Genomic DNA, 46,600 nt, shown 5'->3' on the forward strand with positions numbered 1-46,600 from the left:
CCCCGACACCGCCACCCAGCCGCGTGCTGCCGGCGGACACGGTAACCGCCAGCTCACCCTGGTGCTGGGCGGCGCGCGTTCCGGCAAGAGCCATTACGCCGAACAGCTCGCCACCGACCATGCCACCATCACCGGCGGCCCGGTCACCTACATTGCCACCGCGCACCAGGACCTGGCGCACGCCGACCAGGAGCTCGAGGTCCGCATCGCCCTGCACCGCGCCCGCCGCCCCGCCGACTGGCGCCTGGTGGAAGAGCCGGTGCACCTGGCCGATGCGCTCTACGCCAACGCGCGCCACGACGGCTGCATCCTGGTGGATTGCATGACGCTGTGGATGAACAACCTGATCTTCCCCGACGGCCGCGCGTATCCCGAACATGGCGTGATCACGCCGCCGGATGCCTTCACCGAGGAAATCGAAGCGCTGCTCACCGCGCTGCCGACGCTGCCGGGCCATGTGATCCTGGTCTCGAACGAGATCGGCTTCGGCGTGATCCCGATGGGCGCCATCACCCGCTTCTATGTCGATGAACTGGGCCGCCTGAACCAGAAGCTGGCCGCCGCCGCCGACTGCGTGCGGCTGATGGTGGCAGGCATTCCGGTTGCGGTGAAGGGCGCCGATCCCACATGCTGATGCTGGCCTGGCCGGCATGCGTGGCAGCGGCACTGACGGGCGTTCTGCTGGACCTCTGGCTGGGCGAGCCGCGCCGCTGGCATCCGCTGGTGGGCTTCGGCCGCATCGCTGCCGCGTTTGAGCGGCGGCTCAACCCTGCGCCGCACCGCGGTGCGCCCTGGCGCCAGCGCCTTGCCGGTCTCGCCGGCTGGTGTGTGCTGGTGCTGGTGCCGGCAACGCTCGCATGGTGGCTGGTCGACGCTGCGGCCGGCCTGCATCCTGTTGCCGCCCTGGCGCTGCATGCGGTGGCACTGTACGCCGCACTCGGCGCGCGCAGCCTGCACCAGCATATCGCCCCGATCGCCGCCGCCCTTGCCGCGGCAGACCTGCCCGCCGCGCGCACGCTGACCGCGCGCATCGTCTCGCGCGACACCACCGATGCCGATGCTGAAGCACTGGCCCGTGCCGCCTGCGAGTCGGCGCTGGAAAACGGCAACGACGCGGTCTTCGGCGCGCTGTTCTGGTTCCTGGTCGGCGGCGCGCCCGCCGTGATCGTGTTCCGGCTGGCCAATACGCTCGATGCGATGTGGGGCTACCGTACGCCGCGGCTGCTGTATTTCGGCTGGGCCGCGGCGCGCATCGACGACGGGCTCAACCTCGTGCCCGCGCGCCTGACCGCGCTGTCCTATGCGCTGCTCGGCGCCACCGCGCAGGCGTTGCATTGCTGGCGCACGCAGGCGCCGGCATGGTCAAGTCCCAATGCCGGCCCCGTGATGGCCGCGGGCGCCGGTGCGGTGGGCGTGCGACTCGGCGGCCCGGCGCGCTATCACGGCGAGATCGAGCAACGCCCGCCGCTGGGCGCCGGCCCCGCGCCGCAAGCCGCGCACGTGACGGCCTGCCTGCGGCTGGTCGAGCGCACCTTGTGGCTGTGGCTGGCGCTGGCAGGCGCCAGCGCGCTGGCCGTCCTTGCGCTTGCCACGCCGGCATGAGCAGCGCCCTGCCCCCGATCCGCCACGGCGGCGACCTGCTTGCCGCGGTGCGCCGCTACGGCCGCCCCGCCGGCGACTGGCTCGACCTGTCCACCGGCATCAATCCCGACGGCTATCCGGTGCCGGCGCTGCCTGCGCAAGCGTGGCAACGGCTGCCGCAGGATGACGACGGACTGGCCGAGCTGGCCGCACAGGCCTGCGGCGCGCCGCGGGCCTTGCCCGTCGCCGGCTCGCAGGCCGCCATCCGCACGCTGCCGGGTCTGCTGTGCCCGGGCCGCGTGGGCATCGCCGCGCTCGGCTACAGCGAATACGCGCCGGCCTTCGCTGCCGCGGGCCATGCGGTGGCGCCGCTGGATGAAGCGGCTTTCGCGCAGGCGGCGCTGGCCGACGAGCTCGACCATCTCGTCGTCGTCAACCCGAACAACCCGACCGGCCGCATGCTGCCCGCCGCAACGCTGCTGCGCTGGCACGCGAAGCTGGCGGCGCGCGGCGGCACGCTGCTGGTCGATGAAGCCTTTATCGACTGCCTGCCCGATGGCTCGGTGGCCGCGCACAGCGGCAAGGCCGGCCTGGTGGTGCTGCGCTCGATCGGCAAGTTCTATGGCCTGGCCGGCATCCGCTGCGGCTTCGTGCTGGCGCAGCCGGCACTGCTGGACGCGCTGCGCGAGCGCCTGGGCCACTGGACCGTATCGGGCCCGGCACGCGAGGTCGCGCGGCATGCGCTGGCCGACCACGGCTGGCAGGATGCCACCCGCGCGCGGCTGCAAGCATGCGGGGCGAAGCTGGCCGCGCTGCTGGACCGCCATGGCCTGGCGCCGGTGATGCATCCGCTGTTCTGCTGGGTGCCGCATGGCGACGCCGCACGGCTGCAGCACGGGCTCGCGCAACATGGCGTCTGGACCCGCTGCTTCGACGCCGCCGGCGGCTGCCCGCCGAGCCTGCGCCTGGGCCTGCCGCCGGACCAGCCGCACGCCTGGCAGCGGCTGGACGCGGCACTGGCCGCGGTCACTGCCTGAACCACTTTCCCCGATTCCATGCTGAACCGCCTGACGCCCGTTATCGCTTCCACGCTGCTGCTGGCAGCCCTGCCCGCCGCCGCCACGGTGTCTGCCGTCGACGACGCTGGCCAGACGGTGACACTGCCGCAGCCCGCGCGCCGCGTGATCTCGCTGGCGCCGCACGTCACCGAGATGATCTTCGCGGCCGGCGGCGGCGACCGCATCGTCGGCACGGTCAGCTACAGCGACTACCCGCCGCAGGCGCGCGAGATCGCGCGCGTGGGCGACAACAAGGCGCTGGACCTGGAGCGCATCGCCGCGCTCAAGCCGGACCTGATCGTGGTCTGGCGCCACGGCAATGCGCAGAAGCAGACCGACCGTCTGCGCGCGCTCGGCATCCCGTTGTTCTACAGCGAGCCGCGCAGGCTGGCCGCGATCCCGGAGAACATGGAGAAGCTCGGCACGCTGCTGGGCACTGAAGCCACCGCGCGGCGCGCTGCCGACGGCTTCCGCCAGCAGGTGGAGACGCTACGCAAGACTTACGCGGCCCGCCCGCCGGTGACGGTGTTCTACCAGGTCTGGCAGCAGCCGCTGATGACGCTCAACGGCCAGCACCTGGTCAGCGACATGCTGGCGCTGTGCGGCGGGCGCAACCTGTTCGCGGCCGAGACGCCGCTGGTGCCGACGGTGTCGGTCGAAGCGGTGATCGCGGGCAACCCGGAGGCGATGCTGACGGCGGGCATGGGCGCCACGCGCTCGGATCAGCCGCTGCCGGATTTCGAGATGTGGCGGCGCTGGAAGCAGGTCACGGCGGTGGCGCGCAACAACCTGTTCGTGATCGACGGCGACCTGGTCAACCGCGCCGGTCCGCGCGTGGCGCAAGGCGCCGAGCTGATCTGCAAGGACCTCGACACGGCGCGCAAGCGCCGGCCCGCACGCTGATCAGGCGGCGCGGTTCCACCAGCCGAGCCGGACCTCTCCCGGCCCCAGCGTGAAGCCACAACTGGCCCCGAAGCCCAACGCCCAGTTGACCGTCGTCGCCAGCGGCACGCCCAGCCAGTGCGCGGCCAGCATGCGCATCGGGCCGGCATGGCCGACCACCCACAGGCATTCCGCGCGATCTTCCGCCAGCGTTGCGGCCCAGCCGGCAACCCGCGCCATCGCCTGCGCCGGCGCTTCGCCGCCATGCGGGCGCGCGTGCAGCAGGTCGGCCGCCCACTGGTCGAGCGCGGCGCGGTCGATCGCATCCCAGGCCACACCCTCCCAACTGCCGAAATCGATTTCGCGCAGCCGGGGTTCGGTGTCGATGGCCGGCGCGCCGGCCGATAACGTCTGCACCAGCGCCTGCGCGGTGCCGAGCGCGCGCGCCAGCGGGCTGGCGACAATGCGATCTGGCGTGGGCAGGCCCGCGGCGATCTGTGCCGCCGCAGGCGCCAGCGGTGCCACCAGAGGCAGGTCGAGGCAGCCATAGCAGGTGCCCGCCGGCACCTGCGGCTGCGCATGGCGGATCAGGACCACATCCATGCCGCGGCCACCAGGTAGAGCAGGATCTCGGCGCACTGCTGGGCCATGCCCAGGCAGTCGCCGGTATAGCCGCCGATGCGGCGCACGAAGTAGCGGCCGAGCAGCAGGCGCAGACCCAGCAGCGCGACCACTGCCGCCGCGCAGAACCACGGCGACACCAGCCACAGCGGCACCAGCCCGCACAGCAGCGCGAACGCCAGCCCCGCGCCGGCCAGCTTCTGCGCCACCGGCTTGGCCTTGCCTTGCGCGCGCACGTAGGTCAGCGTGGCCAGATAGCTGACCGCCATCGCGCGGCTGGCGGCATGCGCGGCGACGATCACCGCCAGCAGCACCATCAACCCGCCGCGCCCGGCAATCGCCACCAGCAACTGCCACTTGAGCAGCAACGCCACCACCAGCGCGATCGCACCGAACGCGCCGATGCGCGAGTCATGCATGATGCGCAGCACGTCCTCGCGCTGCCACGCGCCGCCGAAGGCATCGACGCAATCGGCCAGGCCGTCTTCATGGAAGGCCCCGGTCAGCAGCAGCGTGGCGGCCATGCCCAGCAGCACGGCCACGCCGGGCGGCCACCACAGCATCGCGCCCCAGGTGACCAGCGCGCCCACGCCGCCCACCAGCAGCCCGACCAGCGGGAAGTAGCGCGCGGCGGCGTGCAGGTAATGCGGTTCGAATCCGGCCCAGCGCGCCAGCCAGCCCGGCAGCGGCACGCGCGTGAAGTAGCCCAGCGCCGTCAGGAAATAGCGCAGCTCGCCGGCCACGCCGGCGGGGCCAGCTTGTGCAGGCACCGGGTCGGACGGCACGCTCATGGCGAGGCGGTGCTGACGCCGGCGCCGCTGAAGGTCGCCATTTCGTTCAGGAATGCCGCCGCCGAAGCCAGCAACGGCCACGCCAGCGCGGCGCCCGTGCCCTCGCCCAGGCGCAGGTCCAGCGCCAGCAGTGGCGCGGCGCCGAACTGGTCCAGCAGCGCACGGTGGCCGCGCTCATGCGAGCAGTGCGTGAACACGCAGTACTGCAGCACATTGGGGTCCAGGCGCTGCGCCACCAGCAGCGCAGCCGTGGCGATAAAGCCATCGACCAGGATCACCATGCGGCTCGCGGCGGCGGCCAGGAAGGCGCCTGCCATCATCGCGATCTCGAAGCCGCCGAAGGTGGCCAGCACGTCCAGCGGCGCCTGCGCATCGGCATGCAGCGCCAGCGCGCGCTCCAGCACCTCGCGCTTGCGCGCGAGGCCGGCATCGTCCAGCCCGGTGCCGCGCCCGATGCAGTCTGCCAGCGGCAGGCCGGTCAGCCGCTGCATCAGGCACGCGGCCGCTGAAGTGTTGGCAATGCCCATCTCGCCGAAGCCGATCACGTTGCAGCCCTGCTGCGCATGGCGCAGCACGCGCGCCATGCCCGCGGTCATCGCCGCGGCGGCCTGCTCCGGCGTCATCGCGGGTTCGACGGCGAAGTTGCGGGTGCCGTCGGCAATGCGGCAGTTGACCAGGCCCGGTGCCGCCGGCAGCGGCGCGCGCACGCCCGCGTCGACGATCTCCAGCGCAATGCCGTGCTGGCGCGAGAACACATTGATCGCCGCGCCGCCGGCCAGGAAGTTCTGCACCATCTGCGCGGTGACCTCGGCCGGATAGGCGCTGACACCGGCGTCGGCCACGCCGTGGTCGGCGGCAAACACGATCACCGTCGGGCGCTGCAACACCGGCCGCGCCGTGCCGAGGATCAGGCCCAGCTGCAAGGCCAGCGATTCCAGCCGGCCCAGTGCGCCGAGCGGCTTGGTCTTGTCGTCGATGGCGGCCTGCAGCTCGGGGCGCAGGGCATCGTCGAGGGGAGTGATTTCCGGAAACTGCATGATGCGTTGACCTTGTATTCAAAAACGATGCGGCTACATCTCGACGCCGCGCTGCGCCTTGATGCCCTGCTGGAAGGCATGCTTGACCGGCGTCATGTCGGTGACGGTGTCGGCCGTCTCCACCAGCGCCGGCGGCGCGCCACGGCCGGTGATGACCACGTGCTGCATCGGCGGGCGCGCGCGCAGGTCGGCAATGACCTGCTCCACATCAAGATAGTGCAGCTTGAGCGCGATGTTCAGCTCATCGAACAGCACCAGGCCGATGCCGGGGTCGCGCAGCATGCCGCGCGCCACTTCCCAGGCAGCCTCGGCCTTGGCCACGTCGCGGGCGCGGTCCTGCGTTTCCCAGGTATAGCCCTCGCCCATCACGTGGAAGGCGCACTCGTCCGGGAAGCGGCGCAGGAACATCTCTTCGCCGGTGGGCTGCGCGCCCTTGATGAACTGGACCACGCCGGTGCGCATGCCGTGGCCAAGCGCGCGCACCACCATGCCAAAGCCCGAGCTGGACTTGCCTTTGCCGTTGCCGGTGGTGATGACAATCACGCCGCGCTCATCCTGCGCGGCGGCAATCCTGGCGTCGACGATTTCTTTCTTGCGCTCCATGCGCGCCTTGTGGCGGGCATCGCGGTCCGGGTCTTCTGCAGGCGGGTTCTGGGTATCAGTCATGACGTGTGTGGGGTATGGGTGGGGCGGCGCCGTCGGGAATCAGCGCAGTATGCGCGCCGTCGGTGACGCTGACGATGGCGGTGCGCAGCGCGCGCGAGCAGTGTTCAGGGGTCAGCACCCGGGCGGCAGTGCCATGCAGCGTAGTGCCGTCTTCGGCCATCAGCAGGGCGTGGGTGGCGTAGCGCAGCGCCAGCGTCAGGTCGTGCAGGATCACCACGATGGCATGGCGCCCGGCCCGGGCCAGCGCGGCCAGCTGTTCCAGAACCAGGATCTGGTGGCGCAGGTCCAGGTGCGAGACCGGTTCGTCCAGCAGCAGCAGCGGCGCCTGCTGCGCCAGCGCCGCGGCCAGCGAGGCGCGCTGGCGCTCGCCGCCGGACAGGGTCAGCACATCGCGCGCGGCCAGCGCTTCAATATCCATCGCTCGGATCACTTCCTGCACGATGCGGTCATCCTCGCGCCCGGTCCAGCCCCAGCCGGACAGGTGCGGATGCCGCCCCACGCGCACGGCATCCTGCACCGACATCGAGAAGGTGTCATGCACGGCCTGCGGCAGGTAGGCGCGCTGGCGCGCCAGCACCGCCGGCGCGATCTGCGCCGCCGCGGCGCCGTCGATCTCCGCGCTGCCGCCGTCGGCGTGGCGCAGCCCGGCCAGCACCGTCATCAGCGTGGACTTGCCAGCACCGTTGGGCCCGGCAATGCACCATAGCTGCCCCGCGCCGATGGTCATCGTCAGGCGCTCCACCAGCACGCGCTGGCCGGTGCGCAGCTTCACATCGCGCAGCACGAGCTGCGGACAGGCAGTGAGCGGATGGGACCAGTGCGGGGCCTGGCTCATCGCGGCCTCCGCAGCAGCAGGTAGAGGAAGGTCGGCACGCCCAGCAGCCCGGTGATCACGCCCACCGGCAGCTGCGCGGGCGCGACCACGGTGCGTGCGATCAGGTCGGCGGCCATCAGCAGCGCGCCGCCCAGCAGCGTGGCGGCCGGCAGCAGCAGGCGCTGGTCGTTGCCCCAGGCGAGGCGCACCAGATGCGGCACCACCAGCCCGACAAAGCCGATCGAGCCGGCCGTGGTAATGGCAGCGGCAATGCACAGCGACGCCAGCAGGAAGGTGGCCAGCCGCACGCGGCCCACGCGCACGCCCAGCGACTGCGCCACGGTCTCGCCCAGCAGCATCACGTTGAGCGCGCGCGCCATCGGCATGGCCAGCAGCAGCGCCACCACCAGCATGGCCAGCGCGCCGCCGTAGGCGGCGGTGCCGCCCAGGTCGCCGGTCAGCCAGAACAGCATGCCGCGCAGGCGCGACTCCGGCGCAATGGAGAGGATCAGGGTAATGACCGCGCCCCAGCCCGCGGCCAGGATCACGCCGGTCAGCAACAGCCGGGCGCCCGCCTCGCGGTGGCCGCCCTGCACCTGCGGATGCAGCAGGTCGCGCCGCGCCAGCGACGCCACCAGCACCATCGCCGCCAGTGCACCGGCGGCGGCGGCGGCCTGAACGCCCCACCACGGGGCCAGCAGCAGCATGGCCAGCAGCGCGGCAGTGGAGGCGCCGCCCGACACGCCCAGCACATAGGGCTCGGCCAGCGGGTTACGCAGCAGCACCTGCATCAGCGCGCCGGACAGGGCCAGCAGCCCGCCGCAGGCAAACGCCGCTGCCGCGCGCGGCAGCCGCAGTTCGCGCACGATCGCTGCGGGGGTGCCGGTGTCGGCACTGCTGAGCGCAAGCCAGAGCTCGCGCGCATCGAGCGGCACGCTGCCCAGCGCCAGCGACAACGCGAACGCCAGCAGCGCCGCGAGCGCCAGCACCAGCCAGATCGCCAGGGCGCGCCGGAACTCAGACATGGCGCGCCCGTGCGCTCATCGCTGGCGCCAGCCCAGCGTGATGAAGCCCGCGCGCCCCTGCGTGTTGTAGGGGTAGGCGAGCTGGTAATCCTTGTCGAACAGGTTTTCGACGCGGGCGGCGATGAACCATTGCTTGTCGATGTTGTAGCGGGCGTTCAGGTTGACGATACCGTATCCGCCCAGCCGGCGCGAGCCGGAATCCATGCGCGACGACGACACCAGCCATTCGCCGCCGAAGCGCCAGTTGCCGAAGTCGCGGCCCACGTCGAGCGCGGCATGGCGGCGCGCTCGGCGCAGCAGCTGGGTGTTGGTCTGCTCGTCGACCGGGTTCTGGAAGGTCACGCTGGCGCCGAAGTCGGTGCCATACACGGTGGCGCGCCACGAAGCCTCGATGCCCTGCACCTTGGCCTTGTTGACGTTCTGCGCCAGGAACATGCCGCTGGGCTGCTGCGCCGACACGATCAGGTCGTCGTAGCGCGTCTCGAAGGCGGTCACGCGCAGCAGGCCGGCGCTGGCGGTGGCGTACTGCACGCCGGCCTCGACCGACTTGGCACGTTCGGGCTGCAGGTTCGGCTGGCCGAAGTTGGGGAAGTACAGCTCGTTGAAGGTTGGCGCGCGGAAGGCATTGCTGACGCTGGCGATCAGCTTGAGCGCATCGGTCACGTAGTAGCCGTAGCCGGCGCGGAAGCTGCCCTGATTGCCGAAGTCGGAATAATGGTCGTTGCGCGCGTTGAGCTGCAGCTGGTGCTTGCCGATGCGCCCGTCATAGCCGCCGAACACCGAGAACACATTGCGTGTGGGCGCGCCGTAGGCGCTGGAGTCGAGCTCCTGCTGCAGGTAGTCGGTGCCGAACAGCAGCGTGTGGTTGGCGGCCAGCGCATACTCGTTCTGCCAGTTGAACTGGCGGTTGCGGGTATTGAAGGTGCCGTTGGGCCTGCCGTTGAGGAAGGTGTCGCTGCGGTCCTCGCTCTGTGACAGCTTGAAATGGGTGGACCAGTCCGCCCCCACCTTGCCGTTGACGAAGGCCGACAGCGTGTACAGCTCGCTGTTGGTGCGGTTGTCGTCGGTCGGGCGGCCGAAGGCGCTGTCGAACGACAGCTTGCTCTTCGAGTAATAGCCGGTGAAGCCCGCGTCCCAGTTCGGCGCGAAGCGGTGCTTGACCTGGCCCGACACGCTCTGGTTCTCGTACGGGTTGTCGTTGGGATTGGCGCGCGGCGCCTGCTTCGTGTTGATCGACGAGAAGCCGTCGGTCTTGAACGCCGAGCCGGTCAGGTTGAACGAGGTATCGCCGATCTGGCCGCCATAGCCGACCGTGCCCTGGCGCGTGTTGTTGCTGCCGTATTCCACCTGCGCATTGGCCGCCGGCGCCTGGCCCGCGCCGCTCTTGGTGAATATCTGCACCACGCCGCCGATGGCGTCCGAGCCGTACAGCGCCGACACATTGCCGCGCACCACCTCGATGCGCTCGATCTGGTCGGGCAGGATATTGGCCAATTGCGCGGTGCCGCTGCTCGCGGACGATACCCGCACGCCGTCGATCAGGATCAGCGTCTGGTTGGAGTTGGCGCCGCGCATGAACAGCGTGGTGTTGGTGCCCATGCCGCCGTTGGCCGAGAACTCCACGCCGGCCTGGTTGCGCAGCAGCGTGCGCAGGTCGGGCGCCTGCGAATTGACGATGTCCTGCTGCGTCACCACCGTGGTGTGAGGCAGCGCCTCGGTAATGGCTTGCGCGGTACGGGTGGAGGTGACCACCACCGGCGCGAGCTGCGTGGTGCGGCTGTCGGTGCCGCTGTCGGCCGCCTGCGCGAACGAAGTGGCCGGAACCAGGGTGAACGAGGCAATGGCCGCCAGGATGGCGGGCACGGACGGACGCACCGCCGGGGTTGCCGGGCGGGTCGACCTGTGGAGCGATGAACGCATGATGCAGGACTGGATAGGAACGGCCGGGCCCGTTCCCCCGCGGACCATATGGCGATGAGGCGTGCCGCGCACGGGCGGCAGCCCGCGTTCAGGCCGGTATCCGGGCTGGCGACACTGGGCCGGCGCCTTCCCGAACCTGCGGTTCAGTGGCGTGTGGCCGGTCCTGCGGTGCGTGTGGCCGGGAATGGGATCCGGCCTTGCCAGCGGCGTTGCCGGCAGGCTGGCTGTCGGCTATGTCGGAGTCTGGCAGATGCGCACCGCGGTCGCTTACCGTTGCGGGGGCAGCACAGGTTGGCCTGTCCGGCGCGCAGCCGGCCTGGCTCCCTGTTTCCCGTTGAACTGCCCTTTCGCCAGGGACGAAAAGGGCGAGCACCTGGAACGTGCGCGAGTCTAGGGCGTTTCGCCCCCCGCGTCAACGCGGCTGCCAGTAGTGTTTTGTCACAACTCTGGTGGCGTTTTAGGTGCAGAAGCCTGCAACTTCCACGCGGGTCGCCAGTCACAAACCCTTTCCTCCGCATTGTGCAAGCCGGCGCATCGGCTAGAATCGCGATACCTGACACTTCTCCCATCATGACAGGCCCTATGCTCACCGAACTCGAACAACTGGCCGCCAAGATCGGGCGCGTGCTGCACCATGCGGACACCCTGGCGGCGGAGAACCAGCGGCTGCGCGACGAGATCGCCCGGCTGGAGGGCGAAGCCGCGCAGTTGCGCGGCGAGCGCGAGGCCATGGCAGCCGACCGCGAACTGCTCAATATCAAGATCGAGGAAGCGCAGCTGCGCATCCAGTCCATCCTTGACAAGCTGCCGACTGCCAGCGACACGCGCCAGCTCGACCTGCTCGGCGAAGAGGCTGCGGCGCAGGACGCCGAGCCGCACAAGGCCCCCGGAGAACACGCATGAGCAACAAGCAAGTCGAAGTCAATATCGCCGGCCAGCCCTACCGCTTCGCCATCGCGCCCGAGAACGAGGCCGCGCTGCTCGAAGCCGTGGCCCTGGTCGACACGCAAATGAACAAGCTGCGCAACGGCATCGCGGCCAAGGGCGTGGAGCGCGTGGCGGTCATGGCCGCCATCAGCATCGCCTCGGACCTGCTGTCGATGCAGCGCAAGCAGCAGGCCGAGGGCGCGATCCCGGTCGATGCCATCCGCGCGCGCATCCGCGAACTCAACGACCGCGCCGACGAGGCCCTGCGCCAATACGCGCACGTGGGCACCGGTACGCGCGGCTGAGCAATGAAAGGGGGATGTGCTGCGGATGCCGCGCTGCCGCGCAAAATGTAACGATACGCGCGAGTGGACTTGGTATGCCCTGCAACGCGGTGTATAGTGTAGCCAGACTGCACGAGGCACCATAGATGTGCAGCTACAGGCTAGGTTATCGCGCCCGGCCGCCGTTCTCATCCCATCCTAGTCAGAAACGGCAAACGTCTGACATCCCGCACGCGGATCCGGTTTTCCGGGCACGATGATGCGCCTGGAAAGTCAGACGTTTGACAGTTTCCCTGCCTGGTTCGTGAGGGTCATAAACTCCTTGAACCGATATGCATTGCATGGTGCGGGATCATGTCGCGTGGGCGAGCGCGTCGTCGCATTCATAGTCTGGGCCTGGCCTGGACTCCCTGAGTGGATGATGTACCCGAAATGCGACTTCCGCAGCCACTCTGAACCTCACTTGGGTTCAGGATGCCGACCCAGCGGCCAAGGCGGGGACCCCTTAAAAAGGCGGTGGTTTTCTGAACCATCGCCTTTTTTCTTGCCTGCGCGTCCGCGTGTACACCCTGTGCACGCGGCGCCCTGATCTGCTTCGATTCCTGAGCTGCGCCGTGAGCCCGAACCAGAACCAACGCGCCCGCCAGTACTGGCTGATGAAATCAGAACCGGATGAAGCCAGCATCGACGACCTGGCCCGGGAAGGCACGCTGCCCTGGACCGGCGTGCGCAACTACCAGGCGCGCAACTTCATGCGCGACACCATGCGGATCGGCGACGGCGTGCTGTTCTACCACTCGTCGTGCCCGGAGCCCGGCATTGCCGGCCTGGCCGAGGTCTGCTCAGTACCCTACCCCGACCCCACCCAGTTCGACCGCAAGAGCCCGTACTATGACGCCGCCTCCAAGGCTGACGCGCCGCGCTGGCTGCTGGTCGACGTGCGCTTCGAGCGCAAGAGCGCGCTGATCCCGCTGGCCGCCTTGCGCGAGCATGAGGAACTGGCCGACATGGTGGTGCTACGTCGCGGCAACCGGCTGTCGATCACGCCGGTGACACCGGCCGAATGGCGCTTCATCACCGGCAAGCTGATGCGCTGAACCCTGCCCGGCCGGCCCCGGGCAAGGCTGATCACAACAACCCTGAAGATACGATGCAGTTCGACAACCTGCCGGTGCTGGTCCCTGCCCTGCTTGCCCTGGGCGCTTTCACCGGCTTCTGCGCCGGGCTGCTCGGCGTCGGCGGCGGCATGATGATGGTGCCCTTCCTGACGCTGCTGTTCACCAGCCTGGGCTTTGCCGACGAGGCCATCGTCCATATGGCGATCGCCACCTCGATGGGCACCATCCTGTTCACCTCGTTGTCGTCCGTGCGCGCGCACCACCAGCGCGGCGCGGTGCGCTGGCCGATCGTGCTGGCGCTGGCGCCGGGCATCGTGCTCGGCGGCATGATCGGCGGCGGCAAGGTGTTCGCGGCGCTCAAGACCAGCTGGCTGTCGCTGGCGTTTGCCGCCTTCGTCGGGTTTTCCGCGCTGCAGATGCTGCGCAACCGTCGTCCCAAGCCCGGCCGGCAGCTGCCCGGCTTTGCCGGCATGGCGGGCGCGGGCGGCGTGATCGGCTTCCTGTCCAGCCTGGTTGGCGCGGGCGGCGCCTTTGTCTCGGTGCCGTTCATGACGTGGTGCAACGTGCCGATCCACAACGCGGTGGCGACCTCGGCTGCGCTCGGCTTTCCGATTGCAGCGGCCAGCGTGGCCGGCTATGTCTGGAGCGGCTGGCAGACGCCGGGGCTGCCGGCGGGATCGCTCGGCTATCTCTACCTGCCGGCCCTGCTGGTGATCGCAGCGGCCAGCGTAATGACCGCGCCGCTGGGCGCGCGCACCGCGCACCGCATGGATGTGAGCCAGTTGCGCAAGGTCTTTGCCGCGTTGCTGCTGTGCCTGGCGAGCTATATGTTGTGGAAGGCCTGGCAGGCATTCTGACCCGGACGGGGGAGGCGCGCCCGCGCCGGCTTCGCAACAATCGTTTGCAATGTCGCGGAACGATCGGGCACCCGGTCACGTCTGATACCCATCACGTTTGAACGGGAGAACAACATGAAACAATGGCTTGCCGCCACCCTGCTGGGCACCACCGCCATCGTTGCCTCGGCGCACGGTGGCCCCACTGAAACGCCGTCGGGCGTGCTGTCGCTGAACGCGCAGGCCGTCACCGAAGTGCCGACCGATATCGTGCACCTGACGCTTGCCGCGGAGCAGGAAGGCGCTGAACCGGCCGCGATTTCCTCGGGCCTGTCTACCAGGACGCAGGCCGTCATCACGCAGGCGCGCCGCGTCCAGGGCGTGACCGCCGAGTCGGGCGGCTTCACCATCCACCCCAACACCGACCGCAACGGCCGCATCAGCACCTGGCGCGGGCGGTCCGAAGTCATCCTGAAGTCGCGCGATTTCTCGGCCGTGTCCAAGCTCGCTGGCGAGCTGGCCAGCCAGATGCAGGTGCAGAACATCGCCTTCTCGCTGTCGCGCGAAGCGCGCGAGGCGGCCGAAGCCAAGCTGGCCGAGCAGGCCATCGCCTCGTTCCGCAGCAAGGCGCAGTCGACCACCAAACTGTTCGGCTACAACAGCTACACCATCCGCGAAGTCAGCCTGAATGAAACCGGCGTGGTGCCGCCGATGCCGCGCATGTACGGCGCTGCCAAGGCCATGATGGCCGACGCTGCGGTGCCGGTGCCGGTTGAGGGCGGCAAGACGCAGGTGACGGTGTCGGTCAACGGGTCGGTGCAGATGCTGAAGTAAGAAGGGAGCTTGACCACCAGACGGCGCGCTCCCCTCTCCCGCAAGCGGGAGAGGGGAGCAAACCCGCAGCAGTTGAAGTCGCTCAGCCTTCCCAAAGACCCTCAGAGCACCGCGAACTGCTCGCGCAGCACGTTCTTCTGCACCTTGCCCATGGTGTTGCGCGGCAGCTCGTCCACCACGTGCACACGCTTGGGCACCTTGAAGTTGGCGATGCGGCCCTTGAGCGTGCCGATCAGCGCCGCTTCATCGATATCCGCACCCGGCTTGCGCACCACCACCGCCACCACGGCCTCGCCGAAATCCGCGTGCGGCACGCCGATCACGGCGCTCTCGGCCACGCCCGGCATCTCGTCGATAAAGCTCTCGATTTCCTTCGGGTAGACGTTGTAGCCGCCCGAGATGATCAGGTCCTTGCTGCGCCCGACGATGGTCAGGTAGTTGTCCGGCACCGCGCGCTCGCCGGCCTGGCTGGCAATGGCGCCGCCGAAGCGGCCGACGTCGCCGGTCTTGAACCAGCCGTCCTCGGTGAACTCTTCCCTGGTCTTCTCCGGCATGCGCCAGTAGCCCTTGAATACGTTCGGGCCCTTGACCTCGACATTGCCGATCTCGCCCGGCGTGCACGGCTGGCCCTCGCCATCGACCACGCGCACCGACACGCCCGGCAGCGGCATGCCGACGGTGCCGCCGATGCGCTCGCCCAGCGCGGCATCGTACGGGTTGGACACCAGCATCACGGTCTCGCTCATGCCGTAGCGTTCCAGGATGGTATGGCCGGTGCGCTCGCGGAAGGCATCGAAGGTCTCCAGCAGCAGCGGCGCCGAGCCCGACACGAACAGCCGCATGCGGCGGCAGGTGTCGTCGTCGAAGCGCGGCTCCTGCAGCATGCGCACGTAGTAGGTCGGCACGCCCATCATCACCGTGCAGCGCGGCAGGAATTTCAGCACCTGCGCCATGTCCAGCCTGGGCGCCCAGATCATCTTGGCACCGGCCAGCAGCGCGCCGTGCGAAGCCACGAACAGGCCGTGCACGTGGAAGATCGGCAGCATGTGCAGCAGCACGTCGTCGCTGCGCCAGCCCCAGAATTCATGCAGCGTCTGCGCATTGGAGGCCAGGTTGCGGTGCGTCAGCATCGCGCCCTTGCTGCGGCCGGTGGTGCCGGAGGTGTAGAGAATGGCGGCGAGGTCGTCATCCTGGCGCGCGACCGTCTCGAAGGCATCTGGCTTGCCCGCCGCGCGCGACAGCAGCGAGCCGCTGCGGTCGTCGTCCAGCGTAAAGACGTGGTTGACGCCGTGGCGGAACGCCACCTTGGACACCCAGCCGAAATTCTTGCTGCTGCACACCACCACCGACGGCTCGGCATTGCCGACGAAGTAGTCGATCTCTGCCTCCTGGTAGGCGGTGTTCAGCGGCAGGTAGACGTAGCCGGCGCGCAGCGTGGCCAGGTACAGGAACAGCGCTTCGGGGGACTTCTCCACCTGCACCGCCACGCGTGCGCCTTCGGGCAGGTGCAGCGAGGCCAGCAGGTTGGCCAGCTTGGCGGTGGCGCGGTCAAGGTCGTCCCAGCTGTAATACAGCCCGTCATGCGTCTCGATGCAGCAGGCGGTGCGGTCGGCGGGGAAGCGGGATTCGAACAGGGCGAACAGGTTGGCGTTCATGTCGGGGATCGAACGAAAGGCTAAGGAAAACGAAGAAAACAATGGCGTGTGGAAGCAGTGCTGGCAGCGTGCCCTACTCCCCACGGAACTGCGGTGGCCGGTGCGCGAGGAAGGCGGCCACCCCTTCCGCATGGTCCGCGCCTTCGGCGTAGGCAAAATGCGCGTCCAGCTCGGCGGGCGACAGCGGTGCCGGCAGCGGCGCCAGCCGGCGGATGGTGGCCTTGTTGATGCGGGCGGCCACGGGCGCGCCGGCGGCAATGCGGCGCGCCGTGGCCTCGACCTCCGCGGCCAGCGCGCCGGGCTCGACCACGCGCGTCAGCAGCCCTTTGTCGCGCGCCTCGGCGGCGTCGAAGACCCGGCCTTCCAGCAGGATCTCCAGCGCGGCGGCGCGGCCCGCCAGCGCCAGCAGGCCCTGCAGCTCGCCGGGCGCCATCGGGAAGCCCAGGCGGTTGATGGGCACGCCGAAGCGGCTGTCCGAGGCGGCGATGCGCAGGTCGCAGTGGCTGGCGATTTCCAGCCCGCCGCCCACGCATACGCCTTCGATCATCGCCACGGTGGGGTGTGTGCATTGCGCCACCGCCGCCAGTGCCGGCGCGATGGTGGCCATGTGGTAGTGGCGCACCGCGGCCTCGTCGGCGCGCTCTGCCGGGAACTCGGCGATGTCGGCGCCGGCGGCAAAGTTGCCGTCAGCCCCGCGCACCACCACGCAGCGCAGCGAGGTATCGGCGGACAGGCGTGCAAAGCCCGCGGCCAGCTCGCGCCACATCTGCGCGGAAATGGCGTTGAGCTTGCCCGCGTGCGACAGCGTCACGGTGGCGGTGGTGCCCTGCGTGGCAAACAATACGGTGCCGCTCATCGCCGCGCCCCCTTGCATCGGATCAGCGTTGACATGGCGCCCCGTCAGTCGATCTTGGCGCCGGACTGCTGCACCACCTGGGCCCAGCGGCGAATCTCGGCGTGCTGGAACTGCGCGAACTGTTCCTGCGTAAACGCCGGCGTCTCGGAACCGTTGTTAAGCCAGACCTGCTTGAGCTCCGACGTGTTCAGCGCCTTCTCGGTCTCTGCGTACAGGCGGTCGACGATCTCCTTGGGCGTGCCCTTGGGCACCCACATCGCATACCAGGTCGACACGTCATAGTTGGGCACGCCCGCCTCGGCCGCGGTCGGCACGTTGGGGAACGCCGCCGAGCGTTTGCTCGAAGCCACCGCCAGCGCCTTGGTGCGGCCCGCGCGGATATGCTGCGCCGACGAGCCCAGGCCGTCGAACATCAGGTCGACCTGGCCCGCGATCAGGTCGGACAGCGCCGGGCCCGCACCCTTGTAGGGGATGTGGGTGATGAAGGTCTTGGTCTGGAGCTTGAACAGCTCGCCCGCCAGGTGGTGCGACGAGCCGTTGCCGGCCGAACCGTAGTTCAGCTTGCCAGGATTGGCCTTGGCGTAGGCAATCAGCTCCTGCAGCGTGTTGGCCTTGACGCGGTTGGGATTGACCACCACCACTTGCGGCGGCTGCGCGATCACCGTGACCGGGATGAAGTCCTTCTCGATGTCGTAGTCCAGCTTCTTGTAGAACGACGGCGCAATCGCGTGGTGCGCGCCGCCGATGAACACCGTGTAGCCGTCCGGCGCGGCCTTGGCCGCAATGCTGGCGCCGACCGTGCCGCCGGCGCCGCCGCGGTTGTCGATCACGAACTGCTTGCCGAGCTGCTTGGACAACTGCGCGGTCAGCGGCCGCGCAAAGGCGTCGGTGCCGCCGCCGGCGGGAAACGGCACGATCACGGTGACGGGCTTGGACGGCCAGGTATCGGCATGCGCTGCGGGTGCGGCGAGCATTGCGCCGGTGCCGAGGCCGGCCAGGCCCAGGGCCACGCCCGTTGCGCGCGCGCACGCGGCCAGGCTGAACTGACGACGATTCATTGGTTGTCTCCTCTCTCTTCTGCGGAAAGTCAATCTGATGGCCGCGCGACACTGCCGCGGCGCGAAGTTACTGCTCAGGTCCCGACAAGAAAACGCGGCGCGCCAGGCGCCGCGGGTGCGGGGGCGACCCGCGTGACCGGACCAGGGTCACAGCAGCTTCCCGACGCTACGGCTGATGCGCGGGTTGCCGGCGCCCAGGCGTGCCAGATTGTCATCCAGCGCCTCGGGCACGTAAAGATAATTGACCATCATCCCGCAGCTCTGGCTGCGGCCTTTGCGCGACAGGTCGGCGCCCCAGTTCAGCCGCTCCACGCATGCCCCGTTGCCCAGGTGGAAGCGCGCGACCGGGTCGGCGGGCATCGACTGGTTGCGCTCGCGCACCAGGAAATGCGCGGCCAGGGTCATCGCGGTATCGCGGATCACGGTATCGGCGGCGTCCGGCACCAGCGCCTCCAGCCACCCGGCGCCGTCCGCTGGCGCCTTGCCGTGGCGCTCGCTCCAGCGCGCCAGGCGCTTGTCGCCCAGCACGCGCGCAACGGCATCGCCGTCCTGCTTGCGCAGCCAGTCGGCAAATCCGGGGATTGGTGAGAGCGTGGCGAACTGATTCACTTTTGGGAATTCACGCTGGACCTCCTCGATCACGCGCTTGAGCAGAAAGTTGCCGAAGCTCACGCCGCGCAGGCCCGCCTGCGTATTGCTGATCGAATAGAAGATGGCCCACTTGACGCGGCGCAGGTCTTCCAGCGGCGCGGCTTCATCCAGCAATGTATGGACATTGGCCGCCATCTCCGGCGCGAATGCCACCTCGACAAAGATCAGCGGCTCGCGCGGGATGCGCGGGTGGAAGAACGCAAAGCAGCGGCGGTCGGAATCGAGGCGGTTGCGCAGGTCGGTCCATGAGGCGATTTCATGCACGGCCTCGTAGCGGATCAGCTTTTCCAGCAGCGATGCCGGCGAATCCCAGGTGATCGGCTGCAGCTCCAGCAGGCCCACGTCGAACCAGTTGGAGAACAGCGCCTCGAGATCGTCGTCAAGCGGGCGCAGCCCTGGCATGCGGCGCTGCCAGCGCAGCATGTCGGCGCGCAGCTGGATCAGGAAGTGCAGGCCGCAGGCGCTGCTGCCGCGCTGGCCGTGCAGCGCGGCCAGCCGCTTGAAGAAGCGGATGCGCGCATTGGACAGGGCCTGGGCCAGGCCCGAAGACGCGGCCTGCGCGCGGGCGGCGCGCGCGCCCTTGTCGCCGTCGGCCCCGGCCTCTTCGCTGCCCTTGCCGCCGCTGCTGGCGACTTCGGCCAGCACCGCCAGCATGCCGCGCCGGGTGGCCTCGCCAGCAGCCTCATACTCGGCCTGCCATGCCTGCGCGGCGGCATTGGCGGCGCCATCGGTCAGGCGCGCGTCGAAGCAAAGCCGCAACTGCTCGCGCTGGCGGCGCACCGCGCGCGCCGGCAGCGGCGCCTCGCCATCGACCGGCGTTGCCGGGGCCTTGGCGTCGCCTTCGCCCTTGCGTCCCCACCAGCGGCCCAGCCGCGACAGGAACTTGGAACCTGCCGGCTCGCTTTCGCCCAGCGGCGCACTGATCTTCTGGTCACCCGTGTCGAAGGAATTCATGCGGTACCTGCCTTGATGCATCGATCTGAACGTGGGAAAAACGTCGGACTGGGGTTGCGGCGCCGGCTACTCTTCGGCGCCGGCCATGCGCAGCACCGGCGGCGCGCGCACGGCCTGGGCCTCGGCTGCGCCGGCGGTGGCGCCGGCATCCAGCGTCTTGAGCGCCGCGCGCTGGCGCAACAGGTGGGTCTTCATCATCGCCTCGGCGCCTTCCGGGTCGCGGGCCTTGAGCGCGGCAAACACGGACAGGTGCTCGGCGCAGGATTCCTGGATCCGGCCCGGCAGCTTCAGGCTCTTGTGGCGCGACAGCCGCAGCACCTTGCGCAGGTCGCTGATCAGGCCCGACAGCCAGCGGTTGCCGGCCAGCCGCTGGATCGATTCGTGGATCTGGAAGTTGGTTTCGTAGTAGGCGTCGATGTCGCCCGCCTGCGCATAGCGCGCCAGGTCGGCATGCAGGCCGTCCAGTGCGTCCAGGTCGGCGCGCGTGGCGTTGCGCGCCGCCTCGTAAGCACAGCGCCCTTCCAGCAGTGCCATCAGCGGGAAGATCTCGTCCAGGTCCTGCTCGGACAGCTCATTGACGAAGCAGCCGCGCCGCGGCTCCAGCCGCACCAGGCCTTCGGCGGCCAGCACCTTGAGCGCTTCGCGCAGCGGCGTGCGCGAGATGCCCAACGTTTCGGCCATCGCGCTCTCGTCGATCCATGCGCCGGGCACGAGCGTATGCGCGTCGATCATGGCGCGCAGCCGGTCTGCCACTTCCAGGTACAACGCCTGCTGGACGATGCGCATACTTCCCCCGGGTCGGATCGCGTGACCGATGCGTCCCGGTCACGATCTGGCGTCGGCCAGGGCAGATGCGCCCGGCCAGCCATAATTCATAATTATGGATTAGGACGCGAACGATACAAGGAATTTCGATGCTGCTCTGCAACAAGCAGTAGCGATGGTGGCTGGTGGTCGACCGGCAGGTGCGGTCTGTGAGGATGCGGCGCGGGGTGCGGTATGAGGTGCGGCGGGCGTTTCCATGCCTCCCTGCAAGGAAACACCCGCGCCTGAAAATTACTGCAGTACTGCTTTTCATCGTCGGCGGATACTTGCAAAAATATCTGCCGCGTGGGTCCATGGATTGCCGGCGCTGGCCCTGCGCCCCCCTTTTTGAAACGCGCTTGTTGCGCGGATTTTCCCGTCGCCCTGGCTTTACGTGAAGTGCCGGCAAGTGCGGCCTGTCGGCCTTCACTCCCTCCCTGGCACTTCCGTTGGCGGCTGTGGCTTGCCGCTCATCTTTGTAACAATCAAGATAGCGATTTACGTGCCAGCGGGACTAACCCCATGATTTCATTGGCAACACGCATTCAGAAGTTGTTACAGAATACGTCTAGTGTAACAGGATGTTTCTAGATTGTTACGAGGGTTTTCCCACATTTTCTTATACGCCTGCCCGCCTGGCGGCAATGGCATATGCAGATTGTGCCGTGGTCGCTATTTATCAGTGCGAGAATGTGAGCGCATCGCCGCAAGTGCCCGAACTGAAGTGGTTGCATTCCTGAAACTGCGGTCGAGGCCGCAATCCTTACTGTCGCTTTCCACACACACTGGAGCTCCGCCATGCAAGCTGGCAGCGATTTCACCCTGGCCGGCACCCCGGCAGACGAGACACCGGCGCCTGCCGAGCCGCGCTACGCCGTGCCGCGGGCGCTGGGCCTGTCCTTTACCGGATCAGGTTCGGAATACTTCCGTATCTGGATCGTCAATGCACTGCTGACCATCGTCACCTTCGGCATCTATTCGGCCTGGGCCAAGGTGCGCACGTTGCAGTATTTCTATCGCAACACGCGGCTCGACGGTGCGAGTTTTGACTACCACGGCAAGCCGTCCGCGATCCTGAAGGGCCGCGCCATCGTGTTCGCGCTGGTGCTCGCCTTCCAGTTCGCCTCCACGGTCTCGCCCTTCCTTGCGCTGGCGATGCTGGTGGCGCTGCTGGCGGTGTTCCCCCTGCTGCTGGTGCGCTCGTTGCGTTTCCGCATGGCCAACTCCAGCTACCGCGGCCTGCGCTTCGCCTTTACCGGCGGCGATGCCGATGCCTACAAGGTGTTCGTGCTGTGGCCGCTGGCCGCAGTGGCCACGCTGGGCCTGCTGGGGCCGCTGGCGCACCAGCGCTTCAAGCGCTACCAGCACAACCACACCCGCTTCGGCACCGCGCCGTTTGCCTTCCATGCCGGCGCGGGCGATTTCTACGGCGTCTACCTGCGTGCCTTCGGCGTGATGGTCGCGCTGGTGGCGGCCGCGGCACTGGCCGGCTTCATGCTGGGCGCGACCGCGTCGGGCCAGGCGGGCATGATGTTGTCGTTCGGCATCGGCGTGACCGGTTTCTACCTGGCGCTGCTGGCCGTCAGCCCTTACGTGATGGCACGCTTGCAGAATGTCGTGTGGAGCCACACCACGCTGGCGCCGCATGCGTTCCGCAGCGAGGTGGGGGCCGGCCGCATGGTCTTTATCTTCGTCACCAACCTGATCGCGATCGCGCTGACGCTGGGCCTGTACCTGCCGTTCGCGCGGGTGCGTTCGGCGCGCTACCGGCTCGAATGCGTGACCATGCTGGCGGCGGGCCCGCTCGACACCTTCGTGGCCGGCGAGGCGCAGCAAGTGGGTGCGCTGGGCGATGCGGCGGTAGACTGGTACGACATCGACATCGCGCTCTGAACACGCCGTGCGCTGACCCGGCCCGCACCATGATCCCAGTCACCTTCTTCGATGGCCGCTCGTCGCGCGCGCATCCGGCCACGCTGGCCGTTGAGGCGCAGCAGGCCGTGCTGCGCGACGACTCCGGCGCCGAGCTGCGGCGCGCGCCGCTGTCGGACGTGCGCGTGTCCGAGCGCGTGCGCCGCGCGCCGCGGCTGGTCACCTTTGCCGACGGCGCCTTCTGCGAGATCACCGACCACGCCGCCTTCGACCACCTGCTGGCCGCCACCGGCCATCGCGACAGCCTGGTGGCGCGCGCGCAGAACAGCTGGCGCCTGGCCGGCCTGGCCGTGGCGGGGCTGGTGGCGGTGCTGGTGCTGGGCTATTACGTGCTGCTGCCATGGGGCGCCGGCATCATGGCGCGCACGGTGCCGCCCGAGGTGGAGGCCCATCTCGGCAAGCTGACGCTGGCGAGCCTGGACAACGGCATGGTCAAGCCGACGCAGCTGCCGCCCGCCGAGCAGCAACGCATCCGCTCGGCCTTCGCGGCGCTGAAGCGCCCGCGCGATGCCGGCCACGACTACCAGATCCTGTTCCGCCAGGGCGGCGAGATCGGCGCCAATGCGCTGGCGCTGCCGGGCGGCACCATCGTGGTCACCGACGAACTGGTGAGCCTGGCCGGCACCGGTGCCGGCATGATGGGCGTGCTGGCCCATGAAGCCGGCCATGTCGCCAACCGGCACGGCATGCAGCAGGTGATTCAGGGGTCGGCGCTGGCGGCGCTGTCGGCCTACCTGTTCGGGGATATCTCGACGGTGCTGGCCGGGGTGCCGGCCGCGATCCTGACGCTGCGCTATTCACGCGACCACGAGCGCGAGGCCGACGCCTTTGCGATCGAGGTCATGCAGCGCAACGGCCTGCCGCCCGCGGCGCTGGCCGAGGTGCTGGTCAGGCTGGACAATCGGCGCGGGGCGGCGTCGGACGCCGAGCCGGAACGCGGCCAGGACTTCATGTCGACCCACCCGCAAACGCAGGCGCGCATCGACGCCTTGCGCCGCGCCGGCAAATAGCGCGCCGACGGGTTCTCAGGCCACCGGCTGTGATGCGCCGGCGCCGGGCTGGCGCCGGTAGGCCCAGACCACCATGGCGATGCCGGCCAGGATCATCGGCAGGCTCAGCCACTGGCCCATCGACAGCTTTAGCGCCAGCAGGCCCAGGAAGTTGTCGGGCTCGCGCGCGAATTCCGCGGCAAAGCGGAAGGCGCCATAGCCGATCAGGAATACCCCCGACACCGCGCCCATCGGCCGCGGCTTGCGCGCGAACAGCCACAGGACGATGAACAGCGCCACGCCCTCGCCGGCAAACTGGTACAGCTGCGACGGATGGCGCGGGATGTTGTCGCCCGCCTGCGGGAAGATCATGCCCCACGGCAGGTCGGTGGCGCGGCCCCACAGCTCGCCGTTGATGAAGTTGCCGATGCGGCCGGCGGCCAGCCCGCAGGGGATCATCGGCGCGATGAAGTCGGTCACCTCCATCCAGTGGCGCCGGCGCAGTTTGCCGAACAGCCACATCGCCACGACCACGCCCAGGAAGCCGCCATGGAAGGCCATGCCGCCTTCCCACACCTTGAGGATCTCGAGCGGATGGGCCAGGTAGTACGACGGCTTGTAGAACAGTACATAGCCCAGCCGCCCGCCCAGGATCACGCCCAGCACGCCGAAGAACAGCATGTCGTCCAGGTCGCGCGTGGTCCAGCCCTTGGCCGCGATATGCGGCTGGCGGATGCGCAGGCGCCCGAAGCCCAGGAACATGATGAACCCGGCCAGGTACATCAGCCCGTACCAGCGGATGGCAAGCGGGCCCAGGTGGATGGCAACCGGGTCGAACTGGGGATGAATCAGCATGTTGGCGTGAATGGAGGTTGTAAAGGCCGCGGCCTGCGTATTGTCAGTGGCCTCGGTGACATTGGTGACGTGTCAGCGAGGGGCGGGCCCGGCTGCGCCTGCTTCTTGCGCGAGCGCGGTCGCAATATCGATGAACGAGCGCAGCACCGGCGCCACGCCGGCGGACGCGCCGTCGCGCCAGACCAGCCCGGTCTCGATCTGCGGGCCGGTCTCGCGCAGCGCCAGGTAGGACACCCCGGTGCGGCGAAGGTTGCACAGCGAGGCCGGCACCAGCGCCACGCCCATGCCCGCCGATACCAGGCTGACGATGGTCTGCATCTGGATGGCTTCCTGCGCGATCACGGGCACCAGGCCCTCGCGCGCATAGTAGCCCGTAATGATGTCATAAAACGCCGGCGCGCTTCGGCGCGGGAAGATGATCAGCGGTTCATGGGCGGCCTCGCGCAGCGACACCGCGGCGTCGCCCGCCAGCACCGCGCCCGCCGGCCGCCAGCCGTCGGGCACGGCCAGCACCAGCGGCTCGCTCACCAGCGGCAGGTAGGCCAGCCCGTGCGGCATGGCCGGCAGCTGCGGCCGGATCACCAGGCCGGCGTCGATCGCCCCCTCCATCAACGCCTCGAGCTGCACGTCGCTGGTGGCCTCGCGCAGTTGCAGCTGCACCTCCGGGTGGCGCGCGCGGAAGCGCCGCAGCAGGTCGGGCAGGATGCCGTAGTCGGCGGTGCTGACAAAGGCCAGCGACAGCGACCCCACCTCGCCGCGCGCCAGCCGCTGCGCCAGCCCGGGCAGCGCCACGGCATCGGCCAGCACGCGCCGCACCTCGGGCAGCCACTGCTGGCCGGCCGGCGTCAGCGCCACCGAGCGCCGCGTGCGCACGAACAGCTGCACGCCGATTTCCTCTTCCAGCGCCTGGATCTGCTGCGACAAGGGCGGCTGCGTCATCGACAGGCGCCCTGCCGCGCGGCCGAAATGCAACTCTTCCGCCACAGTGACAAAGTAACGCAACTGCCGCAGGTCCAAACGCCCTCCTGATATGTTTTTCGACTCAATAAAGGTCAAATAATATATTTGACACTCCAAAACGCAAGGGTCATTCTTTGGCCCACAACATTGCCGCCGTGCGTTCGTGCCTCCAGGTCTTCGGGCGCAGCGCGGAGCGGCACTGAAGATCCCCGGAGATTCCCCACCATGGCATTCAACAAACGCTCGCAGAACATCACGCAAGGCGTGGCGCGTTCGCCCAACCGTTCGATGTACTACGCCCTCGGCTACAAGAAGGAAGACTTCGACAAGCCGATGGTGGGCATCGCCAACGGCCACTCGACCATCACCCCTTGCAACGCTGGCCTGCAGCGCCTGGCCGATGCGGCCATCGACGCGATCAAGGCCTCGGACGCCAACCCGCAGGTGTTCGGCACCCCGACCATCTCGGACGGCATGTCGATGGGCACCGAGGGCATGAAGTACTCGCTGATCTCGCGTGAAGTCATCGCCGACTGCATCGAGACTGCCGCGCAGGGCCAGTGGATGGACGGGGTGGTCGTGATCGGCGGCTGCGACAAGAACATGCCGGGCGGCATGATCGCGCTGGCGCGCACCAACGTGCCGGGCATCTACGTCTACGGCGGCACCATCAAGCCGGGCAACTGGAAGGGCAAGGACCTGACCATCGTGTCGTCGTTCGAGGCCGTGGGCGAATTCACCGCCGGGCGCATGAGCCAGGAAGACTTCGAGGGCGTGGAAAAGAACGCCTGCCCGTCGACCGGCTCGTGCGGCGGCATGTACACCGCCAACACCATGAGCTCGTCGTTCGAGGCGCTGGGCATGTCGCTGCTGTACTCGTCGACCATGGCCAACCCCGACCAGGAAAAGGTCGACAGCGCCGCCGAATCGGCGCGCGTGCTGGTCGAGGCGATCAAGCAGGACATCAAGCCGCGCGACATTATCACGCGCAAGTCGATCGAGAACGCCGTGGCGCTGATCATGGCCACGGGCGGCTCGACCAACGCCGTGCTGCACTACCTGGCCATCGCCCACGCCGCCGAGGTGGAATGGACCATCGACGACTTCGAGCGCATCCGCCGCAAGGTGCCGGTGATCTGCAACCTGAAGCCGTCGGGCCAGTACGTGGCGACCGACCTGCACAAGGCCGGCGGCATCCCGCAGGTCATGAAGATCCTGCTCAAGGCCGGCATGCTGCATGGCGACTGCCTGACCATCACCGGCCGCACGCTGGCTGAAGAACTGGAAAACGTTCCCGACACCCCGCGTGCCGACCAGGACGTGATCCTGCCGATCGAGAAGGCGCTCTACGCCGAAGGCCACCTGGCCATCCTGAAGGGCAACCTGGCCGAAGAAGGCGCGGTCGCCAAGATCACCGGCCTGAAGAACCCGGTCATCACTGGCCCGGCGCGCGTGTTCGAAGACGAGCAGAGCGCGATGGAAGCGATCCTGGCCGACAAGATCAACGCCGGCGACATCCTGGTGCTGCGCTACCTCGGCCCCAAGGGCGGCCCCGGCATGCCGGAAATGCTGGCCCCGACCTCGGCCATCATCGGCAAGGGGCTGGGCGAATCGGTCGGCTTTATTACCGACGGCCGCTTCTCTGGTGGTACCTGGGGCATGGTGGTTGGCCACGTGGCGCCGGAAGCGTATGTGGGCGGCACGATCGCGCTGGTGCAGGAAGGCGATTCGATCACCATCGATGCGCACAAGCTGTTGCTGCAACTGAACGTGGCGGATGAAGAACTGGCCAGGCGCCGGGCCAACTGGAAGCAGCCGGCGCCGCGTTATACCCGTGGAGTGCTGGCGAAGTTCTCGAAGCTGGCGTCGACGGCGAGCAAGGGGGCAGTGACGGACTGATCGTCGTCCTGCTCAATAAAAAAGCCTGCGAGCGATCGCAGGCTTTTTTGTTTGCCGACGTCTGTCGAGACCCGCCGGTCCGCTCCAGCCCTTCAGCCGCCGTTAATCCTCCCCCGGCGTCTTCTCGATCTCCTCCAGCGTCGCATCCAGCCATTCCACGAGCCGCGCCTCCAGCGACTGGGTCAGCTCGCTGGCCAGTTGCGCCGTCAGCGGCGCCAGGCGCGACTGCAGCGTGGCTTCGGTATGGGCCGCCACGACCTGCGGCCATTCGGTGCGGAAGCGCATCATCACGCGCGTCAGCAACTCGGTGCGCACGGCGCGCAGGTCGTCCTCGCCCGGGGCGCCGCTATCTGCCGGCATCGCCGATGCCGGCGCGGCGCCTTCGTCCGCCACGCCGTCGCCGGTATCGCCGACATGCATGACCAGGCCCGAATCGGCCATGCCGAAGGTATCGATCACGCCCTCCTGCGCAGCGGCAGCCGGCGCTGCTGTCCCTGCGTCCGGCAGTTCGAACACCTCGGTCAGCAGCGGGATGCTGTCATTCGGATCGAGCCGCGGGATCACCCGCGAGGTGGTGCGTTCGCTCATGCGGCGTCTCCCTTGGGCTGGCCGATGTCGTGGTGCGTCAGCGGATAGCCGCGTTCGCGGTAGAAACGGTAGCGCTGGCGGCCGGCTTCGCGCGCGGCATCGCCCGCGCCCACTACCTCGATCAGCCGTTCGAAGCTGGCAAACTGCGCCGGGGCCTGGTCTGCCAGGTTGATCAGCAGCTGGTGGTGCGGCACGCCTTCGGTGGTGGCGGCCAGCAGGATCGGCGTGACCGCCGCATTGGGGCTTTCCAGCCCGCAATGGGGCAGGAAATCCAGCGCGGAGAAGGTCCACAGGCGCGCATCCAGGTCCGCCAGCTGCGCCGGCGCCCCGTGGATCACCACCTTCTGCCCGGCGCCGTAGGCCTTGCGGACCAGCCGGCAGACATAGCCGAGCACGTCCGGCACGTTGCTGTGGAAATCGATGCGCGTCATGGACCCTTGCTGCCTCTGTTGCCTGCCGCCGCCATCAGGCCGCGCGGTCCATCAGGAACTGCGCCAGCAGCGGCACCGGGCGGCCGGTGGCCCCCTTGGCCGCGCCGCTCTTCCAGGCGGTGCCGGCGATGTCCAGGTGGGCCCAGTCGTATTTCTCGGTAAAGCGCGAGAGGAAGCACGCCGCCGTCACGCTGCCGGCCGGGCGGCCGCCGATATTGCCCATGTCAGCAAAGTTGGACTTGAGCTGGTCCTGGTACTCGTCGTCCAGCGGCATGCGCCAGGCGGTGTCCATGGCGCGGCGGCCGGCCTGCAGCAGGGCATCGGCAAGCGCGTCGGAGCGCGCGTACAGGCCGCTGTTGATGTGGCCGAGCGCGATAATGCAGGCGCCCGTCAGCGTGGCCACGTCGATCACCGCGGCCGGCTTGAAGCGCTCCACATAGGTCAGCGCGTCGCACAGGATCAGGCGGCCTTCGGCGTCGGTGTTCAGGATCTCGATGGTCTGGCCGGACATGCTGGTGACCACGTCGCCCGGCTTGGTGGCGATGCCGCTGGGCATGTTCTCGCAGGTCGGCACCACGGCGATGACGTTGAGCTTCAGGCCCATCTCGGCCACGGCCTGGATCGTGCCCAGCACCGAGGCGGCGCCGCACATGTCGTACTTCATCTCGTCCATGCCCTCGCCCGGCTTGAGCGAGATGCCGCCGGTATCGAAGGTGATGCCCTTGCCCACCAGCACCACCGGGGCCTGCTTGGCGCCGGCGCCGTCGTAGCGCAGCACGATGAACTGCGGCGGCTCTTCGCTGCCCTTGGTCACGGCCAGGAAGGCCCCCATGTTCAGGGCCTCGATCTGCTTGCGGCCCAGCACCTCGGCCTTGAGCTTGTGGCGCTTGGCAATGCCGCGGGCGGTATTGGCCAGGTGGGTCGGCGTGCAGATATTGGACGGCAGGTTGCCCAGGTCGCGCGTCAGCTCCATGCCGTTGGCGATGGCGGTGCCGCGCACCACGGCCTGGGTGGCGGCGCGGGCATCGCCGGTGTCGACCGCGATCACGACCTTGCGCAGCGAGGACTTGTCGTTGCCGTTGGGCTTGCCGTTGGCATTGGCGCGCTTCAGGCCCGGATGGCGCTCCAGCAGCCGATAGCCGGCTTCGCGCACCAGCGTGATGGTGGTGATCACCGCCCAGGCGACATCGCGCTGCTGCGGCGCCTGTTGCGCCAGGCACCACAGGGCCGAGGCCGCACGCGTGGACGACAAGGCACGCACGGCGGTGCGGACCGCGTCGGCAAAGGCCTTGTCGCTGAAATCGGCTTCCTTGCCCAGGCCCACCAGCAGCACGCGCGCGGCGCCCACGCCGGCCACCTCATGCAGCATCAGCTGGGTGCCGCGCTTGCCTTCGAAGTCGCCCTGCTTGACCAGCCGCCCCACCAGGCCCTTGGTGGCCACGTCCAGTGCCTTGGCTACTCCGGCCAGGTTCTGGCCTTCGAACAGGCCGACCACCAGGCAGTCGGTCTTGGTCGCCAGGAAACCATTTTGGCCGGCTTTGCTCCAATCCAAGGCTTTTGTGCTAAATTCCATCGCGCTTCCTTCCAGGGGCTCGTTAGACACGAAAGCCTCCATTATCCGCGATTTTTATCCCGCGACCTGCCGCCGCTGATACGCCCCGGTCACGCTGACAGCATGCTGTGCTGCCAGCCAGCTGTTCTGCCAGGCACCTCGCACGGCACATCGCCCGCTCCGGCCGGCAGCCCGGAACCGAACCCGCATGATCCTTCAACAAGCCCTGCGACGCGAGCTTGCCTACACCGCCGGGGCGGTGTTCCTGGTGATGCTGACCTTCATGCTCACCTCGCTCGTGATCCGCATCCTGGGAATGGCTGCCAGCGGCAAGGCCAGTCCCAACGACGTGCTGATGCTGATCGGCCTGGCCACCATCGGCTACCTGTCGATCCTGCTGTCGGCCACGCTCTTCATCTCCACCCTGATCGTGCTGACGCGCTGGTACAAGGATTCGGAGATGGTGGTGTGGTTCTCGGCGGGCATCTCGCTGCGCGAACTGGTCAAGCCGGTGCTGCAGTTTGCGGCACCCTTCATCGTGCTGGCGCTGCTGCTGGGCATGTTCGCCTGGCCCTGGGCCAACCAGCAGAGCGCGCTGTTCCGCGACCGCTTCGAGCAGCGCGGCGTGATGTCGATGATCGCCGCCGGGCGCTTTATCGAGCCCGCCAAGGCCAACTATGTGCTGTTCATCGAGGGCATCGACGCCGACATGAAGCATGCGCGCAATGTCTTCGTCGCCAACTCCGAGGCCGACAAGATCGGCGTGGCGCTGGCGCACCAGGGCAAGTTCGAGACCATGCCCAACGGCGACCGCCTGGTGGTGATGGAAAACGGCCGCCGCTACTCGGGCACGCCCGGCCAGATCGACTACCGCATCGTCGAGTTCGAACGCTACGCGGTCAAGGTGGACAACAAGGCTCCCGAGTCCGAAGCCAAGCTGCCACCCAAGAGCCGCGACACCATCGAGCTGATCCGCAACCCCACGCGCGAAAACCTGGGCGAGCTGATCTGGCGCATCTCGCTGCCGATCCTGGCCTTCAACTTCGTCATGATCGCAATCCCGCTGGCCTACGTTAACCCGCGCCTGGGCCGCTACACGCCGCTGGTGTTCGCGGTGCTGATCTACCTGACCTACAGCAACCTGATCAACCTGACGCAGTCCTGGGTGCGCTCGGGCGCGATCCCGTTCTGGCTGGCGTGGTGGCCGATCCACCTGGCGGTGTTCCTGGGGGCGCTGCTGCTGTTCCGCTACCGCCAGAACCGCAGCCTGGGCGGGTGGCGCGCCGTGTTCGGCCTGCGCAGGCGTGATGCCGCGGCCACCGGAGGCCGGGCATGAGGATCCTGCGCGTCTATGAACGCTACTTCGGCCGGCTGATCTATGGCGTGTTCGCCTTCATCCTGTTCGCGGTGCTGTCGCTGTTCGTGTTCTTCGACATGCTCAACGAGCTGGAGAACGTCAACAACCAGTACACCTCGCTGGTCGCGCTGTTCCACGTCCTGCTGCAGGCACCCACGCGGGTGTATGAGGTGCTGCCGATCGCGGTGCTGATCAGCGCGATCTATGTGTTCTCGCAGCTGGCCAGCCAGTCCGAGTACACCATCTTCCGCGTGGCCGGCCTGAACACGCGCCAGGCGCTGTTCTCGCTGTTCAAGCTGGCGGTGCCGCTGGCCATCGTGACCTTTATCTTCGGCGAGTTCATCGCCCCCCGCGCCGAGCAGTACGCGCAGAAGATCAAGCTCGAGGCGATCGGCGCAACCGTGTCGTCGGGCTTCCGTTCCGGCGTCTGGGTCAAGGACCGCGACAAGGATGCCGCCACCGGCGGCGGCGAGATCACCCGCTTCGTCAACGTGGCGGGGTTGCGGCCGGACCAGACCATCACCGGCATCACCATGTATGAGTTCGACCCGCAATACCGCCTGCGCATGATCCGCGTGGCGCAGGAGGGGCGCTACCAGGGTGGCCAGTTGTGGGAGCTGCAGGGCGTCAACGAGACCCGCTTCATCGAACTGGCGCCCCCGGCCCAGGGCGCGAAGCCGGCACGCGATTCGCTGGCCCCAGATTTCCGCGCCGAGCAAGTCAAGTTCCCGCGCGTGACCATGCATTCCGAGCTGACGCCGCAAATCCTGTCAGTGCTGCTGGTGACGCCTGAGCGGATGTCGACGCTGGACCTGTTCCGCTATATCCGCCACCTGCGCGACAACAAGCAGGACACGCAGCGCTATGAGATCGCCTTCTGGAAGAAGGTGATCTACCCGCTGACGCTGTTCGTGATGATGGCGCTGGCCCTGCCCTTCGCCTACCTGCACGCCCGTGCCGGCGCCGTCGGCGTGAAAGTGTTCGGGGGCATCATGCTGGGGTTGTCGTTCCACTTGTCGAACACGCTGTTCTCGCACGTCGGCCTGCTGCATACCTGGCCGCCGATCATCTCGGCACTGGTGCCAGGTACGCTCTACCTGATGGTGGCGCTGCTGGCGCTGCGCTGGGTGGACCGGCACTGAGGGGCGGGCTGCCATGACCGCACCCACCCGGGCCCTGGTCCTGTTTGCGCATGGCGCGCGCGACGCGCGCTGGCGCGAGCCGTTCGACCGCCTGCAGCAGAAGGTGGCCGCTGCCCTGCCCGGGTGCGAGGTGCGGCTGGCGTTCCTGGAGCTGATGACGCCCGCTCTGCCCGACGCGCTCGCCGACCTGGCAGCGCGCGGCGTGTCCGACGCCACCGTGGTGCCGGTGTTCCTGGGCCAGGGCGGCCACCTGCGGCGCGACCTGCCAGCCTTGCTCGACCAATGCCGGCAAGCGCATCCCGGGCTGCGCATCCATTGCGCGACGGCGGCAGGCGAGGCCGATGCGGTGCTGGATGCAATGGCCGCATACTGCGTTGCCTCAATGCCCGCAAGCGGCCAGCCCTGAGCAGAAATGTGGGCCCCGATGAAAAAAGCCCTGTGCCGGCATGCCGGTACAGGGCTTTTTTCTAGTGGCGCGCAGCGCGCTCAGGCAGCGCGCGGCGTCTGCACGACGGTTTCACCCACGCCTTCGCGCGGCGTTTCGGTAGCCCGCGCAGCCAGCGCCGCCCCGATCATCAGCAGGCTCGGCTGCACCGGATCGATCCAGGCAGCGGCCTCGCCTGCTGCCATTCGGCCCAGCGTGAATTCACGGCTACGCTGCCGCGGCGTGCTGGCGGCTTCCACCACCCACGCCGGCGTCGACGCCGGCTTGCCATGCGCGATCAGCTGCGCGGCAATCGACGCCGCCTGGTCGCGGCCCATGTAGTAGACCAGCGTATCGGCCTTGACCGCCGCTTCGATATCGGCCGAGCCCTCGCCATCCGCAGCCTTCGCCTGCGTGGCAAACGCCACGCTGCGCGACACACCGCGCTTGGTCAGCGGCTTGCCGATCGCCGAAGCAGCCGCCAGCGCCGCAGTGATGCCCGGCACCACTTCATACTCGATGCCAGCGGCTTCCAGCGCCTGCAGCTCCTCGTCGGCACGGCCGAACAGCATCGGGTCGCCGCCCTTAAGGCGCACCACGCGCTCGTACTTGCCGGCCAGGTCGACGATCTGGCGGTTGATGAACAGCTGCGCGGTGGAGCGCTGCCCGCAGCGCTTGCCCACCTCGACCAGCTCGGCCTGCGGACACCAGGCCAGCATCTCCGGCGCTACCAGTGCATCATGCAGCACCACCTGGGCTTCGCCCAAAAGCCGTGCACCGCGCACCGTAATGAGGTCTGCCGCACCGGGGCCTGCCCCGATGAGGAACACCTTGCCGTAAGTCTTCTGCGCCTGCTTGTCCATCTGCTGCCCCTTTCCTGCCGTTACCGATCAGGAGAACGCACGGATCATGCCTGCGGCCACCGTGTGGTTGGTCGCTTCGTCGATCAGCACGAAGGCGCCCGTTGCCGGGTTGTCGCCGTAGGCATCGCACACGATCGGCTTCTGCAGCGAGATCTGCACCGAACCGATGTCGTTCAGGCGGATATCGTGGCGACCGGTCTCGTGCGACAGCGTATGCACGTCCAGCACGCGGTCCACCGCCGACACGCGCGCGAACACGCTGGCCGTGGTGTGCTTGAGCACGTACTTGCGCGCCGGGTTCAGCGATTCGTCGTCGAACCAGCACAGGTCGGCCTGCAGCTTCTTTGCCGAAGCCGTGGTCGCATCGGCGGCAACGAACATATCACCGCGTGATACATCGACGTCCTCGGCCAGGCGCACCGTGACGGTATCGCCGACGTTGGCCGATTCAGCGGCACCATTGGGCGTCAGCACTTCAGCCACCACGGCTTCGCGGTTGGCCGGCAGCACGCGCAGCTTCTGGCCCACGCGCACGGTGCCGGCTTCGATGCGGCCGGCATAGCCGCGGAAGTCGTCCGACTGCGAACCGTCCTGGCGGATCACCAGCTGCACCGGGAAGCGCAGCGCGGCGTCATCCTCGGGTGCGGCCTCTTCCACCGGCAGTTCTTCCAGCAGCGGCAGCAGCGGCTCGCCCTGGTACCAGGCCATGGCATCGCTCTCATGCACGATGTTGTCGCCGCGCAGCGCCGACACCGGCACGTAGCGCACGTCCTTGAGGCCCAGCTGCTCGGCCAGTTCGGTGTAGGCGGTGCGGATCTCGTTGAAGCGCTGTTCGCTGTAGTCGACCAGGTCCATCTTGTTGACGGCAACGATCACGTGCCGGATCTCCAGCAGCTTCAGGATCGCCGAGTGGCGCTTGGTCTGCGCCAGCAGCTCGGCACGGCCGTCGGTGACGGTGACGCGGGTGGCATCGACCAGCACGATGGCCGCGTCCGCGGTCGAGGCGCCGGTGACCATGTTGCGGGTGTACTGCTCATGCCCCGGCGTATCCGCGATGATGAACTTGCGGCGCGCGGTCGAGAAGTAGCGGTAGGCCACGTCGATGGTGATGCCCTGCTCGCGCTCGGCCTCGAGGCCGTCGGTCAGCAGCGAGAAATCGATCTGCTCGCCGGCGGTGCGCTTGTTCTTGGCGTTGGCCAGCGCGGTCAGCTGGTCGGACAGCACGGCTTTGCTGTCGTACAGCAGGCGGCCGATCAGCGTGCTCTTGCCGTCGTCGACGGAGCCGGCGGTGATGAAGCGCAGCAGGCCTTGATGGGTTGCTTGGTGAGTCATGTCTGGATCCTTTGCTGCGTGCGGCTTAGAAGTAGCCTTCCTTCTTGCGGCGTTCCATCGAGGCTTCGCTCGTCTGGTCGTCCATGCGGGTAGCGCCGCGCTCGGTGATCTCGGTCACCGCGGTCTCGGCGATGATCGCTTCCGGCGAATCGGCAACGCTGGCCACCGGGCAGGTGCAGCTGATGTCGCCGACGGTACGGAAGCGCACCGACAACACTTCGCTGACGTCGCCGTCCTGCTTGGGCGTGATCGGCGTGACCGGCACCAGCAGGCCGTTCTTGCGCACCACTTCGCGCTGGTGGGAATAGTAGATCGGCGGCAGCGCCAGCTTCTCGCGGGCGATGTACTGCCACACGTCCAGCTCGGTCCAGTTCGAGATCGGGAACACGCGCATCTGCTCGCCCTGCGCCATGCGTGCGTTGTACAGGCTCCACAGCTCGGGGCGCTGGGCCTTGGGGTCCCACTGGCCGAACTCGTCGCGGAACGAGAAGATGCGCTCCTTGGCGCGGGCCTTCTCTTCGTCGCGGCGGGCGCCGCCCATCAGCGCGTCGAACTGATGCTCGCCGATGGTTTCCAGCAGCGTCACGGCCTGGGCCGCGTTGCGCGAATCGGTTTCCTTGCGCAGGCGCACGGTGCCGCGCTTGATCGAGTCCTCGACATGGCCCACCACCAGGCGCGCGCCCAGCTCAGCCACGCGCTGGTCGCGGAAGGCGATCACTTCCGGATAGTTGTGGCCGGTGTCGATATGCACCAGCGGGAACGGCAGCTCGATCTTGCGCTCGCCCAGGCGGAAGGCCTTCAGCGCCAGGTGCAGCATCACGATCGAGTCCTTGCCGCCCGAGAACAGCAGCGCCGGGTTGCGGCACTCGGCCACCACCTCGCGGATGATGTAGATCGACTCGGCTTCGAGGCGGTCGAGGTGATCGTTCTGTACTTGCAACAGGTGCGCCACGCTGCTGGTGGCTTCTGCGATGTCGTTCATGATGCCCATTTTGTCCGGCCTCAATGCTTGATGTTCTGTTCGTGAAGCCCGCACTCTTTCGAGTCCTTGCTCTCCCACCACCAACGTCCCGCGCGCACATCCTCGCCCGCGCGCACGGCACGCGTACACGGCTCGCAGCCGATGCTGGGATAGCCCTTGGCGTGCAGGTCATTGATCGGCACGTTGTGGCGCTTCAGGTAAGCCCACACCTCCGGCTCGCTCCAGTCCGCCAGCGGGTTGAACTTGGGGATGCCGCGGGCTTCGTCCTGTTCCTCGAACGGCAGCTCGGCGCGCGTGACCGCCTGCTCGCGGCGCTGGCCGGTCAGCCAGGCGTCGGCGTGCGAGAGCGCGCGGTTGAGCGGCTCGACCTTGCGGATGCCGCAGCATTCCTTGCGCAGCTCGACGCTGTCGTAGAAGGCGTTGAGCCCGTGCTTCTTCAGGTAGCTCTCGACGGCCTCGGCGTCCGGCGTGAACTGCTCGATGCTGTAGCCGTAGTGCGCCTGCACCTTGTCCAGCACCGCCAGCGTCTCGGCGTGCAGGCGCCCGGTCTGCAGCGTGAACACGCGGATGCCGGCGCGCACGGCTTCGGTGCCGCGCAGGATCGCGTCGGTCAGCACCATGTCCTCGGCCGCCAGGCTCGAGGCAAAGCGCGCGCGGAAGAAGCGGCCGGCGATGCCCGCCAGGCGCTCGCCCAGCTCGCGTTCCTTCTGCTCCAGCGCGGCAATGCTGCCGGTGTATTCCGGCGCAACCCACAGCGCGGGCGGACGCATCGCCGACGCCGCACCGGCGTCGACCACGGCGATTTCGCTCAGCACCGTGCTCATGCCGTTTCCTTCGGTTGCGCGCCAACCTCTGCCCGCGCGCGGCGGAACAGCGGCAGCGGCTCATCCACCGAAGCCTGGTAGGTCACGGTGAACTCGGTGAAGCCCTTGATGGCGTCCTCGATGTTCTTGTCGGCGCGCACCGCGAAGGCATCGAAGCCGCAGCGCTTCATGAAGTTGAGCTGGTCGCGCAGCACGTCGCCGATGGCGCGCAGCTGGCCCTTCCAGTGGTAGCGGGTGCGCAGCAGGTAGGCCGTGGAAAAGCCGCGGCCGTCGCGGAACACCGGGAAGTCCACCGCCACCAGCGCCACGCGCGCGAAATACGCCTCGGCATCGCCCGGCTCGTCTTCCGGGGCCAGCCACACGCCGGTGCGGGCCGCGTCGCGGCCGGCCAGCAGCGCTTCGTTGGCCTTGAACACCGACAGCGGGAACAGCACCGCGTCCTGGCTTTGCACGGCCGCTGCGATCTGCTCGTCGGTCAGCGGCTGCTCGGCGGTGCCGCGCAGCACGGTCCAGGCGTCATCGACGATGACGGGGGCGACGGTAGCGCCATCCTGTTGCAGTTGAATGATCTTTGCCATGTTCAGTCTCCGGTCCTCAGGCTTCAGCGCGCTCGCGCGGCTGCTTGTCGGCATAAACGCGCTCCTTGAACGGGGCGATGCCGATGCGGGACAGGGTTTCGATAAAGCGTTCGTCCTCGATGCGGTTGGCAACGAAGGTGTCGATGATGCGGGTCACCACCTCGGGCATTTCCTCGGCGCTGAACGACGGGCCGATCACCTTGCCCAGCGCGGTCTGGTTGCCCTGGGCGCCGCCCAGCGTGACCTGGTACCACTCCGAACCGTCCTTGTCGACGCCCAGCACGCCGATATTGCCGACGTGGTGGTGGCCGCAGGCGTTGATGCAGCCCGAGATGTTCAGCGAGATCTCGCCCAGGTCATAGACGTAGTCGAGGTCGTCGAAGCGGTCCTGGATCGCCTGCGCGATGGGGATCGACTTGGCGTTGGCCAGCGAGCAGAAATCGCCGCCCGGGCAGGCGATGATGTCGGTCAGCAGGCCGATGTTCGGGGTAGCCAGGCCGGCCTTCCTGGCCAGTTGCCAGAGCGCGTACAGGTCCTGCTTCTTCACGTCCGGCAGGATCAGGTTCTGCTCGTGCGCGACGCGCAGCTCGCCGAAGCCGAACTGGTCAGCCAGGTCGGCCACGGCTTCGATCTGCGCGTCGGTGGCGTCCCCCGGGGGCGAGGCCACGCCCGGCTTGGTCGACAGCGTCACCGCGGCGTAGCCCGGCACCTTGTGGCCGTGCACGTTGCGACTGACCCAGCGCGCAAAGGCCTTGTCTTCCAGCAGGTGGTTCTCGTACGAAGTATCGGTGTCGGCCAGCTTTTCATAGGCGGGCGGCGTGAAATACTGCGCCACGCGGTCGAACTCGGCCTGCGTCAGCGTGGCCGGGCCGTCCTTGCTGTGCTGCCACTCTTCCTCGACTTCCTGCGCGAACTTCTCTGCGCCGATGGCCTTCACCAGGATCTTGATGCGCGCCTTGTACTTGTTGTCGCGGCGGCCATAGCGGTTGTACACGCGGATGGCCGACTCGACGTAGGACAGCATGTGCTGCCACGGCAGGTCGTCCTTGATGATCGTGCCCAGGATCGGCGTGCGGCCCAGGCCGCCGCCGGCCAGGATGCGCAGGCGCGTTTCGCCTTCGGCGTTCTTGTAGGCGTAGATGCCGATATCGTGCATCTGCACCACGGCGCGGTCATTGGCCGAGGCCGAGATGGCGATCTTGAACTTGCGCGGCAGGAAGGCGAACTCCGGCTGGAAGGTGCTCCACTGGCGCAGCAGCTCGGCCAGCACGCGCGGGTCCACCGACTCGTCCGGCGCGACGCCGGCGAAGTGGTCGGTGGTGATGTTGCGCACGCAGTTGCCCGAGGTCTGGATGGCGTGCATCTCGACGCTGGCCAGCTCGGCCAGCACGTCGGGCACGCGCTCCAGCTCCATCCAGTTGTACTGGATGTTCTGGCGCGTGGAGAAGTGGCCATAGCCGCGGTCGTACTCGCGCGCGATATGGCCCAGCTTGCGCATCTGCTTCGACGACAGCAGGCCGTACGGAATCGCCACGCGCAGCATGTAGGCATGGCGCTGCATGTACAGGCCGTTCTGCAGGCGCAGCGGCAGGAATTCTTCCTCGGTCAGCTCGTCGGACAGGCGGCGGCGCACCTGGTCACGGAACTGGGCGACGCGCTCGGCGACGATGCGCTGGTCATATTGGTCGTACTGATACATGGCGGGGTCCGTTCAGTATTCGTTGAATTCAGGAAACGAGCTTGATGGCGACCAGCGTCAGCGTGGTCGCCAGTGCGGCACGCACCAGCCGTTCGGGCAGCGCCCGCGACAGTTGCGCGCCCAGCCAGATGCCGGGGATCGAACCCACCAGCAGCGCCAGCAGCAAATTCCAGTCGACCGTGCCGAGCCATACATGGCCCAGCCCGGCAAGCGCCGTCAGCGGGACGGCGTAGGCAATGTCGGTGCCGGCCACTTCAGCCGGCTTCATATGGGGATACAGCAGCAGGATCAGCGTGGCGCCAACCGCGCCGGCGCCGATCGACGACACCGTCACCAGCACGCCGATCACGGCGCCGACCACGATGGTGGCAATGACCTGGGCGCGGCCGTGCAGCTGGAAGCGCGGATTGCGTTCCAGCCAGGCCAGCATCTGCTTGCGGAACAGCAGCGACAATACGGTCAGCAGCACCGACACGCCGATGGTCAGGCGGATCGCGTGCAGCCACTGGGCGTTGAGCTCGCCGGCGCTCTTCAGCACCAGGATGGCGGCCACAGCCGCCGGCAGGCTGCCGATGCACAGGCGCCGCACCACCTGCCACTGCACATGGCCGTGGGCACGGTGCGCGATGGTGCCGAAGCCCTTGGTGATGGCGGCGAAGGCCAGGTCGGTGCCAACCGCGGTAGCCGGCGAAAAGCCGAACAGCAACGTCAGCAGCGGCGTCATCAACGAGCCCCCACCCACCCCGGTCAGACCGACGAGGACGCCTACAAACAGACCGGAAACCGTATAGGCAACAGACATGGGGGACTCGGTGGGAACCTGGCCCGTGGGTCTCGCATCACAAAGTGGCTGCTGCGAGAGGACGCACTGAGGGCTGGCCATTAATTAACAAAGTTCGAGAATCGTAATAAACTGGCCTCATACCTCAAACTAATAAGAAGTTGTTTGTTTATACGAACCCAGATATATGAACCTGCACCAGTTTCGCTTCGTGCGTGAGGCCGTCCGGCAGAACTACAACCTGACTGAGGCCGCCAAAGCGCTCTACACGTCACAACCCGGCGTGTCCAAGGCCATCATCGAGCTGGAAGAAGAGCTGGGCGTTGATATCTTTACCCGCCACGGCAAGCGCATCCGCAGCCTGACCGAGCCCGGCCGCCGCATCCTGAGCTCGGTCGAGAAGATCCTGCAGGAGGTGGAAAGCCTGAAGCGCGTCGGTATGGACTATGCGGCACAGGATCAGGGCAACTTCACCATCGCCACCACCCACACCCAGGCGCGCTACGCCCTGCCGCGGGTGATCAGCGAGTTCACCAAGCGCTACCCCAAGGTGCGGCTGTCGATCCAGCAGGGCAACCCGGCGCAGATCGCCGACATGCTGCTGCACGACCAGGCCGATATCGGCATCGCGACCGAAGGCATCTCCGCCGACAAGAACCTCGTGTCGCTGCCGGGCTACCAGTGGACCCATATGGTGATTACGCCACCCGAGCATCCGCTGCTGGACAAGAAGCACCTGGCGCTGGAAGACCTGATGGGCTACCCGCTGATCACCTACGATGCCAACTTTGCCGGCCGGACCAAGATCGACAAGGCCTTCGCGCTGCGCCACCTGGAGCCGGACATCGTGCTGGAGGCCATCGACGCGGACGTGATCAAGACGTACGTGGAGATCGGGCTGGGCGTGGGCATCGTCGCCGGCGTCGCCTATGATGCCGAGCGTGACCGCAACCTGCGCGGCATTTCGGCCGGCCACCTGTTTGGCAGCAACGTGACGCACCTGGCCGTCAAGCAGGGTGCCTACCTGCGCAGCTTTGTCTACACCTTCATCGAGCTGTTCTCGCCGACGCTCAACCGCAAGCTGGTTGAGCAGGCCATGTCCGGCGAACACGAAGCCTACGAACTCTGAGGACGGCCCGCCGCCTCTCCCTATATAAGAAGCAAACCCAACCATGCATCTGCTGCCCATCACGCCCTGCCGGCCGGAGGCCCTGTGAGCGACCTGCCCCGCATTCACTGGACCGAGGACGGCATCGAGCGCAGCGCCGCCTGGCACTCTGAAGCCGGCCTGCCGCCGCCGCGCCGCGTGATCATCGCCGACGACACCACCAGCGCCGACACCGCCTACCGCCTGGCCTGCGAGGGCACCGCGCTGCTGTGGCGCGGCGACTTCCAGAACGCGCGCCAGCTGCTGCACGCGCTGGCCCGCCGCACCGAGCGCAAGCCCAAGAAGGCCAGCCGCCCCGGCCAGAAAGCCAGGGACAAGGCCAAGGGCGGGGCCGCTTCGCCAATCGAGGCCTTCAACCTGCACCGGCTGGCCCAGTCGCAGCGCGCCCGCACGCTGGGCATGCTGCTGCTGCCGTTCGAGGCCAGCCACGAGGTGCCGCTGCGCCGCGCGCCGGATGTGCGCGACGCCTGCGAACAGGTCTACGGCCCGGCCAGCGAGCCCTACGTGGCGTCGATGCGCGAGTTGCTGGGCATGATCGGCGCCTATGAATGGCGCAAGAAGGGCGTGGAGATCCCGGCGCTGGAAGACCGCATCCACCCCTGGTACGGCGTGTTCTCGCCGGTGCGCGGCGAGTATGTCGACCTGGTCGCGACCGAGCCGCTGCCGGCCAAGACCCTCGCCTTCGATATCGGCACCGGCACCGGCGTGCTGGCCGCGGTGCTGGCCCGCCGCGGCGTGCAGCGCGTGGTCGCCACTGACCAGGACCCGCGCGCGCTGGCCTGCGCGCGCGAGAACATCGCGCAGCTTGGCTACGCCGGGGAGGTCGAAATCGTGCAGGCCGACCTGTTCCCCGAAGGCCGGGCGCCGCTGGTGGTGTGCAACCCGCCCTGGGTGCCGGCCCGGCCCAGCTCGCCGGTCGAGCGCGCGGTCTACGACCCTGACAGCGCCATGCTGCGCGGCTTCCTGCAGGGGCTGGCCGAGCATCTGGCGCCGGGCGGCGAAGGCTGGCTGCTGCTGTCGGACCTGGCCGAGCATCTCGGCCTGCGCCCGCGCGAGGAACTGATGGGCTGGATCGACGCCGCCGGGCTGAAGGTGCTGGGCCGTTCCGATATCCGCCCGCGCCACCCGCGCGCGACGGATGCTGCCGACCCGCTGCACGCGGCGCGGTCCGCCGAGGTGACCACGCTCTGGCGCCTGGGCGTGCGCTGACCGGCACGGCCGCGGCGGGGCGCAGGCGTGCCCCGGCGGCCGAGTTCGGCTATCCTTCCCGTCACATATAAGAACGGAGGAGACCATGCTGACAATGCCCCTGCGCCCCCTGCTGCTGGCCGGCGCCCTGCTCTTCACCAGCGCCGCCGCGCATGCCGACATCCGTGTCGGCATCGATGTGTCCACCACCGGTCCGGCGGCCTCGATCGGCATCCCCTCCAAGAACACCGTGTTGATGTGGCCCCAGACCCTGGGCGGCCAGAAGGCGCACTACGTCATCCTTGACGACGGCACCGACCCGGCCGCGGCGGTGCGCAACGTGCGCAAGCTGATCTCCGAGGAAAAGGTCGACGTGATCGTCGGCCCCAACATCACCCCTACCGCCATCGCCGCGCTCGACGCCGTGGCCGAGGGCGAAACCCCGATGGTGGCACTGGCCGCCTCGGCCTCCATCGTCGAGCCGCAGACCGACGCCAAGCGCCGCTGGGCCTTCAAGATGCCGCAGAACGACTCGCACATGGCGACCGTGCTGACCGAGTACATGAGCAACCACGGCGTCAGGACCGTCGGCTTTATCGGCTTTGCCGACGCCTACGGCGAGAGCTGGTGGCGCGAGTTCTCGAAGCTGGCCGAGGTGCGCAAGATCAAGGTGGTCGCCAACGAGCGCTTCTCGCGCAACGACACCTCGGTGACCGGGCAGGTGCTCAAGCTGATGGCGGCAAACCCGGACGCGATCCTGATCGCCGGCGCCGGCACGCCGTCCGTACTGCCGCAGAAGACGCTGGGCGAGCGCGGCTACAAGGGCAAGGTCTACCAGACCCACGGCATCGCCACCTGGGACTTCCTGCGCATGGGCGGCAAGGATGTGGAAGGCACGCTGTTCCCGACCGGGCCGGTGGTGGTCGCGCGCCAGCTGCCCGAGAGCCACCCGGTGCGCAAGGTGGCGCTGGACTTCGTCAACCGCTACGAAAGCAAGTACGGCGCCGACAGCGTCACGCAGTTTGCCGGCGACGCCTGGGGCGCGTGGATGCTGCTGGACGACGCCGCCCGCCGCGCGCTGAAGACCGGCGCCCAGCCCGGCACGCGCGACTTCCGCGCCGCCATGCGCGACGCGCTGGAAGCCACCACCAACCTCACCATCCCCAACGGCGTGATGAACCTGAACCCGAAGGACCACCAGGGCTTCGACCAGCGTTCGCGCGTGATGGGGGTGATCCGCAACGGCAAGTTCGCCTATGCGGGCGATAAGTAGCCCGCCGCATCAAGAAAGGAAGCATGGCATGAGCACCACTCTCACCCCCACCACCGTCGCCTTCATCGGCCTGGGCGCCATGGGCTCGCACATGGTCCGCCACCTGCTGGCCGCCGGCCACACCGTGCGCGCCTTCGTGCGTCGCCCGGAAGCGGCCGAGGCCGCGCGCGCGCTGGGGGCGGAGCCCTTCTTCACTCCGGCTGAAGCGGCGCGCGGCGCCAGCGTCGTCTTCACCAACGTGACCTCGTCCGAAGACGTGCGCGAAGTGCTGCTGGGCGAGCAGGGCGTGATCCACGGCGCCGCGCCGGGCACCATCTGCGTGGACCACAGCACCATCTCGCCGATCGTCACGCGCGAGATCGCCGCGGCGCTGGCCGCGCGCGGCATCGAGGCGCTGGACTGCCCGGTCTCGGGCGGCACCATGGGCGCCGAGGCGGGCACGCTGACCATCATGGTCGGCGGCAAGCCCGAGATGCTGGAGCGCGTGCGCCCGCTGCTGCAGCAGCTGGGCAAGACCATCACCCATATCGGCGACCACGGCGCGGGCCAGGTCGCCAAGCTGTGCAACCAGATCGCGCAGGTGGTCAATATCGAAGGCATTGCCGAGGCCATGCGTTTTGCCGCCGCGCAGAACGTCGACACCGGCCGCGTGTTCGAAGCCATGGCGACCGGCATGGCCGGCAGCCGCATGCTCGACCTGATGGGCCCCAAGATGGTGGCGCGCAACTTCGCCGCCGGCATCGAGGCGCGGCTGCACGACAAGGACTTCGGGCTGGCGCGCGATATCGCCGAAGAAATCGGCCTGGACCTGCCCGCGATGCAGGCCACTTCGGCGCAGCTGCGCACGCTGATGGCCAACGGCTGGGGCAAGGACGACACCTCGTCGCTGCTGCGCGTGCTGGAGGGCTGACGCCCTCGCGCCCGGTGCGCGCTCAGCGCTCCATCAGCCGCAGCACCGCGCGCGTCAGGGCACCGTCCGGGCTGGCAAAGCCGTCCAGCACGTTGAAGTGATGGCAGTCCGGCAGCACCAGGTCGCTCGCGGCCGGATGCGCCACCTTGGCCGGCCACGCCGCGCGGATCAGCGCGTGCTGGCGGTGGTATTCGGCGGCCTCGAGTTCCCCCACCGCGATCGCCAGCGGGGCACCGCTGGCCGGCGGCATGTACGCGGGCGACAGCCGCGCGACATCGTCTTCCGAGAACCGCAGGTCGCGCTGCAGGAAGGCAGCGCGCCGCAGCGGCTCCATGTCGTACAGCCCGCTGACCGAGAGCCCGCCCTTGACCAGGTCGGCCGGCAGCTCCGCGCCCAGCTGCGGCCAGCGCGCGGCCATCAGCATCGCCACCAGGTGGCCGCCGACGGAATGCCCGGCCAGGAAGAGCTTGTCCGGATCATGGCCCAGCCGGTCCGCCTGCCGGTACAGCCAGGCGACGCTGCGCAACACCTGCCGCACGATCTCCGGCACCGTCACCGCAGGCACCAGCGTGTAGTTCACCACCGCCACCGACACCCCCAGCGCCGGCAGCGCGCTGGCAACAAAGCTGTGGTCGTGCTTGTCCAGCGCCCGGTAGTAGCCGCCGTGCACGAAGACCAGCAGCGGCGGCAGCGCCCCGTTGGCCCGCTGCGCGGGGAAGTAGTCCAGCGTCTCGTCCTGCGCATGGCGCGAGTCCTCGCCGGCATAGCTCAGGTCCGCCAGATAAGCGCCGCGTGCGCGCACCCCGGCGGACCACTGCGCCCAGCGCGCCATATGCACGGCGTTGTCCGGCACATTGGCGCGGTTGTTGTATTCCCGGTCGTAGAAGCCGGGGTCCTGCGAAGGCAGGCTGGCGAGGCGCGCCAGCGAAGCTTGGTCGGTCATGGCAGTCGGGGGTGGTCGGGACGATGGGCGAGTGAGAGGCTGGGCGCCATGCTACCGGATTTGCGCAGCCGCGCACTGGTTGTCCGACGATGGGATTTCCGGCATAATTCCCGGCTCAGCACGGTGCCGGTTCCGGCGCCATACACCCTGCCCGGGTGGTGAAACAGGTAGACGCAGGGGACTCAAAATCCCCCGCCGCAAGGCGTGTCGGTTCGAGTCCGACCCCGGGCACCATCGGCTTCTTCCCGACTAGTTCCCAGCATTGCCTCCGTGGTGCCATCTCGGCCGCGGGTCGGCGCACGCCTCCTGGCCTCGGACGTGCCCCGCCAGCCACTTTGCCTGAGCGCCTGTCGGACGGCGCCCACTGGCGCGCCCTCGCCCGGCTACCTATCCTATGGCATTGCCAACCCCCTTTCCCGGAGCGAACCATGAAGCGACTCGCCCTTTCCGCCCTCGCCTGTTCCGCGCTGCTGGCCGGCTGTGCCGGCGCCAATATGGAAAGCCTGACGCAGGCCGGCGGCAGCCTCTTTACCGCCGCGACGCTGTCGGACAGCAACGTCAAGATGCTGTCCGACCAGTCCTGCGCGGAAATGGACCAGAAGAACACCATCGCACCGGCGGACAGCACCTACGCCAAGCGCCTGGCCAATGTGATGAGCGGGCTGGGCAACACCGGGCTGCCACTCAATGCCAAGGTGTATGTGACCAAGGACGTCAATGCCTGGGCCATGGCCAACGGTTGCGTGCGGGTCTACAGCGGCCTGATGGACTTGCTCAGCGACGATGAAGTGCGTGGCGTGGTGGGCCATGAAATCGGCCATGTGTCGCTGGGCCATACCAAGGCCGCGATGCAGGTGGCCTACACCACGGCTGCGGCGCGCGGGCTGCTGGGGTCGACTGGCGTGGCTTCGCTGACGGCGCTATCGTCGTCGCAGATCGGCGCGCTCGCCGAGCAGTTCGTCAATGCGCAGTTCTCGCAGCGGCAGGAAACCGCGGCCGACGACTATTCGTTCGACCTGCTGACCAAAAACGGCGCCAACCGCCAGGCCCTGGCATCGGCGTTCCGCAAGATGTCGACCCTCGATGGCGGACAGTCGAGCATGCTCAGCTCGCACCCGGGATCGCTGGAGCGCGCCAAGCATATCGAAGCCCGCCTGGCCGGCGGGCGCTGACAGCGGCGCATTTGCCCTTGCCGCCGCACCCGTTCGGGTGAGGCGGCACCTCCCTCCCGACTGCCCCGCTTCACTTCCCTCGCGCACCGCTCCCGACATCGATTCCACACTCGCGCGGCCATGCCCGCGGCGCGTTGACTGCGCTTAATTCGCCGACAAAAGCTTTCACTACGCTGGCCGGAAACCGGCGGAGATAATGCCTCACGCTGCATTAACGCGGTTGATGCGGTCGCGCCACTGCATGCGCGATCCGCGGCGCCAACGCTGCACCTGCCAGCTGCGGTGTGCGCGCCGCCACCGTGATTGCCGTGATCGCCGACTGGGTCATGCCGCCGGCGGCCAGGCCAGCGGCCAGGCCCTTGTCGAGGTGGAACAGCCTGGCCAGC

General features: G+C 68.2%; 45 protein-coding genes, 1 tRNA gene and 1 other RNA gene. 22 read left to right on the plus strand and 25 right to left on the minus strand.

Annotated elements, in window-relative coordinates; all coding sequences use genetic code 11:
• Nucleotides 1-58 precede the first annotated feature (58 nt).
• Genes cobU through AC3WRR_RS30810 form a run of 4 tightly spaced genes read left to right on the plus strand, consistent with a single transcriptional unit; the run spans nt 59 to nt 3,542 of the window.
• Complete coding sequence (gene cobU, locus AC3WRR_RS30795) at nt 59-634, plus strand: bifunctional adenosylcobinamide kinase/adenosylcobinamide-phosphate guanylyltransferase (RefSeq protein ID WP_492294266.1); 576 nt, start codon at nt 59-61, stop codon at nt 632-634.
• On the plus strand, nt 628-1,602 hold the full coding sequence (locus tag AC3WRR_RS30800) for a CobD/CbiB family cobalamin biosynthesis protein (RefSeq protein WP_010814910.1): 975 nt from the start codon (nt 628-630) through the stop codon (nt 1,600-1,602). Before cobU ends, AC3WRR_RS30800 begins: the two co-directional genes overlap by 7 nt.
• The gene (gene cobD, locus AC3WRR_RS30805) at nt 1,599-2,618 is read left to right on the plus strand and encodes a threonine-phosphate decarboxylase CobD (RefSeq protein WP_492298973.1); all 1,020 of its coding nucleotides are present in this window, start codon (nt 1,599-1,601) and stop codon (nt 2,616-2,618) included. Before AC3WRR_RS30800 ends, cobD begins: the two co-directional genes overlap by 4 nt.
• 18 nt (nt 2,619-2,636) lie before the next feature.
• Nucleotides 2,637-3,542: a cobalamin-binding protein gene (locus AC3WRR_RS30810; protein ID WP_492298975.1), complete on the plus strand. Its 906-nt coding sequence runs from the start codon at nt 2,637-2,639 to the stop codon at nt 3,540-3,542.
• Here the strand turns inward: AC3WRR_RS30810 and AC3WRR_RS30815 are convergent, their stop codons facing one another.
• Genes AC3WRR_RS30815 through AC3WRR_RS30845 form a run of 7 tightly spaced genes read right to left on the minus strand, consistent with a single transcriptional unit; the run spans nt 3,543 to nt 10,395 of the window.
• Nucleotides 3,543-4,124 carry a histidine phosphatase family protein gene (locus AC3WRR_RS30815; RefSeq protein WP_492294262.1) on the minus strand — a complete coding sequence of 194 codons (582 nt, stop codon included), beginning with the start codon at nt 4,122-4,124 and terminating at the stop codon, nt 3,543-3,545.
• A complete protein-coding gene (locus AC3WRR_RS30820; protein WP_058697777.1) occupies nt 4,109-4,933 on the minus strand; it encodes an adenosylcobinamide-GDP ribazoletransferase in 825 nt (274 codons plus the stop codon). The genes AC3WRR_RS30815 and AC3WRR_RS30820 overlap by 16 nt, the downstream gene beginning before the upstream one ends.
• The gene (cobT, locus tag AC3WRR_RS30825) at nt 4,930-5,970 is read right to left on the minus strand and encodes a nicotinate-nucleotide--dimethylbenzimidazole phosphoribosyltransferase (RefSeq protein WP_010814915.1); all 1,041 of its coding nucleotides are present in this window, start codon (nt 5,968-5,970) and stop codon (nt 4,930-4,932) included. The genes AC3WRR_RS30820 and cobT overlap by 4 nt, the downstream gene beginning before the upstream one ends.
• A gap of 33 nt (nt 5,971-6,003) precedes the next feature.
• Complete coding sequence (gene cobO / locus AC3WRR_RS30830) at nt 6,004-6,636, minus strand: cob(I)yrinic acid a,c-diamide adenosyltransferase (protein ID WP_011615935.1); 633 nt, start codon at nt 6,634-6,636, stop codon at nt 6,004-6,006.
• A complete protein-coding gene (locus AC3WRR_RS30835) occupies nt 6,629-7,471 on the minus strand; it encodes an ABC transporter ATP-binding protein (protein WP_010814917.1) in 843 nt (280 codons plus the stop codon). The genes cobO and AC3WRR_RS30835 overlap by 8 nt, the downstream gene beginning before the upstream one ends.
• On the minus strand, nt 7,468-8,475 hold the full coding sequence (locus tag AC3WRR_RS30840) for a FecCD family ABC transporter permease (protein WP_011615937.1): 1,008 nt from the start codon (nt 8,473-8,475) through the stop codon (nt 7,468-7,470). The genes AC3WRR_RS30835 and AC3WRR_RS30840 overlap by 4 nt, the downstream gene beginning before the upstream one ends.
• 15 nt (nt 8,476-8,490) lie before the next feature.
• The gene (locus tag AC3WRR_RS30845) at nt 8,491-10,395 is read right to left on the minus strand and encodes a TonB-dependent receptor domain-containing protein (RefSeq protein WP_041687494.1); all 1,905 of its coding nucleotides are present in this window, start codon (nt 10,393-10,395) and stop codon (nt 8,491-8,493) included.
• Between the two features lie 582 nt (nt 10,396-10,977).
• Here AC3WRR_RS30845 and AC3WRR_RS30850 point away from each other — a divergent pair.
• The 6 genes from AC3WRR_RS30850 (at nt 10,978) to AC3WRR_RS30875 (ending at nt 14,394) form a co-directional block, all read left to right on the plus strand.
• The gene (locus AC3WRR_RS30850) at nt 10,978-11,298 is read left to right on the plus strand and encodes a hypothetical protein (protein ID WP_010814920.1); all 321 of its coding nucleotides are present in this window, start codon (nt 10,978-10,980) and stop codon (nt 11,296-11,298) included.
• Nucleotides 11,295-11,627: a cell division protein ZapA gene (locus AC3WRR_RS30855; protein WP_010814921.1), complete on the plus strand. Its 333-nt coding sequence runs from the start codon at nt 11,295-11,297 to the stop codon at nt 11,625-11,627. Before AC3WRR_RS30850 ends, AC3WRR_RS30855 begins: the two co-directional genes overlap by 4 nt.
• Nucleotides 11,628-11,893: 266 nt before the next feature.
• Nucleotides 11,894-12,111, plus strand: a non-coding RNA gene (ssrS, locus tag AC3WRR_RS30860) — 6S RNA.
• Nucleotides 12,112-12,220: 109 nt separating this feature from the next.
• A complete protein-coding gene (locus AC3WRR_RS30865) occupies nt 12,221-12,703 on the plus strand; it encodes an EVE domain-containing protein (protein WP_010814922.1) in 483 nt (160 codons plus the stop codon).
• Nucleotides 12,704-12,756: 53 nt separating this feature from the next.
• The gene (locus AC3WRR_RS30870) at nt 12,757-13,581 is read left to right on the plus strand and encodes a sulfite exporter TauE/SafE family protein (RefSeq protein ID WP_010814923.1); all 825 of its coding nucleotides are present in this window, start codon (nt 12,757-12,759) and stop codon (nt 13,579-13,581) included.
• Nucleotides 13,582-13,695: 114 nt separating this feature from the next.
• On the plus strand, nt 13,696-14,394 hold the full coding sequence (locus tag AC3WRR_RS30875; RefSeq protein WP_011615939.1) for an SIMPL domain-containing protein: 699 nt from the start codon (nt 13,696-13,698) through the stop codon (nt 14,392-14,394).
• Between the two features lie 101 nt (nt 14,395-14,495).
• On the opposite strand, the gene AC3WRR_RS30880 is transcribed toward AC3WRR_RS30875, so the two are convergent.
• The 5 genes from AC3WRR_RS30880 to AC3WRR_RS30900 form a co-directional block, all read right to left on the minus strand.
• Nucleotides 14,496-16,049, minus strand: coding sequence for a malonate--CoA ligase (locus tag AC3WRR_RS30880; protein WP_010814925.1), 1,554 nt, complete (start codon nt 16,047-16,049; stop codon nt 14,496-14,498).
• Nucleotides 16,050-16,122: 73 nt separating this feature from the next.
• Nucleotides 16,123-16,905 (minus strand): enoyl-CoA hydratase/isomerase family protein, encoded by a 783-nt coding sequence (locus AC3WRR_RS30885; protein WP_010814926.1) that lies wholly within the window; start codon nt 16,903-16,905, stop codon nt 16,123-16,125.
• A gap of 44 nt (nt 16,906-16,949) precedes the next feature.
• Complete coding sequence (locus tag AC3WRR_RS30890; protein ID WP_492298978.1) at nt 16,950-17,963, minus strand: Bug family tripartite tricarboxylate transporter substrate binding protein; 1,014 nt, start codon at nt 17,961-17,963, stop codon at nt 16,950-16,952.
• A gap of 147 nt (nt 17,964-18,110) precedes the next feature.
• The gene (locus AC3WRR_RS30895; RefSeq protein ID WP_492298980.1) at nt 18,111-19,568 is read right to left on the minus strand and encodes a malonyl-CoA decarboxylase domain-containing protein; all 1,458 of its coding nucleotides are present in this window, start codon (nt 19,566-19,568) and stop codon (nt 18,111-18,113) included.
• Nucleotides 19,569-19,634: 66 nt separating this feature from the next.
• Nucleotides 19,635-20,354 (minus strand): GntR family transcriptional regulator, encoded by a 720-nt coding sequence (locus AC3WRR_RS30900; protein WP_010814929.1) that lies wholly within the window; start codon nt 20,352-20,354, stop codon nt 19,635-19,637.
• An 816-nt stretch (nt 20,355-21,170) separates the two neighbouring features.
• On the opposite strand from AC3WRR_RS30900, the gene AC3WRR_RS30905 reads away from it, so the two are divergent.
• On the plus strand, nt 21,171-22,265 hold the full coding sequence (locus AC3WRR_RS30905) for a YjgN family protein (RefSeq protein ID WP_011615943.1): 1,095 nt from the start codon (nt 21,171-21,173) through the stop codon (nt 22,263-22,265).
• A 29-nt stretch (nt 22,266-22,294) separates the two neighbouring features.
• Complete coding sequence (locus AC3WRR_RS30910) at nt 22,295-23,314, plus strand: M48 family metallopeptidase (protein WP_011615944.1); 1,020 nt, start codon at nt 22,295-22,297, stop codon at nt 23,312-23,314.
• Nucleotides 23,315-23,329: 15 nt separating this feature from the next.
• Here the strand turns inward: AC3WRR_RS30910 and lgt are convergent, their stop codons facing one another.
• Together lgt and AC3WRR_RS30920 are read right to left on the minus strand one after the other, a co-directional pair.
• Entirely contained in the window at nt 23,330-24,148 is an 819-nt protein-coding gene (gene lgt, locus AC3WRR_RS30915; RefSeq protein ID WP_010814932.1) for a prolipoprotein diacylglyceryl transferase, read from the minus strand.
• A 72-nt stretch (nt 24,149-24,220) separates the two neighbouring features.
• On the minus strand, nt 24,221-25,165 hold the full coding sequence (locus AC3WRR_RS30920; RefSeq protein WP_492298982.1) for a LysR family transcriptional regulator: 945 nt from the start codon (nt 25,163-25,165) through the stop codon (nt 24,221-24,223).
• 168 nt (nt 25,166-25,333) lie between these two features.
• On the opposite strand from AC3WRR_RS30920, the gene ilvD reads away from it, so the two are divergent.
• Nucleotides 25,334-27,007: a dihydroxy-acid dehydratase gene (gene ilvD, locus AC3WRR_RS30925; protein ID WP_010814934.1), complete on the plus strand. Its 1,674-nt coding sequence runs from the start codon at nt 25,334-25,336 to the stop codon at nt 27,005-27,007.
• A 102-nt stretch (nt 27,008-27,109) separates the two neighbouring features.
• Here the strand turns inward: ilvD and AC3WRR_RS30930 are convergent, their stop codons facing one another.
• Genes AC3WRR_RS30930 through AC3WRR_RS30940 form a run of 3 tightly spaced genes read right to left on the minus strand, consistent with a single transcriptional unit; the run spans nt 27,110 to nt 29,599 of the window.
• A complete protein-coding gene (locus tag AC3WRR_RS30930) occupies nt 27,110-27,595 on the minus strand; it encodes a hypothetical protein (RefSeq protein WP_492298984.1) in 486 nt (161 codons plus the stop codon).
• Nucleotides 27,592-28,026, minus strand: a complete 435-nt coding sequence (locus AC3WRR_RS30935; protein ID WP_010814936.1) for a DNA polymerase III subunit chi — start codon at nt 28,024-28,026, stop codon at nt 27,592-27,594. The genes AC3WRR_RS30930 and AC3WRR_RS30935 overlap by 4 nt, the downstream gene beginning before the upstream one ends.
• 34 nt (nt 28,027-28,060) lie before the next feature.
• A complete protein-coding gene (locus AC3WRR_RS30940) occupies nt 28,061-29,599 on the minus strand; it encodes a leucyl aminopeptidase (protein ID WP_439668208.1) in 1,539 nt (512 codons plus the stop codon).
• Between the two features lie 187 nt (nt 29,600-29,786).
• Between AC3WRR_RS30940 and lptF the strand changes: the two genes are divergently transcribed.
• The 3 genes from lptF to AC3WRR_RS30955 are packed head-to-tail and all read left to right on the plus strand — an operon-like array spanning nt 29,787 to nt 32,483.
• Nucleotides 29,787-30,914, plus strand: a complete 1,128-nt coding sequence (gene lptF / locus AC3WRR_RS30945; protein ID WP_010814938.1) for an LPS export ABC transporter permease LptF — start codon at nt 29,787-29,789, stop codon at nt 30,912-30,914.
• A complete protein-coding gene (lptG, locus tag AC3WRR_RS30950; protein WP_010814939.1) occupies nt 30,911-32,077 on the plus strand; it encodes an LPS export ABC transporter permease LptG in 1,167 nt (388 codons plus the stop codon). Before lptF ends, lptG begins: the two co-directional genes overlap by 4 nt.
• Before the next feature lie 13 nt (nt 32,078-32,090).
• On the plus strand, nt 32,091-32,483 hold the full coding sequence (locus AC3WRR_RS30955) for a sirohydrochlorin chelatase (RefSeq protein ID WP_010814940.1): 393 nt from the start codon (nt 32,091-32,093) through the stop codon (nt 32,481-32,483).
• An 80-nt stretch (nt 32,484-32,563) separates the two neighbouring features.
• On the opposite strand, the gene cobA is transcribed toward AC3WRR_RS30955, so the two are convergent.
• Genes cobA through AC3WRR_RS30990 form a run of 7 tightly spaced genes read right to left on the minus strand, consistent with a single transcriptional unit; the run spans nt 32,564 to nt 39,581 of the window.
• Nucleotides 32,564-33,364, minus strand: coding sequence for a uroporphyrinogen-III C-methyltransferase (gene cobA, locus AC3WRR_RS30960; RefSeq protein WP_010814941.1), 801 nt, complete (start codon nt 33,362-33,364; stop codon nt 32,564-32,566).
• 27 nt (nt 33,365-33,391) lie between these two features.
• A complete protein-coding gene (locus AC3WRR_RS30965; protein WP_010814942.1) occupies nt 33,392-34,696 on the minus strand; it encodes a sulfate adenylyltransferase subunit 1 in 1,305 nt (434 codons plus the stop codon).
• A 25-nt stretch (nt 34,697-34,721) separates the two neighbouring features.
• Nucleotides 34,722-35,687, minus strand: a complete 966-nt coding sequence (gene cysD / locus AC3WRR_RS30970) for a sulfate adenylyltransferase subunit CysD (protein ID WP_010814943.1) — start codon at nt 35,685-35,687, stop codon at nt 34,722-34,724.
• An 11-nt stretch (nt 35,688-35,698) separates the two neighbouring features.
• On the minus strand, nt 35,699-36,502 hold the full coding sequence (locus tag AC3WRR_RS30975; protein ID WP_492298986.1) for a phosphoadenylyl-sulfate reductase: 804 nt from the start codon (nt 36,500-36,502) through the stop codon (nt 35,699-35,701).
• On the minus strand, nt 36,499-37,080 hold the full coding sequence (locus AC3WRR_RS30980) for a DUF934 domain-containing protein (RefSeq protein ID WP_492298988.1): 582 nt from the start codon (nt 37,078-37,080) through the stop codon (nt 36,499-36,501). Before AC3WRR_RS30980 ends, AC3WRR_RS30975 begins: the two co-directional genes overlap by 4 nt.
• A gap of 16 nt (nt 37,081-37,096) precedes the next feature.
• On the minus strand, nt 37,097-38,779 hold the full coding sequence (locus AC3WRR_RS30985; RefSeq protein WP_492298990.1) for a nitrite/sulfite reductase: 1,683 nt from the start codon (nt 38,777-38,779) through the stop codon (nt 37,097-37,099).
• 28 nt (nt 38,780-38,807) lie between these two features.
• A complete protein-coding gene (locus AC3WRR_RS30990; protein WP_010814947.1) occupies nt 38,808-39,581 on the minus strand; it encodes a sulfite exporter TauE/SafE family protein in 774 nt (257 codons plus the stop codon).
• A gap of 166 nt (nt 39,582-39,747) precedes the next feature.
• Between AC3WRR_RS30990 and AC3WRR_RS30995 the strand changes: the two genes are divergently transcribed.
• From AC3WRR_RS30995 to AC3WRR_RS31010, 4 genes are all read left to right on the plus strand, one after another.
• Entirely contained in the window at nt 39,748-40,689 is a 942-nt protein-coding gene (locus AC3WRR_RS30995) for a CysB family HTH-type transcriptional regulator (protein ID WP_010814948.1), read from the plus strand.
• 84 nt (nt 40,690-40,773) lie between these two features.
• Nucleotides 40,774-41,937, plus strand: coding sequence for a methyltransferase (locus AC3WRR_RS31000; RefSeq protein ID WP_439668212.1), 1,164 nt, complete (start codon nt 40,774-40,776; stop codon nt 41,935-41,937).
• A 94-nt stretch (nt 41,938-42,031) separates the two neighbouring features.
• Nucleotides 42,032-43,189, plus strand: a complete 1,158-nt coding sequence (locus AC3WRR_RS31005) for an ABC transporter substrate-binding protein (protein WP_037023635.1) — start codon at nt 42,032-42,034, stop codon at nt 43,187-43,189.
• A complete protein-coding gene (locus AC3WRR_RS31010) occupies nt 43,173-44,099 on the plus strand; it encodes an NAD(P)-dependent oxidoreductase (RefSeq protein ID WP_255266274.1) in 927 nt (308 codons plus the stop codon). Before AC3WRR_RS31005 ends, AC3WRR_RS31010 begins: the two co-directional genes overlap by 17 nt.
• A gap of 22 nt (nt 44,100-44,121) precedes the next feature.
• On the opposite strand, the gene AC3WRR_RS31015 is transcribed toward AC3WRR_RS31010, so the two are convergent.
• The gene (locus tag AC3WRR_RS31015) at nt 44,122-45,042 is read right to left on the minus strand and encodes an alpha/beta hydrolase (RefSeq protein ID WP_439668214.1); all 921 of its coding nucleotides are present in this window, start codon (nt 45,040-45,042) and stop codon (nt 44,122-44,124) included.
• Between the two features lie 149 nt (nt 45,043-45,191).
• Here AC3WRR_RS31015 and AC3WRR_RS31020 point away from each other — a divergent pair.
• Nucleotides 45,192-45,276, plus strand: a tRNA-Leu gene (locus AC3WRR_RS31020).
• A gap of 194 nt (nt 45,277-45,470) precedes the next feature.
• Complete coding sequence (gene loiP, locus AC3WRR_RS31025) at nt 45,471-46,214, plus strand: metalloprotease LoiP (RefSeq protein ID WP_010814953.1); 744 nt, start codon at nt 45,471-45,473, stop codon at nt 46,212-46,214.
• Nucleotides 46,215-46,600: the final 386 nt, after the last annotated feature.

It is taken from the genome of Cupriavidus sp. FW305-3-2-15-C-LB2 (assembly GCF_058787575.1).

Coding starts and splice junctions, on each gene's coding strand:
- AC3WRR_RS30800 (WP_010814910.1), top strand. CDS start 628: ATGCTGATGCTGGCCTGGCCGGCATGCGTGGCAGCGGCACTGACGGGC.
- cobD (WP_492298973.1), top strand. CDS start 1,599: ATGAGCAGCGCCCTGCCCCCGATCCGCCACGGCGGCGACCTGCTTGCC.
- AC3WRR_RS30810 (WP_492298975.1), top strand. CDS start 2,637: ATGCTGAACCGCCTGACGCCCGTTATCGCTTCCACGCTGCTGCTGGCA.
- AC3WRR_RS30815 (WP_492294262.1), bottom strand. CDS start 4,124: ATGGATGTGGTCCTGATCCGCCATGCGCAGCCGCAGGTGCCGGCGGGC.
- AC3WRR_RS30820 (WP_058697777.1), bottom strand. CDS start 4,933: ATGAGCGTGCCGTCCGACCCGGTGCCTGCACAAGCTGGCCCCGCCGGC.
- cobT (WP_010814915.1), bottom strand. CDS start 5,970: ATGCAGTTTCCGGAAATCACTCCCCTCGACGATGCCCTGCGCCCCGAG.
- cobO (WP_011615935.1), bottom strand. CDS start 6,636: ATGACTGATACCCAGAACCCGCCTGCAGAAGACCCGGACCGCGATGCC.
- AC3WRR_RS30835 (WP_010814917.1), bottom strand. CDS start 7,471: ATGAGCCAGGCCCCGCACTGGTCCCATCCGCTCACTGCCTGTCCGCAG.
- AC3WRR_RS30840 (WP_011615937.1), bottom strand. CDS start 8,475: ATGTCTGAGTTCCGGCGCGCCCTGGCGATCTGGCTGGTGCTGGCGCTC.
- AC3WRR_RS30845 (WP_041687494.1), bottom strand. CDS start 10,395: ATGCGTTCATCGCTCCACAGGTCGACCCGCCCGGCAACCCCGGCGGTG.
- AC3WRR_RS30850 (WP_010814920.1), top strand. CDS start 10,978: ATGCTCACCGAACTCGAACAACTGGCCGCCAAGATCGGGCGCGTGCTG.
- AC3WRR_RS30855 (WP_010814921.1), top strand. CDS start 11,295: ATGAGCAACAAGCAAGTCGAAGTCAATATCGCCGGCCAGCCCTACCGC.
- AC3WRR_RS30870 (WP_010814923.1), top strand. CDS start 12,757: ATGCAGTTCGACAACCTGCCGGTGCTGGTCCCTGCCCTGCTTGCCCTG.
- AC3WRR_RS30875 (WP_011615939.1), top strand. CDS start 13,696: ATGAAACAATGGCTTGCCGCCACCCTGCTGGGCACCACCGCCATCGTT.
- AC3WRR_RS30880 (WP_010814925.1), bottom strand. CDS start 16,049: ATGAACGCCAACCTGTTCGCCCTGTTCGAATCCCGCTTCCCCGCCGAC.
- AC3WRR_RS30885 (WP_010814926.1), bottom strand. CDS start 16,905: ATGAGCGGCACCGTATTGTTTGCCACGCAGGGCACCACCGCCACCGTG.
- AC3WRR_RS30890 (WP_492298978.1), bottom strand. CDS start 17,963: ATGAATCGTCGTCAGTTCAGCCTGGCCGCGTGCGCGCGCGCAACGGGC.
- AC3WRR_RS30895 (WP_492298980.1), bottom strand. CDS start 19,568: ATGAATTCCTTCGACACGGGTGACCAGAAGATCAGTGCGCCGCTGGGC.
- AC3WRR_RS30900 (WP_010814929.1), bottom strand. CDS start 20,354: ATGCGCATCGTCCAGCAGGCGTTGTACCTGGAAGTGGCAGACCGGCTG.
- AC3WRR_RS30905 (WP_011615943.1), top strand. CDS start 21,171: ATGCAAGCTGGCAGCGATTTCACCCTGGCCGGCACCCCGGCAGACGAG.
- AC3WRR_RS30910 (WP_011615944.1), top strand. CDS start 22,295: ATGATCCCAGTCACCTTCTTCGATGGCCGCTCGTCGCGCGCGCATCCG.
- lgt (WP_010814932.1), bottom strand. CDS start 24,148: ATGCTGATTCATCCCCAGTTCGACCCGGTTGCCATCCACCTGGGCCCG.
- ilvD (WP_010814934.1), top strand. CDS start 25,334: ATGGCATTCAACAAACGCTCGCAGAACATCACGCAAGGCGTGGCGCGT.
- AC3WRR_RS30930 (WP_492298984.1), bottom strand. CDS start 27,595: ATGAGCGAACGCACCACCTCGCGGGTGATCCCGCGGCTCGATCCGAAT.
- AC3WRR_RS30935 (WP_010814936.1), bottom strand. CDS start 28,026: ATGACGCGCATCGATTTCCACAGCAACGTGCCGGACGTGCTCGGCTAT.
- AC3WRR_RS30940 (WP_439668208.1), bottom strand. CDS start 29,599: ATGGAATTTAGCACAAAAGCCTTGGATTGGAGCAAAGCCGGCCAAAAT.
- lptF (WP_010814938.1), top strand. CDS start 29,787: ATGATCCTTCAACAAGCCCTGCGACGCGAGCTTGCCTACACCGCCGGG.
- lptG (WP_010814939.1), top strand. CDS start 30,911: ATGAGGATCCTGCGCGTCTATGAACGCTACTTCGGCCGGCTGATCTAT.
- AC3WRR_RS30955 (WP_010814940.1), top strand. CDS start 32,091: ATGACCGCACCCACCCGGGCCCTGGTCCTGTTTGCGCATGGCGCGCGC.
- cobA (WP_010814941.1), bottom strand. CDS start 33,364: ATGGACAAGCAGGCGCAGAAGACTTACGGCAAGGTGTTCCTCATCGGG.
- AC3WRR_RS30965 (WP_010814942.1), bottom strand. CDS start 34,696: ATGACTCACCAAGCAACCCATCAAGGCCTGCTGCGCTTCATCACCGCC.
- cysD (WP_010814943.1), bottom strand. CDS start 35,687: ATGGGCATCATGAACGACATCGCAGAAGCCACCAGCAGCGTGGCGCAC.
- AC3WRR_RS30975 (WP_492298986.1), bottom strand. CDS start 36,502: ATGAGCACGGTGCTGAGCGAAATCGCCGTGGTCGACGCCGGTGCGGCG.
- AC3WRR_RS30980 (WP_492298988.1), bottom strand. CDS start 37,080: ATGGCAAAGATCATTCAACTGCAACAGGATGGCGCTACCGTCGCCCCC.
- AC3WRR_RS30985 (WP_492298990.1), bottom strand. CDS start 38,779: ATGTATCAGTACGACCAATATGACCAGCGCATCGTCGCCGAGCGCGTC.
- AC3WRR_RS30990 (WP_010814947.1), bottom strand. CDS start 39,581: ATGTCTGTTGCCTATACGGTTTCCGGTCTGTTTGTAGGCGTCCTCGTC.
- AC3WRR_RS30995 (WP_010814948.1), top strand. CDS start 39,748: ATGAACCTGCACCAGTTTCGCTTCGTGCGTGAGGCCGTCCGGCAGAAC.
- AC3WRR_RS31005 (WP_037023635.1), top strand. CDS start 42,032: ATGCCCCTGCGCCCCCTGCTGCTGGCCGGCGCCCTGCTCTTCACCAGC.
- AC3WRR_RS31010 (WP_255266274.1), top strand. CDS start 43,173: ATGCGGGCGATAAGTAGCCCGCCGCATCAAGAAAGGAAGCATGGCATG.
- AC3WRR_RS31015 (WP_439668214.1), bottom strand. CDS start 45,042: ATGACCGACCAAGCTTCGCTGGCGCGCCTCGCCAGCCTGCCTTCGCAG.
- loiP (WP_010814953.1), top strand. CDS start 45,471: ATGAAGCGACTCGCCCTTTCCGCCCTCGCCTGTTCCGCGCTGCTGGCC.